This window comes from Sphingopyxis terrae subsp. terrae NBRC 15098 (assembly GCF_001610975.1).
Classification (GTDB): domain Bacteria; phylum Pseudomonadota; class Alphaproteobacteria; order Sphingomonadales; family Sphingomonadaceae; genus Sphingopyxis; species Sphingopyxis terrae_A.
The window spans coordinates 2,533,521-2,589,055 of record NZ_CP013342.1; the positions used below are offsets into that span (position 1 = coordinate 2,533,521).

The 55,535-nt window shown below is 65.3% G+C and carries 57 protein-coding genes (2 of these 57 cut by a window edge); 31 read left to right on the forward strand and 26 right to left on the reverse strand.

Annotation, left to right across the window (positions count from 1 at the left end; translation table 11 throughout):
- Positions 1–142: the final stretch of a DUF445 domain-containing protein gene (locus tag AOA14_RS12155; RefSeq protein ID WP_238929649.1), read on the forward strand. 1,148 nt of this gene lie to the left of the window's left edge; only the last 142 of its 1,290 coding nucleotides appear in the window; its start codon lies off the left edge, out of view; its stop codon occupies positions 140–142.
- Between the two features lie 31 nt (positions 143–173).
- On the opposite strand, the gene AOA14_RS12160 is transcribed toward AOA14_RS12155, so the two are convergent.
- Positions 174–965 (reverse strand): Rossmann-fold NAD(P)-binding domain-containing protein, encoded by a 792-nt coding sequence (locus AOA14_RS12160; RefSeq protein ID WP_062902005.1) that lies wholly within the window; start codon positions 963–965, stop codon positions 174–176.
- Between the two features lie 46 nt (positions 966–1,011).
- On the opposite strand from AOA14_RS12160, the gene pepN reads away from it, so the two are divergent.
- Positions 1,012–3,603 carry an aminopeptidase N gene (gene pepN, locus AOA14_RS12165; protein ID WP_062902006.1) on the forward strand — a complete coding sequence of 864 codons (2,592 nt, stop codon included), beginning with the start codon at positions 1,012–1,014 and terminating at the stop codon, positions 3,601–3,603.
- 4 nt (positions 3,604–3,607) lie between these two features.
- Here pepN and AOA14_RS12170 read toward each other — a convergent pair whose 3' ends face one another.
- The 5 genes from AOA14_RS12170 to AOA14_RS12190 form a co-directional block, all read right to left on the reverse strand.
- Positions 3,608–3,928, reverse strand: coding sequence for a DMT family transporter (locus AOA14_RS12170; protein ID WP_003049205.1), 321 nt, complete (start codon positions 3,926–3,928; stop codon positions 3,608–3,610).
- Positions 3,929–4,086: 158 nt separating this feature from the next.
- Positions 4,087–4,707, reverse strand: a complete 621-nt coding sequence (locus tag AOA14_RS12175; protein WP_062765570.1) for an ABC-type transport auxiliary lipoprotein family protein — start codon at positions 4,705–4,707, stop codon at positions 4,087–4,089.
- 2 nt (positions 4,708–4,709) lie between these two features.
- On the reverse strand, positions 4,710–5,651 hold the full coding sequence (locus AOA14_RS12180; protein ID WP_003049211.1) for an MlaD family protein: 942 nt from the start codon (positions 5,649–5,651) through the stop codon (positions 4,710–4,712).
- Positions 5,651–6,475, reverse strand: a complete 825-nt coding sequence (locus tag AOA14_RS12185; protein WP_003049215.1) for an ABC transporter ATP-binding protein — start codon at positions 6,473–6,475, stop codon at positions 5,651–5,653. The genes AOA14_RS12180 and AOA14_RS12185 overlap by 1 nt, the downstream gene beginning before the upstream one ends.
- Positions 6,475–7,581, reverse strand: coding sequence for an ABC transporter permease (locus AOA14_RS12190; RefSeq protein WP_003049217.1), 1,107 nt, complete (start codon positions 7,579–7,581; stop codon positions 6,475–6,477). The genes AOA14_RS12185 and AOA14_RS12190 overlap by 1 nt, the downstream gene beginning before the upstream one ends.
- A 107-nt stretch (positions 7,582–7,688) precedes the next feature.
- Between AOA14_RS12190 and AOA14_RS12195 the strand changes: the two genes are divergently transcribed.
- A complete protein-coding gene (locus AOA14_RS12195) occupies positions 7,689–8,408 on the forward strand; it encodes an HAD family hydrolase (RefSeq protein WP_082819916.1) in 720 nt (239 codons plus the stop codon).
- Positions 8,409–8,446: 38 nt separating this feature from the next.
- Here AOA14_RS12195 and AOA14_RS12200 read toward each other — a convergent pair whose 3' ends face one another.
- From AOA14_RS12200 to lgt, 6 genes are all read right to left on the reverse strand, one after another.
- Positions 8,447–9,739, reverse strand: coding sequence for a cystathionine gamma-synthase family protein (locus AOA14_RS12200; RefSeq protein WP_062902007.1), 1,293 nt, complete (start codon positions 9,737–9,739; stop codon positions 8,447–8,449).
- 74 nt (positions 9,740–9,813) lie between these two features.
- Positions 9,814–11,220 carry an SLC13 family permease gene (locus tag AOA14_RS12205; RefSeq protein WP_062902008.1) on the reverse strand — a complete coding sequence of 469 codons (1,407 nt, stop codon included), beginning with the start codon at positions 11,218–11,220 and terminating at the stop codon, positions 9,814–9,816.
- The gene (gene pgeF, locus AOA14_RS12210) at positions 11,217–11,984 is read right to left on the reverse strand and encodes a peptidoglycan editing factor PgeF (RefSeq protein ID WP_062902009.1); all 768 of its coding nucleotides are present in this window, start codon (positions 11,982–11,984) and stop codon (positions 11,217–11,219) included. Before pgeF ends, AOA14_RS12205 begins: the two co-directional genes overlap by 4 nt.
- A complete protein-coding gene (locus tag AOA14_RS12215) occupies positions 11,981–12,499 on the reverse strand; it encodes a GNAT family N-acetyltransferase (RefSeq protein WP_062902010.1) in 519 nt (172 codons plus the stop codon). Before AOA14_RS12215 ends, pgeF begins: the two co-directional genes overlap by 4 nt.
- Positions 12,496–13,533 (reverse strand): class I SAM-dependent methyltransferase, encoded by a 1,038-nt coding sequence (locus AOA14_RS12220; RefSeq protein ID WP_062902011.1) that lies wholly within the window; start codon positions 13,531–13,533, stop codon positions 12,496–12,498. The genes AOA14_RS12215 and AOA14_RS12220 overlap by 4 nt, the downstream gene beginning before the upstream one ends.
- 25 nt (positions 13,534–13,558) lie before the next feature.
- Positions 13,559–14,440: a prolipoprotein diacylglyceryl transferase gene (gene lgt, locus AOA14_RS12225; protein ID WP_062902012.1), complete on the reverse strand. Its 882-nt coding sequence runs from the start codon at positions 14,438–14,440 to the stop codon at positions 13,559–13,561.
- Between the two features lie 77 nt (positions 14,441–14,517).
- On the opposite strand from lgt, the gene AOA14_RS12230 reads away from it, so the two are divergent.
- The 9 genes from AOA14_RS12230 (at position 14,518) to AOA14_RS12270 (ending at position 24,013) form a co-directional block, all read left to right on the forward strand.
- Positions 14,518–16,221, forward strand: a complete 1,704-nt coding sequence (locus tag AOA14_RS12230) for a class I adenylate-forming enzyme family protein (protein WP_062902013.1) — start codon at positions 14,518–14,520, stop codon at positions 16,219–16,221.
- A 47-nt stretch (positions 16,222–16,268) separates the two neighbouring features.
- Positions 16,269–17,126: a cytochrome b/b6 domain-containing protein gene (locus tag AOA14_RS12235; protein ID WP_062902014.1), complete on the forward strand. Its 858-nt coding sequence runs from the start codon at positions 16,269–16,271 to the stop codon at positions 17,124–17,126.
- Positions 17,123–17,893 (forward strand): molybdopterin-dependent oxidoreductase, encoded by a 771-nt coding sequence (locus AOA14_RS12240; protein ID WP_062902015.1) that lies wholly within the window; start codon positions 17,123–17,125, stop codon positions 17,891–17,893. Before AOA14_RS12235 ends, AOA14_RS12240 begins: the two co-directional genes overlap by 4 nt.
- A 43-nt stretch (positions 17,894–17,936) precedes the next feature.
- Positions 17,937–19,172, forward strand: a complete 1,236-nt coding sequence (locus AOA14_RS12245; RefSeq protein ID WP_062902016.1) for an SAM-dependent methyltransferase — start codon at positions 17,937–17,939, stop codon at positions 19,170–19,172.
- Positions 19,173–19,796: 624 nt separating this feature from the next.
- Positions 19,797–21,014 (forward strand): argininosuccinate synthase, encoded by a 1,218-nt coding sequence (locus AOA14_RS12250; protein WP_062765536.1) that lies wholly within the window; start codon positions 19,797–19,799, stop codon positions 21,012–21,014.
- Positions 21,011–21,661 carry a DUF1345 domain-containing protein gene (locus AOA14_RS12255; RefSeq protein ID WP_062902017.1) on the forward strand — a complete coding sequence of 217 codons (651 nt, stop codon included), beginning with the start codon at positions 21,011–21,013 and terminating at the stop codon, positions 21,659–21,661. The genes AOA14_RS12250 and AOA14_RS12255 overlap by 4 nt, the downstream gene beginning before the upstream one ends.
- Before the next feature lie 102 nt (positions 21,662–21,763).
- The gene (locus AOA14_RS12260; protein ID WP_062902018.1) at positions 21,764–21,946 is read left to right on the forward strand and encodes a hypothetical protein; all 183 of its coding nucleotides are present in this window, start codon (positions 21,764–21,766) and stop codon (positions 21,944–21,946) included.
- 112 nt (positions 21,947–22,058) lie between these two features.
- Positions 22,059–23,060 (forward strand): threonine aldolase family protein, encoded by a 1,002-nt coding sequence (locus AOA14_RS12265; RefSeq protein ID WP_062903144.1) that lies wholly within the window; start codon positions 22,059–22,061, stop codon positions 23,058–23,060.
- Positions 23,057–24,013, forward strand: a complete 957-nt coding sequence (locus AOA14_RS12270) for a DMT family transporter (protein WP_062902019.1) — start codon at positions 23,057–23,059, stop codon at positions 24,011–24,013. The genes AOA14_RS12265 and AOA14_RS12270 overlap by 4 nt, the downstream gene beginning before the upstream one ends.
- On the opposite strand, the gene murA is transcribed toward AOA14_RS12270, so the two are convergent.
- On the reverse strand, positions 24,010–25,293 hold the full coding sequence (gene murA / locus AOA14_RS12275) for a UDP-N-acetylglucosamine 1-carboxyvinyltransferase (RefSeq protein ID WP_003049268.1): 1,284 nt from the start codon (positions 25,291–25,293) through the stop codon (positions 24,010–24,012). The two genes, AOA14_RS12270 and murA, sit on opposite strands and share 4 nt — an antisense overlap.
- A 28-nt stretch (positions 25,294–25,321) precedes the next feature.
- Here murA and AOA14_RS19810 point away from each other — a divergent pair, with 28 nt between their 5' ends.
- The 5 genes from AOA14_RS19810 to AOA14_RS19815 all read left to right on the forward strand — a co-directional run bounded on the left by AOA14_RS19810 (position 25,322) and on the right by AOA14_RS19815 (position 28,951).
- Entirely contained in the window at positions 25,322–25,549 is a 228-nt protein-coding gene (locus AOA14_RS19810) for a hypothetical protein (RefSeq protein ID WP_202988254.1), read from the forward strand.
- Between the two features lie 17 nt (positions 25,550–25,566).
- Positions 25,567–26,490 (forward strand): alpha/beta fold hydrolase, encoded by a 924-nt coding sequence (locus AOA14_RS12280; protein WP_062902020.1) that lies wholly within the window; start codon positions 25,567–25,569, stop codon positions 26,488–26,490.
- A gap of 193 nt (positions 26,491–26,683) precedes the next feature.
- Positions 26,684–27,481 carry an AraC family transcriptional regulator gene (locus tag AOA14_RS12285; protein WP_062902021.1) on the forward strand — a complete coding sequence of 266 codons (798 nt, stop codon included), beginning with the start codon at positions 26,684–26,686 and terminating at the stop codon, positions 27,479–27,481.
- On the forward strand, positions 27,450–28,676 hold the full coding sequence (locus AOA14_RS12290; RefSeq protein WP_062902022.1) for a low temperature requirement protein A: 1,227 nt from the start codon (positions 27,450–27,452) through the stop codon (positions 28,674–28,676). The genes AOA14_RS12285 and AOA14_RS12290 overlap by 32 nt, the downstream gene beginning before the upstream one ends.
- Before the next feature lie 131 nt (positions 28,677–28,807).
- Complete coding sequence (locus AOA14_RS19815; protein WP_202988255.1) at positions 28,808–28,951, forward strand: hypothetical protein; 144 nt, start codon at positions 28,808–28,810, stop codon at positions 28,949–28,951.
- On the opposite strand, the gene AOA14_RS12295 is transcribed toward AOA14_RS19815, so the two are convergent.
- Complete coding sequence (locus AOA14_RS12295; protein ID WP_202988256.1) at positions 28,935–29,366, reverse strand: hypothetical protein; 432 nt, start codon at positions 29,364–29,366, stop codon at positions 28,935–28,937. The two genes, AOA14_RS19815 and AOA14_RS12295, sit on opposite strands and share 17 nt — an antisense overlap.
- An 8-nt stretch (positions 29,367–29,374) precedes the next feature.
- On the opposite strand from AOA14_RS12295, the gene AOA14_RS12300 reads away from it, so the two are divergent.
- Positions 29,375–30,532 (forward strand): serine hydrolase domain-containing protein, encoded by a 1,158-nt coding sequence (locus AOA14_RS12300; RefSeq protein ID WP_062902023.1) that lies wholly within the window; start codon positions 29,375–29,377, stop codon positions 30,530–30,532.
- An 18-nt stretch (positions 30,533–30,550) separates the two neighbouring features.
- Here the strand turns inward: AOA14_RS12300 and AOA14_RS12305 are convergent, their stop codons facing one another.
- A complete protein-coding gene (locus AOA14_RS12305) occupies positions 30,551–31,366 on the reverse strand; it encodes a PhzF family phenazine biosynthesis protein (RefSeq protein ID WP_062902024.1) in 816 nt (271 codons plus the stop codon).
- The gene (gene pdxH, locus AOA14_RS12310) at positions 31,363–31,944 is read right to left on the reverse strand and encodes a pyridoxamine 5'-phosphate oxidase (protein ID WP_003047963.1); all 582 of its coding nucleotides are present in this window, start codon (positions 31,942–31,944) and stop codon (positions 31,363–31,365) included. The genes AOA14_RS12305 and pdxH overlap by 4 nt, the downstream gene beginning before the upstream one ends.
- Before the next feature lie 132 nt (positions 31,945–32,076).
- Here pdxH and AOA14_RS12315 point away from each other — a divergent pair, with 132 nt between their 5' ends.
- The 9 genes from AOA14_RS12315 (at position 32,077) to AOA14_RS12355 (ending at position 41,539) form a co-directional block, all read left to right on the forward strand.
- Positions 32,077–33,009, forward strand: coding sequence for a DnaJ C-terminal domain-containing protein (locus AOA14_RS12315; RefSeq protein ID WP_003047962.1), 933 nt, complete (start codon positions 32,077–32,079; stop codon positions 33,007–33,009).
- 3 nt (positions 33,010–33,012) lie between these two features.
- Entirely contained in the window at positions 33,013–34,089 is a 1,077-nt protein-coding gene (locus AOA14_RS12320) for a YihY/virulence factor BrkB family protein (RefSeq protein ID WP_062902025.1), read from the forward strand.
- A gap of 1 nt (position 34,090) precedes the next feature.
- Positions 34,091–34,915: an enoyl-ACP reductase FabI gene (fabI, locus tag AOA14_RS12325; RefSeq protein ID WP_003047958.1), complete on the forward strand. Its 825-nt coding sequence runs from the start codon at positions 34,091–34,093 to the stop codon at positions 34,913–34,915.
- Positions 34,908–35,438, forward strand: coding sequence for a GNAT family N-acetyltransferase (locus AOA14_RS12330; protein ID WP_082819917.1), 531 nt, complete (start codon positions 34,908–34,910; stop codon positions 35,436–35,438). Before fabI ends, AOA14_RS12330 begins: the two co-directional genes overlap by 8 nt.
- Positions 35,439–35,479: 41 nt before the next feature.
- Positions 35,480–35,854 (forward strand): VOC family protein, encoded by a 375-nt coding sequence (locus AOA14_RS12335; RefSeq protein ID WP_062902026.1) that lies wholly within the window; start codon positions 35,480–35,482, stop codon positions 35,852–35,854.
- Entirely contained in the window at positions 35,851–36,927 is a 1,077-nt protein-coding gene (gene aroC / locus AOA14_RS12340) for a chorismate synthase (RefSeq protein ID WP_062902027.1), read from the forward strand. Before AOA14_RS12335 ends, aroC begins: the two co-directional genes overlap by 4 nt.
- A 7-nt stretch (positions 36,928–36,934) precedes the next feature.
- On the forward strand, positions 36,935–38,725 hold the full coding sequence (locus AOA14_RS12345; RefSeq protein WP_062902028.1) for an SLC13 family permease: 1,791 nt from the start codon (positions 36,935–36,937) through the stop codon (positions 38,723–38,725).
- Between the two features lie 91 nt (positions 38,726–38,816).
- The gene (locus tag AOA14_RS12350; protein ID WP_003047950.1) at positions 38,817–40,169 is read left to right on the forward strand and encodes a dicarboxylate/amino acid:cation symporter; all 1,353 of its coding nucleotides are present in this window, start codon (positions 38,817–38,819) and stop codon (positions 40,167–40,169) included.
- A 50-nt stretch (positions 40,170–40,219) separates the two neighbouring features.
- On the forward strand, positions 40,220–41,539 hold the full coding sequence (locus AOA14_RS12355; RefSeq protein WP_062902029.1) for a dicarboxylate/amino acid:cation symporter: 1,320 nt from the start codon (positions 40,220–40,222) through the stop codon (positions 41,537–41,539).
- 24 nt (positions 41,540–41,563) lie between these two features.
- Here the strand turns inward: AOA14_RS12355 and AOA14_RS12360 are convergent, their stop codons facing one another.
- Positions 41,564–42,472, reverse strand: a complete 909-nt coding sequence (locus tag AOA14_RS12360) for a hypothetical protein (protein WP_062902030.1) — start codon at positions 42,470–42,472, stop codon at positions 41,564–41,566.
- A 173-nt stretch (positions 42,473–42,645) separates the two neighbouring features.
- Between AOA14_RS12360 and AOA14_RS12365 the strand changes: the two genes are divergently transcribed.
- Positions 42,646–44,037, forward strand: a complete 1,392-nt coding sequence (locus AOA14_RS12365) for a cytochrome P450 (protein ID WP_062903147.1) — start codon at positions 42,646–42,648, stop codon at positions 44,035–44,037.
- Positions 44,038–44,074: 37 nt separating this feature from the next.
- Complete coding sequence (locus AOA14_RS12370) at positions 44,075–44,791, forward strand: extensin-like domain-containing protein (protein ID WP_234179457.1); 717 nt, start codon at positions 44,075–44,077, stop codon at positions 44,789–44,791.
- 24 nt (positions 44,792–44,815) lie between these two features.
- On the opposite strand, the gene AOA14_RS12375 is transcribed toward AOA14_RS12370, so the two are convergent.
- From AOA14_RS12375 to AOA14_RS12415, 9 genes are all read right to left on the reverse strand, one after another.
- Complete coding sequence (locus AOA14_RS12375) at positions 44,816–45,187, reverse strand: HesB/IscA family protein (protein ID WP_058812758.1); 372 nt, start codon at positions 45,185–45,187, stop codon at positions 44,816–44,818.
- On the reverse strand, positions 45,187–45,657 hold the full coding sequence (locus AOA14_RS12380; RefSeq protein ID WP_062902032.1) for an SUF system Fe-S cluster assembly protein: 471 nt from the start codon (positions 45,655–45,657) through the stop codon (positions 45,187–45,189). Before AOA14_RS12380 ends, AOA14_RS12375 begins: the two co-directional genes overlap by 1 nt.
- Positions 45,654–46,856, reverse strand: coding sequence for an aminotransferase class V-fold PLP-dependent enzyme (locus AOA14_RS12385; protein WP_202988485.1), 1,203 nt, complete (start codon positions 46,854–46,856; stop codon positions 45,654–45,656). The genes AOA14_RS12380 and AOA14_RS12385 overlap by 4 nt, the downstream gene beginning before the upstream one ends.
- Before the next feature lie 38 nt (positions 46,857–46,894).
- Entirely contained in the window at positions 46,895–47,626 is a 732-nt protein-coding gene (locus tag AOA14_RS12390) for a SufD family Fe-S cluster assembly protein (protein ID WP_062902033.1), read from the reverse strand.
- Between the two features lie 109 nt (positions 47,627–47,735).
- Positions 47,736–48,479: a Fe-S cluster assembly ATPase SufC gene (gene sufC / locus AOA14_RS12395; RefSeq protein WP_062902034.1), complete on the reverse strand. Its 744-nt coding sequence runs from the start codon at positions 48,477–48,479 to the stop codon at positions 47,736–47,738.
- 219 nt (positions 48,480–48,698) lie between these two features.
- Positions 48,699–50,186, reverse strand: a complete 1,488-nt coding sequence (gene sufB / locus AOA14_RS12400; RefSeq protein WP_062902035.1) for a Fe-S cluster assembly protein SufB — start codon at positions 50,184–50,186, stop codon at positions 48,699–48,701.
- A gap of 4 nt (positions 50,187–50,190) precedes the next feature.
- A complete protein-coding gene (locus tag AOA14_RS12405; protein WP_062902036.1) occupies positions 50,191–50,676 on the reverse strand; it encodes an SUF system Fe-S cluster assembly regulator in 486 nt (161 codons plus the stop codon).
- 291 nt (positions 50,677–50,967) lie between these two features.
- Complete coding sequence (locus tag AOA14_RS12410; RefSeq protein ID WP_003047907.1) at positions 50,968–51,825, reverse strand: helix-turn-helix domain-containing protein; 858 nt, start codon at positions 51,823–51,825, stop codon at positions 50,968–50,970.
- 130 nt (positions 51,826–51,955) lie between these two features.
- Positions 51,956–53,773 (reverse strand): DUF885 domain-containing protein, encoded by a 1,818-nt coding sequence (locus AOA14_RS12415; RefSeq protein ID WP_062902037.1) that lies wholly within the window; start codon positions 53,771–53,773, stop codon positions 51,956–51,958.
- Positions 53,774–53,894: 121 nt separating this feature from the next.
- Here AOA14_RS12415 and AOA14_RS12420 point away from each other — a divergent pair, with 121 nt between their 5' ends.
- Positions 53,895–54,965 (forward strand): quinone-dependent dihydroorotate dehydrogenase, encoded by a 1,071-nt coding sequence (locus AOA14_RS12420; protein WP_062902038.1) that lies wholly within the window; start codon positions 53,895–53,897, stop codon positions 54,963–54,965.
- A gap of 83 nt (positions 54,966–55,048) precedes the next feature.
- Positions 55,049–55,535 carry the 5' end (the start) of a gamma-glutamyltransferase gene (gene ggt, locus AOA14_RS12425; RefSeq protein ID WP_062902039.1) on the forward strand. The gene runs 1,205 nt beyond the window's last position, so the window shows 487 of its 1,692 coding nt (coding positions 1–487); it begins with the start codon at positions 55,049–55,051; the stop codon falls past the right edge of the window.

Below are 55,535 nucleotides of genomic sequence, written 5' to 3' on the forward strand. Positions count from 1 at the left end.
GATCCGCGGCTGGGACGCGAAAACGATCACCGACCGGCTGGAAAATGCGGTCGGCGACGATCTGCAATATATCCGCATCAACGGCACGCTGGTCGGCGGACTGGTGGGCGTTTTGATCCACACAATCGATATCTGGATTTGACCGTCGCCCCGTGGAGGGTGGAGCCGCTGGCCTAAAGACAGGCCGCCAGTCCCTCGCGAAAACTCGGGTAGCGCGGAATCCACCCCAGCAGTCGTTTCGCCTTGCCGTTCGCAACGCGGCGATTCTCGGCATAGAAGGCGCGCGCGGCGGGCGACAGGCCGGCGGCGTCGAGCGATTGCAGCGGCGGCATCGACGCCCCCAGTAGCGCGCAGCCCCATTCGACGAGGCGGTTCTGGTGGCACGGCGCCTCGTCGGCAAGATTGTAGACGCCCGCCGGGCCGCGGAAGGCGGCGATCACGCCGCCTGCGATATCGTCGACATGGACGCGGCTGAAAACCTGGTCGTGCAGATCGATCCGGTGCGCACGGCCTTCGCGGATACGATCGAGGATGCTGCGGCCGGGACCATAGATGCCCGGCAGCCGAAAGACGCACATGTCGCCGCGCAGTGCGGCCCACGCCGCATCGGCGGCGTTGCGGTCGGGACGGCGGCCCTTCACCGGTCCGCTTTCGTCGACCCACGCGCCGCCGGTATCGCCATAAACGCCTGTCGAGGAAAGATATCCGGTCCACCCCGCCGGCGCGAGCGCCACCGCCTCGCCATAGCGGGCGAGCACTGGGTCGGTGCCGTCCGCCGGGGGCACCGACGACAGGATATGCGTCGCCGATCGCAGCGCGCCCAGCACCGCGGCCTCGTCGGCGAAGGCGATGCTGTCGCCGCGTCCGTCGCGCGTCGTCCCGCTCACCTCCCACCCGCGCGCGCGCAACCGGTCGGCGATATGGCCCGCCGCATAGCCCATTCCGAAAATCAGCATATGTCCCATCGCCGCCCTTATTGCGCGGCGCGCGGCGCAAGCCTAGACCCGCATTATGACCGACGCTTCTTCCTCCCCCGTTCCGCCCGTCACCATCCACCGCAGCGATTATCGCCCGCCCGAATGGCAGGTGCCCGACATCGCGCTCGATTTCGCGCTCGGCCTCGATACGACGCGCGTGGGTGCGGCGCTGTCGGTCGTGCGCCATGCCGATGCGCCGGCGCCGCTGACGCTGCGCGGCGACGGCCTGACGCCGCTCGCGGTGTGCGTCGATGGCGAAAGCTGGAACGATTGGCACATGGAGGGGGCCGACCTGATCGTCGATCTCGGCGATCGTACCCACGCCGTCGTCGAGGTCGATACGGCGATCGATCCCACGGCCAATACCCGGCTCATGGGCCTTTATGCCTCGAACGGCATGCTCTGCACCCAGTGCGAGGCCGAGGGGTTCCGGCGGATCACCTTCCATCCCGACCGTCCCGACGTCCTCAGCCGCTACAAGGTGCGGATGACGGGCGACAAGACGGCCTTTCCGATCCTGCTGTCGAACGGCAATTGCGTTGCAAAGGGTGCGGGTGACGACGGCAGCCATTGGGCTTTGTGGGAAGATCCCTGGCCGAAACCTTCCTATCTTTTCGCGCTCGTCGCGGGCGATCTTGTCGTCAACCGCGACAGCTTTACCACCATGTCGGGGCGCAAGGTCGAACTGGGCATCTGGGTGCGCGCGGGCGACGAGGGCCGCACCGGCCACGCGATGCAGGCGCTCAAGGACAGCATGGCGTGGGACGAGCGCGTCTATGGCCGCGAATATGACCTCGACCTGTTCAACATCGTCGCGGTCAGCGATTTCAACATGGGGGCGATGGAGAACAAGGGCCTCAACATCTTCAACACGCGTTATATCCTGGCCGATCCCGACACAGCGACCGACCTCGACTATGACGGGGTGCAGGGGGTGGTCGCGCACGAATATTTTCACAATTGGTCGGGCAATCGCGTCACCTGTCGCGACTGGTTCCAGCTCAGCCTGAAAGAAGGCTTCACCGTCTATCGCGACCAGAGTTTTTCGGCCGATATGGGTTCCGCACCGGTCAAGCGAATCGAGGATGTCCGCCTGCTTCGCGCCGCACAGTATCCGGAGGATGCGGGGCCGCTCGCGCACCCGATCCGGCCCGACAGCTATCAGGAGATCAGCAACTTCTACACCGCGACCGTTTACAACAAGGGCGCGGAGATCATCCGGATGATGGCGACCCTGCTCGGTCCGCAGCGCTTCCGCGCCGGCACCGACCTCTATTTCGACCGCCACGATGGCGAGGCCGCGACGTGCGAGGATTTCGTGCGCGCGATGGAGGAGGGCGGGGCGATCGACCTGACCCAGTTCCGCCGCTGGTACGAGCAGGCGGGGACGCCGCGGCTCAAGCTGACGCTTTCAGAGGATCAGGGGCAGTGGGCGCTCGATGTGGTGCAGACCGTGCCGCCGACCCCCGGCCAGCCCGAAAAACTGCCGATGATGATGCCGCTGCGTATCGCGGCCTTCGATAGAAGCGGCGGTGCATCGCTGCCCGATACGCTGGTGACGCTGACCGGTGCGACGCAGCGGATCGCGCTCGGCGCCTTCGACGGGCGCCCTGCCTTGTCGGTCAACCGCGGCTTTTCGGCACCGGTCATCGTCGATTTCGATCGCGCGCAGGGGGAACTCGCCTGGCTTGCGGCGCATGATCACGACCCCTTCGCGCGCTACGAAGCCTTGCAGCAGCTCATGCTCGACACGCTTGTCGCGGCAGCGGCGGGGAATGAAGTCGATCATCGGGCGGTGGTCGATGCGGTGGCGCAGACGTTGCGTGGGCGCGGCGAAGATCCGGCCTTCGTTGCCGAGGCGGTGCTGCTGCCCAGCGAGGCGTTCATCGGCGACCAGATGCTCACCGTCGATCCCGACGCAATCCGCCGCGAACGGCTGGCGCTGCAGGCCGCGATCGGCCGCGCGCTCGAGGAGGAATGGCGCGCGATACTGGCGGGCAAGGCACCGCCGGCGACCGACCTGTCGCCGCACGCCAAGGGTGAACGGCGCCTGCGCGGCGTCGCGCTCGCCTATCTTGCCGCGACGGGGATCGCCGATATCCCGGCGCTTGTCTTCGGGGTGTTTTCGGATGCCGACGGCATGACTGAGCGTCAGGCGGCGCTGGCGACGCTCGCGCATGGCGACAGCGACGAACGCGCCCATGCGCTCGACATCTTCTATCAGCGCTACCGCGACAATCCGCTCGTGCTCGACAAATGGTTCCAGGTACAGGCGTGGTCGATGCGCCCCGACACGGTGGAGGCGGTGCGCCAGCTGGCCGAGCATCCCGATTTCACCCTGTCCAATCCGAACCGGGTGCGATCGCTTTATGGGGCGTTCACGGGCAATCAGGCGGCCTTTCATCAGGCCGATGGCGCGGGCTATCGGCTGATCGCCGACCTTGTCATCGCGCTCGATCCGCGCAATCCGCAGACCGCGGCGCGAATGATCCCGCCGCTCGGGCGGTGGAAGCGCTTCGACGAGGCGCGCGCCGCGATGATGCGCGCCGAACTGGAACGCATCCTCGCCCAGCCCGGCCTGTCGCGTGACACGACCGAACAGGCGTCGAAGAGCTTGCTGGGCTGAGCGATCAGGCCGGCGCCGACAGCTTGGTGCCGACGACGCCGATCACGATCAGCGCCATGAAGCCGATCTGCACGGTGCCGATTTTTTCGCCGAACAGGACGATACCGCCGATGATGACGCCGACCGCGCCGAGGCCGGTCCAGATTGCATAGGCGGTGCCGGCCGAAATCTCGCGCATCGCAAAGGCGAGCAGCGCCATGTTGAGGAAGCTGAGCGCGATCGGCACCGTCGAGGCCTGCCACGTGCCCAGCGTTGCGGCCCATTTCAGGCTGAGTGCCCAGCAAATTTCGGTGAAAACGGCGATTGCCAGGATGAACCATCCCATGCGCGAGTCCTTTCGTCAGGCGGGCTCGTGCGGGAGGCGCACGCCGGAAACCCGAAAGAGGCGATGCGCGAAAGAGGCGGCTATCGCGGCCGCGGCTCGCCCCTAAGGGGCAGGCGCGCAAAGTGCAAGAGTGGAGCGACGAAGAGGCGCGGCGCGCGTCAGCCTGCGAGCCAGGCCGCGACGTCCGCGGCGACCTTGTTAGCGGCGCGGGTCAGCGCCTCGCCGACCGGCTTTGCCTCGATCTTGCCGCCGATCGGTTCGCGCACCTCGAAGCGGCGCTGTGTGACCGTCTTGCCGCCCGCCGCGACGCGCATCGCCTGGAGCGAGACGACCGCTTCGTTGGTGCGCGCATCGACGCCGAACTCGAGCAGCTGGCTGGCAAGCTGTTCGCCCGGTGCGGTCAGATACTGACCTTCGTCGAGCACGACCAGCGGGGTTTTTGCCGCAACGGTTTCCGACAGGAGCCGCTGGAACAGGCGCTGCGGCGCCTCCACCCACTGGGCGTCCTTGACATAGGCGACGCTCGCATCGTCCTGCTGCACCGGGATGCGCGTGGTGCGCAGCTTTTGCGGCGCATTCGGGATCAGGATCGTCAGCGTCTGCGCTTCGCCCGCCGAGCGCGCCTCGCCGACGACCGGGGCGACATCGGAATCGAGCGTGAGCAGAAAGGGCGGCGCCTTGCCGCCGAAACTGACACAGGCCGAGAGCGACAGCGCGCCCAGCGCGAGCAGCGCGGGGGTGCGAAGACGGCGAAGCGGGTGGGGCATGGCGGTCGTCATCCTCATTTCTTGTAATCGGGCAGCTTGCTGCCGCCGAGCACCGCGCCCGCGCCTTGCTGATCGAGCTTGTCGGTCAGGCTCGAAAGCGAGGAGGAGGTGCGGCGCAGGTCGCGGATCAGCGCATTCGCTTCGGGAATCGTCGTTTCGCTGAAGGTCTTGAGGCCGGGCCGGGCGTCCGAAATCGCCGATTCGAGCGTCTGCATCGACTTGTTTGCGGAGGCGAGCGTGTCGCGCAGATTGCGCATCGCAGGATCGACATTGCGGTCGATCGTGCCCTGCGTCGCGGCGGCAAGATTGCCGATCTGTTCGGCCGCGGTCCCCGTCTGCTGGATCGCAACGCGCGTGTCGGCGAGCGCGGCTTCGATCGCCGGTCCGTTGCGCGCGAGGATCGCGGTCGATTGCTCGACATTCTTCAGGATCGCCGCGAAGCTCGCCTGATTCTTGTCGTCGGCCAGTTCGGCCAGCCGCTCGGTCAGCGTCGACAGGCGCTGGAGAAGCTGCGGCGCGGTGTTGAGCAGTTCGCCGAGCCCACCAACGCGCGTCGGGATGACCGGTTTGCCGGCGGGGCCCTTGTCGGCGATCGGCGGCGCGCCCTTGACCGCGCCGTCGAGCGAGATTTGCGATACGCCGGTGAAGCCGACGCCTTCCAGCGCCGCGGTCGTCCCCTGCAGCACCGGCACATGCTCGTCGACTTCGATACGCACGCGGACGAATTGCGGATCGTCGGGCCACAGCGCGATCTGCCGCACCTGGCCGACGGGAACGCCGGAGAATTGCACCTGTGCGCCTTTGTTCAATCCGTCGACAGACTGTTTGAAAAATATATCATATTCCTGACGCTTGCCGCCGCTGTCGTTCGCCAGCCAGACCACGAACAGCGCGAGCGCAACGGTGAACAGCAGGACGAAGGCCCCGACCAGAACATTGTTCGACCGCGTTTCCATCAGCTCTTCCTATCTGCCCGCGTCAGCGCGTCGTTGCTGCCAGAGGCGGCGCGTCCGCGCGGTCCGTTGAAATATTCCTGTATCCAAGGATGCTCGGTGGCAAGAAGTTCCGGAATCGTGCCGACCGCGATCACTTTTTTCTCGGCCAGCACCGCGACCCGGTCGCAGGTGGCGTAGAGCGAATCAAGGTCGTGGGTGATCAGGAACACGGTCAGCCCCATCGTGTCGGCCAGTTCGCGGATCAGCTCGTCGAACTTCGCGGCGCCGATCGGGTCGAGCCCCGCGGTCGGTTCGTCGAGGAACAGCAGCGCCGGATCGAGCGCCAGCGCCCGCGCCAGTCCCGCACGCTTGACCATGCCGCCCGACAGCTCGGCCGGATATTTGGGGCCGGCATCGTTTGGCAGGCCGACCATCGCGACCTTGTAGGCCGCGATTTCGTCGAGCAGTTCAGAGTCCATGCGCGGATAAAATTCGCGCAGCGGCACCTGGATATTCTCCGCAACGGTGAGCGTCGAGAACAGCGCACCGCCCTGGAACATCACGCCCCAGCGACGGCGCAGGTCGCGCGATTCCTCTTCGTCGACGATCGTGTCGAGCGTCTTGCCATAGACTTCGACCTCGCCCGCGGTCGGGATCTGCAGCCCGATGATCGACCGCATCAGCACCGACTTGCCAGTGCCCGATCCGCCGACGACTCCCAATATCTCGCCCGACCGCACGTCGAGATCGAGGTCTTCGTGGATCACCGCATCGCCGAACTGGTTGCACAGGCCGCGCACCTTGATCGCAATGTCGAATTTTTCGGGTTCGATGAGCTCGGCCATCAGTTCCAGCCCAGCGAGGTGAAGAAAACGGCGAAAAAGGCGTCGAGAACGATGACGAGGAAGATGGCGGCGACAACCGCCGAGGTCGTCCGCTTGCCGACTTGCTCGGCATTCTGGCGCACCTGCATCCCTTCGTAACAGCCGGTGACGCCGATCAGGATGCCGAAAACCGGTGCCTTGATCAGCATGATCCAGAAATCGGTCATCGGGATGATTTCACGGATGCGCTGGACATAGGTCAGCGGCGGGATTTCCAGCCCGACCCAGCAGAAGATGCCGCCTCCGATGATCGCGCAGATGCTGGCATAAAAGCCGAGCAGCGGCATGGTGATCGTCGATGCCGCGACGCGCGGCAGGACGATCGCCTCCATCGGCGACACGCCGATCGTGCGCATCGCATCGACTTCCTCGGTCAGCTTCATCGTTCCGATTTGCGCGGCGAAGGCCGAACCCGACCGGCCGGCGACCATGATTGCGGTCATCAGCAATCCCAGCTCGCGGATCGAGGCACGGCCGACGAGGTTGATCGTGAACACCTCGAGCCCGAATTGCTTGAGCTGCACCGATCCCTGCTGCGCGATGACGATGCCGATAAGGAAGCTCATCAGCCCGATGATGGGCAGCGCGTCGACGCCGACGGTCTGGAACCGCGTGACGATCGCATTCCAGCGGATCGCGCGGCGCGCGCGGATCTGGTTGAACAGCGCGACGACCATCGCGCCGAAAAAGCCGATGATGCCAAGCAGTTCGTTCCAGATCGCCACACTTGCGGTGCCGAGCTGTTCGAGCATACGCACCCAGGCAGGGCGCCGGTCGCCATGGATGCGATACTCGCTGGTGTCGTTCGCCAGCGCGTCGAGCAGCCGCTGCGCATCCTGGCTCGCGCCGACGACCTTCGCGTCGTGGCGATGCATCGTGCGCGTCACGATCCACGCCCCGACGGTGTCGATGCGGGTAATATTTGAAAGATCGAGGAGCGAAATCGGTCCAAGCTCGTCGAGCCGCTGCGGCAGGTCGCCCATCCGGGCGAGCGTCAACCGGCCCGAGAAGCGGACCTCTGCGCCGTCAGCGCCATCATTCGTTTCGAAGTCCGCCCAAACCGCCATGACGCGGGCGACATTGGATTATTTGCCAGGGCACGGCAAGCGAATTGGCCGCGCTTGCGGCAGGCTGCGCTCTTGGCCGGCGGTGGGCGCGCGGTTATAGCGGGAGTATGGAGGTTCCGACGCTCGATCCCGTCCGCGACTATGCGCATCGTGTCGCGATGTACGACATGGACCGCACGATCACGCGGTCGGGGACGTATAGCGGCTTTCTGATGCACGTTGCGCGGCGGCGCCAGCAATGGCGGCTGCTGTTGCTGCCGCTGGTGGCGCTTGCCGCCGCTGCCTATTCCTTGCGGCTGATCGACCGGTCGCGGCTGAAGGCGATCAATCTGCGGCTGCTGGTCGGAAAGAGTTTCCACCGCGCCGAGATCGCTCCGCTCGCCGAAAGCTATGCCGATCAGGTCATCGCGCGCGGCGTGCACGCGGCGGCGCTCGACCAGATCGCGGCCGACCGCGCGGCGGGTTACCGCGTCCTCCTCGCGACCGCGTCCTTCCATCTCTATGTCGATGCGATCGCGCGGCGGCTGGGCATCGACGATGTGCTGGCGACCCGCCTCGACGCACCCGACGGCGCCGATCATATCCACGCGCGGCTGGCGGGCGACAATTGCTATGGCGCGGCCAAGTTCGCGCGCATCGGCGAATGGCTCGCCGATAATGCCATCACCCGCGAAGACGCGCACATCCGCGCCTATTCGGATCATGTCTCCGATCATCCGATGCTGGGCTTCGCCGACGAGGCGGTGGCGACGACGCCGTCGCGCGCGCTGAAGAAGCTGGCGCCGCAGCGGGGATGGGCCGTCGTCGACTGGCGGCAGAAGACATAGTCATCCCGGCGGTGCGGGAGGGCTTGCCTCGCTTCCGCTCAGACCGCGTCCAGTGCCTGCGCGAAGTCGGCGATCAGATCGTCAGCATCCTCGATCCCGATAGAGATGCGGACGAGATTGTCGGTGATGCCCAACGCTTTCTTGCGTTCGTCGGGGACCGACAGATGCGTCATCGCCGCCGGATGGCTCGCGAGCGTTTCGGTGCCGCCGAGGCTGACCGCGAGCTTCGCGATCTTGAGCGAGTCGAGAAAGCGGAAGCTCTCTTCCTCGCCGCCCTTGATGAACAGCGAGAAGGTCGATCCCGCGCCGCTGCAGTGGCGGTCGAAGATGTCCTGCTGGCGCGGGTCGGCAATGAAGCCGAGATAGCCTAGTCCTTCGACCTTGGGATGATCGCGCAGGAAGGTGCAGATCTTCAGCGCATTCTCGCCCGCCCGGCTCATGCGCAGTTCGAGCGTCTCGAGGCTGCGCAGCAGCATCCACGCCGTGTTGGGATCGCAGATGGTGCCGATCGTGTTGCGCATCGGCCGGATGATGTCGATCAGCCGCTGATCGCCCGCCACACCGCCCGCGACCAGGTCCGAATGACCGCCGGCATATTTGGTCAGGCTATAGACCACGAGTTCGGCGCCCTGCTTGAGCGGCTGTTGCCAGAGCGGGCCGAGGAAGGTGTTGTCGATCGCGATCGCGGGCTTGTGGTCGCCGGGGAAGGCGGCATCGCGTGCGCCGCGCACCGCCTCGACATCGACGAGCGCGTTGGTCGGGTTGGCCGGGCTTTCGAGATAGACGAGCGCGACCTTGCCGCCCTTTTCGTCGGCGAGCGCCTGGGCGCGGGCCAGCACGTCGTCGAGTTGTTCGCGCGTCGCGCCCGCCGGGAAATCGACGAAGCCGACGCCGAAGCGCGACAGGATGCGTGCAACCAACGTTTCGGTCGCGGCATAGAGCGGACCCGAATGAACGATCACGTCATTCTGTCCGACGAGCGCCAGCATCAGCGTCGCGATCGCCGACATCCCGCTCGAAAAGACGAGCGCATCATCGGCGCCGTCCCACAGCGCGAGCCGATCTTCGACGATCTCCTGATTGGGGCCGTTGAAGCGCGAATAGACGAGGCCGTCGGCGGGGCCCTGCCTTTTGCCGGTGATATGTTCGAAGAAGCGCTTGCCCGCCGCCGCGCTTTCGAACGCGAAGGTCGAGGTCAGGAAGATCGGCGGCTTCAACGAACCTTCGGACAGAAAAGGGTCATAGCCGTGCCCCATCATCTGCGTCGCGGGGGTCAGCTTCTTGCCGCCGACTGCTTCGATATTCGCCTTGTTCTTGCCGCGCGTGGCCATGACATGCTCCTGAAAATGATCGCGCAGCTATAGCAAGGCTGGTTACGATTGAAACCGGTTCGCGGTCAGCCGGGTCAGGCAAGCGCGGCGATGGCCCAGATAATGCCGATCAGCAGCGGTACGCCGAGCAGATCGAGCGCCAGCCCCGCCTTGAGCATACGCGGCAGAGCGATGTTGCCCGTCGCCCAGGCGAGCGCGTTGGGGCCGGTTCCCGATGGCAGCATGAAGCCCCAGCTTGCCGCCATCGCGACGGGCAGGGCAAGGAGGACGGGATCGGTGCCGGTGGCCGCGATCAGCGCGGCGAGCACGGGCATGATGCCGCTCGCCGTTGCGACATTGCTGGCGAATTCGGTGATCAGGATCGTCAGCGCGACGATCACCGCCGCAAGGAGGATCGTCGGGATCGAACCGAGCGGTGCGAGAACGGCGCCCAGCCAGGCAGCAAGTCCGCTCTGGGTGATTGCGGCAGCGAGGGCAAGCCCGCCACCGAACATCATGATGACGCCCCAGGGCGCGCGATCGGCTTCCTTCCAGACGAGCAGCGGCCGGCCGGTACCGTCGGGCACGACGAACAGCAGCAGGCTGCCCGCCACCGCGACGGTGCCGTCGGTCAGCGCGCCCTTCGGGAACAGCGGTTCGAGCCAGGGCTGCATCACCCAGGCGATCAGCACGAGCAGAAACACGGGCACGACGCGCCGCTCGGCGGTCGACCAGATTGCCTGGTTGCCGAGCGCGGCCGCCGCCGCGCGCCCGTCGAACGGATGCTCGGCAAGCCGCTGCACCCGCGCAAGGACGATCATCGCAAAGGGCACCGACACAAGCACCACCGGCACGCCATAAATCGCCCAGTCGAGGAAGGAGATGTGCAGCCCGAGCGTCCGCTCGATCAGGCCCGCGGCAATGGCGTTGGTCGGGCTGCCGACCAATGTGCCCAGTCCGCCGAGCGAAGCGGCGAAGGCAATCCCCATCATCACGGCGCCGGGGAAACCCTCGGTATCGCCCTCGCGGGCGCCGGCGGCTCCGACGACCGCCAGCGCGATCGGCACCATGATGAGCGCGGTGGACGTGTTGGAAATGAACATGCTGAGCAGCGCGGTCGCCGCCATGAAGGCGAAGAGCAGCCCGGTCGCGGTCGGCGACGCGCGCTTGAGCAGCGCCAGTGCGAGCCGGCGGTGCAGCCCGACGCGCTCGATCGCGAGCGCGAGGAACGCGCCGCCCAGGATCAGAAACAGGATCGGCGAATAATATTCCTTGGCGATGGCATTGGCGTCCATCACCCCGAAGGCCGGGACGGTCAGGAAGGGAAGGAGTGCGGTGACGGTCAGCGGCATCGCTTCGGTCATCCACCAGATTGCCATCAGGACGGTCAGCGCCGCAACGCGCCACGCCGTCGGTTCCATGCCCGCGGGGGCCGGCAGCGCCAGCATCGCGACGAAAGCCAGCAAGCCGCCGATCAGCCCGAGCAGGCGCGTGCGCGTCATCCGTCCCCCAATCCGATCACCGAAAGCTGCCGGCCATAGCTGTTCTCGCTTTTATGGCAGGCGCGGCGATAGCTGAAATATTCCTCTGCTTCGGCGTAGGTGTCCTGCCCGCCGATGGCAACCTTGGCGACGCCCGCGGCCGCGAGGCGCGCCGCGACATAGGCGGCGATGTCGAACATGGCGTGTCCCGGCTTGCCGGCCGCGAAGAAGCGTTCGTTGGCGGGATCGTCGGTGACGAAGCGCTGCACGAAACTGTCATCGACCTCATAGGACGCGCGGCCGATACAGGGGCCGATCGCGGCGACGACATTTCTGCGCCGCGCGCCGAGGCTTTCCATCGCGCCGAGCGCCGCGTCGGTGACCCCCGCGATTGCGCCTTTCCACCCGGCATGGGCCGCCGCGACGACGCCGGCCGAGCGATCGGCAAACAGCACCGGGACGCAATCGGCAGTGAGGATGCCGAGCAAGATGCCCGGCGTGCGCGTCGCCAGCGCGTCGGCTTCGGGTCGGGCGGCAAGGTCGCTGTCCGCATCGACGATATGGCAGCGATTGCCATGCACCTGATAAAGCCCTGTCAGAGTAGCGCCGGGCAGCACGGTGGCGCCGACGCGGCGGCGATTTTCCGCAATCAGCGCGGCATCGTCGCCCGATCCGACGCCGCAGTTGAGCGAGGCAAGGTCGCCGGTCGACATGCCGCCGCGCCGTCCGAAAAATCCGTGCGCGACCCCGGCGAGCGGGGCGGCGGTGGTGAAAGGCGGGGTCACAGGTCGAGCCTCCAGATCCGGTCTTCGTCGATATGATTGCCGACGCGGAATGCGTTGCGGCCGACATCGACGAAGCCATAGCGGCGGTAAAAAGCCTGCGCGCGCGGGTTCTCGGTGAAGACCGACAGATAGAGGATCGATGCCCTTTGGCGCGCCCAGTCGATGCCCCATTGCATCAGCGCCGCGGCAACGCCCGTCCCTTTGGCTTCGGCGGCGACATAAAGCTGGTGGAGTTCGGTCGCGCCCTCCGCCGGCTGCCCATCGGGCAGATCGAAATCGATGGGGCCAAGCTTGATATAGCCGAGGATCGCCTCGTCGGCGCCGCGGACGAGCGCGACTACCATCGCGGGATCGGCGATCTGCGCGCGCAGTTTCTCGGGCGGATTCCAGTCCGCGAGAAAGCTCGCCAGGTCGGCGGGATCGTAGATATGACCGAAGGTCTGCACGAAGGCGGCTTCGGCAAAGCGCGACAGCGCGTCGGCGTCGGCAGCGGTGGCGAGCGTGACGTCGGTCATGCAATCTCTCCCGAACTATCGAATCCGGCGGGCTGCGGCCAGCCGGCGCCGGTCAGCGCCATCGCCTGGAACAATGTTCCCATCTGATCACCCGCGACCAGCCGGTCGCGCTGTCTCTGCAAATCGCCCGCGCGTGCAGGCGAGGCAGCGACCAACGTCTGCAAGCGGGCGTCGATGCCCATCGCCTGCAACCACGCGCCCTGATCAACGGGGCCGAAGACGTTCGTGCCGGGGCGCCGCGCGGCATGGGCAAGCGCCGCGAAGTCGACATGGGCGGTCAGGTCGACCTCGCCCGGATCGGCGAAGGGATCGGCGAAACGATGCGCCTTTACCGCCTGCAGCGTGTCGCCGGTGGCGGGGCCGCAATAGCCATAGTCGATTGCGAGCAGCGCACCGCCCTGCCGTGCGAGCCTCGCGCTGCACCGATGGATCACCGCGGCGGCGGCGGGCGCGGTTTCGACGATCGTGCCTTCGGTGCGGTCGCGCAGCGCTGGCGGTATGGCCTCGTCGGCTGGAACCGTGTCCGGAGCAGCAGTTATGCTGTTGCCCCCACGCACGACGATGCGCTCGCGCCAGCCGTCCTTCGTTGCCACATATTGATGGACGGGCAGCGCGTCGAAAAATTCATTGGCGATGACGATCAGCGGCAGGTCGTCCGGCAGGCTGTCGATCTCGTCATGATGCTCTGCGTCCGGCAGGCGCGCCGATTGCGCCGCGCGCAGCGCGGGGCTCGTCTCGACGAGGTGGAGGCCCTGCGGCTTGCAGTCGAAGCGGGCGGCGGTGCGCAGCGCGTCGGCGGCGAGTGTGCCGCGCCCCGGCCCCAGTTCGACATAATGAAAGGCGGGGCCGCCCGCACGGGTCCACAGGTCGGCGATCCAGATGCCGACCATTTCGCCGAACATCTGGCTGATTTCGGGCGCCGTGGTGAAATCGCCCGCGGCGCCGAGCGGGTCGCGCGTCGCATAATAATGCGCGTTCGCCGCCGCCATATAATCGGCGACCGTCACCGTCCGCGCCGCGGCAATTTCCCTCATCAAATCGTCGGGGGTCGGCGGTCCGTCAGGCAATGCTGTCGGACCCCGCGACGGGTTCGACGCGCTGGCGCCGGCCCTTGGCGGTGGCAACGAGCCAGATGCCGGCGAGCAGCATCGGCACGGTCAACCACTGGCCCATCGACAGGCCGGTCATATCGACGACCCACTGGCGCTGGACATCGGGCTCGCGGAAATATTCGACGACGAAACGGCTGACGCCATAGAGGATCGCGGCCATGCCGAACAGGAATCCGGGCTTGTAGCGCGCATCGGTGCGCCAGAAGAACCAGGCGAGCACCGCCATCATGACGATGCCTTCCAGCCCGGCTTCGTAAAGCTGGCTGGGATGTCGCGGGTCCATCGTCCCGCTTTCGGGAAAGATGATCGCCCACGGCACCGTCGTGGCGCGACCCCACAGCTCTCCGTTCACGAAATTGGCGAGGCGGCCGAAAAAGAGGCCGAAGGGCACAACGCACGCAACATAGTCGCAAAAGCGCAGAAAGCTGAGCTTCTCCTTGCGCGTCACATACCAGATCGCGACCAGCACGCCGAGCACGCCGCCGTGCAGCGACATGCCGCCGTCCCAGAGGCGAAAGACCGCGGCGGGGTCGCGAATGTAGGATTCCAGATTGTAGAACAGGACATAGCCGATGCGTCCGCCCAGGATGATTCCCAGCATCGCATAGAAGATCATGTCGTCGGCGTGACGGGGCGCCATCGGCGAGCCCGGCTGGTCGATCAGCTTGGTAAGATACCAATAGCCGACGAAAATGCCCGCGAGATAGGCGAGGGCGTACCAACGGATCGGTAGCCCGAATACCGAAAAGGCAATCGCGCTATTGTCTCCCATCAGGTCATGGAAGTTCACATATTGCGTTGCTTCGGCTAGGGTTGCAAAAAGAAACATATATTCTCGGAACCTTCCCCAGGAGAGGGCTTCCCCATAAGGGGTAAGCGCCACGAGACCAAGAGGAGAGATACAGGATGCCATCCGCGCTCGATCTGCGCCTGGACGCCGCATATGAACTGATCACCGGCCCGGGCGGGCCGATCCAGGTCGGATCCATCGAAAAGGACGGGCGTTCGCTGCCCTTCATCACCAATGCGCCGACGAATCTGGGCGACTATGTTGCGTTTTTTTGTGCGCAGCATGGCGACGCCACCTTTCTGGTCGAAGGCGATGAAAGGCTGAGCTTCAAACAGGTCTATGCCGCCGCGCGGAAAGTTGCGGCGGGACTGATCGAAACGCACGGCGTCGCGCGCGGCGACCGTGTCGGGCTGGCGATGCGCAATGCCAATGTCTGGTGCGTCAGCTACCTCGGCATCCTGCTTGCGGGCGGCTGCGCGACCCTGCTCAACGGCTGGTGGCAGGGCGGCGAGCTGGCCGCGGGAATCGAGGATGCGGAGGCGAAGCTGGTGATCGCCGATCCGCAGCGCGCGGCGCGACTGGCCGAACCCGGCGTGACGCACAGTGCCAAGGTCGTGACGCTCGACATCACGCGCCCGATCGCCGAAGCGATCGCGCCGGTCAGCGGCAGCGCCGACACCGCCTTGCCCGCGCTGACGGGTGATGATCTGGCGACGATTCTCTTTACCTCCGGTTCGACGGGTCAGTCGAAGGGCGCCTATTCGCGTCACCGTTCGGTGGTCCAGGCGATCTTCAACTATGTCACCCAGACCGCGAGCATCGTCCATCTTCTGACCGAAGACGGGCAGATGTCCGATATTCAGCCCGCGACGCTGATCTGCACCCCGCTGTTCCACGTCACCGCCGAAATCCCGGTGTTCCTGCAAAGCTTCGCGCTCGGCCGGAAGCTTGTGCTGATGCCGAAGTGGAATGCCGAAGAGGCGATGCGGCTGATCCAGGACGAACAGGTCAATTATTTCGTCGGCGTGCCGCTGATGAGCTACGAGATTCTCGTCCATCCGAACCGCAAGAATTACGATCTGTCGACGTGCAAGAGCTACGCCGGCGGCGGGGCGCCGCGCCCGCCCGAACATGTGAAGCGCCTGGCGACCGAAATGGGCGAGGGCAAGCCGCTGCTCGGCTATGGCCTTACCGAAACCAACGCCGTGGGCTGCGGCATCATCAACGAAAATTACGTCGAAAAGCCGCTTTCGACCGGCCCGGCGTCGAAACCGCTCGTCGATCTTGCGATCCTCGACGACAATGGCGCGGCGCTCGCGCAGGGACAGGTCGGCGAAGTATGCATCCGGTCGATCTGCAATTTCGAAGGCTATTGGAACAATCCGGCGGCGACCAAGGCGGCCTTTTTCGACAATGGCTATTTCCGCACCGGCGACCTCGGCTATCTTGATGCCGACGGCTATCTGTTCATCGTCGATCGCAAGAAGGACATCATCATCCGCGGCGGCGAGAATATCAGCTGTCAGGAGGTCGAGGCGGCGATCTACGAACATGCCGACGTCAACGAATGCGCGGTGTTCGGCCTGCCCGACGAGCGGCTGGGCGAAGTAGTCGGCGCGGTCGTGTGGCTGAAACCCGAGAGCAGCGTCGATGCAAACGAACTGACGGCCTTCCTGCAGGAGCGGCTGGCGGCGTTCAAGGTGCCCTATCGCATCTGGATGGCAACCGATGCGCTGCCGAAGCTGGGCAGCGAAAAGATCGACAAGGTCAGCCTGCGCAACAAATATCGCGAGGAATTTGCGGCTCAGCCCGCGGCATGATCGCAACGACGGCGTAACCGGAGAGGGAGCGGGAGCGAATGAGGGATATGGAAGAGGACCAGTCCCCCGTCGCCCCCGCGGCCGCCCCGCCGCCGCGCGTCTATCGCCATCGGCTGCCGACGCGGCTTTGGCACTGGATCAACGCCGCGACGCTGCTCGTCATGCTGATGAGCGGGCTGATGATCTTCAACGCGCACCCGCGCCTCTATTGGGGGCAATATGGCGCGAACTACGACCAGCCGTGGCTGTCGATCGGGTCGAAGGCGAATCGCGGCTACCTCCGCATTGCCGCGGTCGAGATCGACACGACGGGTGTGCTTGGCCGCTGGACCGACGCCAATGGTGCGACGAAGACCTGGGCCTTTCCGGGCTGGGCGACGATTCCCACCAGCTACAGCCTTGCCGACGGGCGGCGCTGGCACCTCTTCTTCGCCTGGGTGCTGGCGATCAGCCTGACGCTCTATATGCTGTGGACCGCGATCGGCGGGCATTTGCGCAAGGATCTGCACGTCCGGCGCCCCGAATGGTCGCCGGGGCATATCTGGCAGGATATCAAGGATCACGCCCGGCTGCGCTTTCCGACGGGCGAAGCGGCGGCGCGGTACAATATCCTGCAAAAGCTCAGCTATATCGGCGTGATCTTCGTGCTGCTGCCGCTGATGATCGCAACCGGGCTGACGATGTCGCCGGGGATGAACGCCGCGGCGCCGTGGCTGCTCGACCTGTTCGGCGGGCGCCAGTCGGCGCGCTCGATCCATTTCATCCTGGCCTGGGCGCTCGTCGCCTTCTTCCTCGTCCATATCGCGATGGTGCTGCTCGCCGGGCCGGTCAACGAACTGCGCTCGATGCTTACGGGCTGGTTCCGTCTGCCGGCCGACAAGCCTCGCGTGGGAGAAAACGCATGACCGGCCTGATCCTGCCGCGACGCGAACTGATCGTCCGCGCGGGCGGTATGGCGGCCGCGCTGCCGCTGCTCGCTGCGTGCGATCGGGTCAACGAGGCGCCCGCAGTGCGCAAGATCCTGTCGATGGGCGAGGAGATGAACCGCGCCAGCCAGCGGGCGCTGACGGATCGCGACGCCCTCGCCCCCGAATATGGCCGCGCCGACCTGTCGCCCGTCTTTCGCGCCAACGGCACCCGCCTGCCCGAAGGGGCAGACTATCCCGCGCACGCCGCGAACGGCTTTGCCGACTGGCGTGTTCGCGTATCGGGGCTGGTCGCGCGGCCCTTGTCGCTGTCGCTCGCCGATTTGCGGGCGATGCCGCAACGTCGGCAGATCACCCGCCACGACTGCGTCGAGGGCTGGAGCGCGATCGCCGAATGGATGGGGCCGCAACTGCGCCAAGTGTTGGCAGCGGCAGGGGTGCGCGATGCGGCGCGCTATATCGTCTTTCATTGTGCCGACCGGATCGGAGGCGCGGCTTATTATGAAAGCTGCGACATGGTCGATGCGCTTCATCCGCAAACCATCCTTGCGTGGGCGCTCAACGGATCGGTATTGCCGATCGCCAACGGCGCGCCGTTGCGGCTGCGGATCGAGCGGCAGCTCGGTTACAAGCATGCCAAATATCTGACCGGCATCGAAGCGGTCGCCAGCCTCGAAAAGGTGGGGGCGGGGAAGGGCGGCTTCTGGGAAGACCGCATTGATTATGAATGGTATGCGGGTATTTAGGGGGCCGCAGGGGGCAGGCAAGACGCAAAAAAAGGTCGCACCCATGTCCATTCTCCGCCCGTTCCTGGCCCGCGTCATCCGTCACGGCCAGCTGACCGTCCTGTCGCCGGACGGGAGCAGCGAAAGCTTCGGCGCGCCAGCCGCCGGCTATCCCGAAGTGACGGTGCGTTTTACCACGCGAAAGGGGATGCGCCGCATCATCCTCGATCCGCGGCTCGGCGCCGCCGAAGCCTTCATGGACGGCGAGATGGAGATCGTTCAGGGCGATATCATGGAGCTGATCGGCCTGCTGCGCGCGAACACGCCGTGGGACCGCGGCGCAAAGCTCAAGGACAAGACCGCGCTCGGCGAATGGATCGAGGGGATGAAGACGCGGCTCAATTCGATCAACCGCCGGCGCTCGTCGCGCGCGAATGTCGCGCATCATTACGACATCGGCAACGACCTCTACCGCCTCTTCCTCGACAGCGACATGCAATATAGCTGCGCCTATTGGCCGCGCCCCGACATGACGCTGGAGGAGGCTCAGGCGGCGAAAAAGGCGCATATCGCGGCCAAGCTGGCGCTCGCGCCGGGGCAGCGCGTGCTCGACATCGGCTGCGGATGGGGCGGCATGGCGATCGCCCTCGCGCAGCTCGAACGGGTCGAGGTGCTGGGGATCACCCTGTCCGAAGAACAGCTCGCGCTCGCCCGCGAACGCGCCACGGCGGCGGGTGTGGCCGACCGGGTGCGCTTCGAACTGATCGACTATCGCGACCTTGCCGAGCGCGAGGTCGGGGGTTTCGACCGGATCGTGTCGGTGGGCATGTTCGAACATGTCGGCGCCGCCAATTTCGAAACCTTCTTTCGCGCCTGCGCCAATCTGATGACCGCCGACGGCGTGATGCTGCTCCACACCATCGGCCGTTTCGGTAAACCCGGCGCGACCGACGCCTTCACGCGCAAATATATCTTCCCCGGCGGCTATATCCCCGCGCTCAGCGAAACGGTCGCGGCGAGCGAAAAGAGCCGGCTGATCGTCACCGACGTCGAAACGCTGCGGCTGCATTATGCGCTTACGCTGCGCCAATGGTATGCGCGCACGCTGGCGCATCGGGGCGAGATCGTCGCCATGATGGACGAACGCTTCTATCGCATGTGGACCTTCTACCTGGCCGGCGCCACCGCGGCCTTCGAAAGCGGCGGGATGGGCAATTACCAGATCCAGTTCGCCCGCAGCCGCCACGCCCTGCCGCTGACCCGCGACTATATGGCTGAAGCCGAGGAGCATTATCTTTAGCCTCGCGATGGGAAGGGCGACAGGGGTCTGCTTCGGGGTGGAAGGGGACTTCGCCGCTCACCGCTTCGTGTTCCCCGGCGAAAGCCGGGGTCTAGGGCGTCGAACGCTGACGTCGGTGCCGTAAAGCCCTAGGCCCCGGCCTTCGCCGGGGAACACATATAGATGCTGGGCTCCACCTCAGTCGTCATCCCGGACTTGATCAGGGATCCATTATTCCGACGCTGCGTGAATGGATCCCTGATCAAGTCCGGGATGACGAAGGAAAATAAGTCCGCAACCGGTCGGATGCCGCCATTTCATCCCAGAAAGTCGCTGTCCTACAAAACCGGGTCGCGCTAGCCTCCTGTTTATGCCGTTTATTTCCACCCATATTGATCGCTTCGCCGCTTCGCCGCTTCGCCGCTTCGACCCGATCGCCCCTAAAGCGAAGAGGGAGATAGTTTGACCCTGCGCCTCGGTTCTCTTGTCGCGTTTGGGCTGCCGTTGAGGCCGCCAGCGGCTGCGCGACTATGATTTGCGCGTGAAGTTTCGCAGTTTTCCGTCTCTTTTTCCGATCGGGCCGTTGCGCCGCGTCGGCAGTCCTGCTAGCCGCGCCCGCGTCATTTCCCGCCAGAAGGTGCTGCCATGTCCGAATCCATCAAGCGCGTCGTCCTTGCCTATTCAGGGGGACTCGACACCAGCGTCATCCTGAAATGGCTGCAGGTCACCTATGGGTGCGAGGTGGTGACCTTCACCGCCGATCTGGGACAGGGCGAGGAACTCGAACCGGCGCGGGCCAAGGCCGAGCTGATGGGGATCAAGCCCGAGCATATCTATATCGACGATGTGCGCGAGGAATTCGTGCGCGACTTCGTTTTCCCGATGATGCGCGCCAATGCGCGTTATGAAGGCGATTATCTGCTCGGCACGTCGATCGCGCGGCCGTTGATTTCGAAGCGGCTGGTCGAAATCGCGCGCGAAACGGGCGCCGACGCGGTGGCGCACGGCGCGACGGGCAAGGGCAATGACCAGGTGCGCTTCGAACTGTCCTGTTATGCGCTCAACCCCGACATCAAGGTGATCGCGCCGTGGCGCGAATGGGATCTGACGAGCCGCACCGCGCTGATCGACTTCGCCGAAAAGAACCAGATTCCGGTGCCGAAGGACAAGCGCGGCGAAAGCCCCTTCTCGACCGACGCGAACCTGCTGCACACGTCCTCGGAAGGCAAGGTGCTCGAGGATCCGTGGCAGGAAACGCCCGATTACGTCTATTCGCGCACCGTGAATCCCGAGGATGCACCCGACGCGCCCGAATATATCACGATCGATTTCGAACGCGGCGATGGCGTCGCGCTCAACGGTCAGGCGATGTCGCCCGCGACGCTGCTTGCGGCGCTCAACGACCTTGGCCGCAAGCATGGCATCGGCCGCCTCGACCTCGTCGAAAACCGCTTCGTCGGCATGAAGTCGCGCGGTATGTACGAAACGCCGGGCGGCGAAATCTATGCCCGGGCGCATCGCGGGATCGAAAGCATCACGCTCGATCGCGGCGCGGCGCACCTAAAGGACGAGCTGATGCCGAAATATGCCGAGCTCATCTACAATGGCTTCTGGTTCGCGCCCGAGCGCGAGATGCTGCAGGCCGCGATCGACCACAGTCAGGAAAAGGTGAGCGGCACCGTCCGCCTGAAGCTCTACAAGGGCAATGCCAGCGTCGTCGGCCGCAAGTCGCCGAACAGCCTCTACAGCGAAGCGCATGTAACGTTCGAGGATGATGCCGGCGCTTATGACCAGAAGGATGCGGCGGGCTTCATCAAGCTGAACGCGCTGCGTCTCAAGTTGCTCGCGAAGCGCGATCGGTGACGCAGACGGGCAAGACGGCGATCCGGCAGGCCCGGGTGCCGTGGCGCTTTGTGCTGTTCACCGTCCTGCTCGCCGACATACTGCTCTTTCATCTGCGCTTCGCTTGGCCCGAGGCGGCGCTGCTCGGCTTCGTCGCCGCAGCACTGGTCTTCTTCGCAACGCTGGTGCCGCTGTTCCGCGACGGCAATGGCGCGATCCGCGAACAGGCCCAGCGCAACGATCCCGATCAGCTCATCTCGCTCGCGATCACCGTCGCGGTGCTGATGCTTGTGCTGTTCGGCGTCGGCTTCATTCTCCACGGCCGCGCCGACGCGCCGCTGCTCTGGCAGAAGATTTTGGTGCTCGGCACGCTGCTCGTCGCCTGGCTGTTCTTCAACATGGTGTTCGCGCTGCACTATGCGCATCTGTTCTACGCGCCCGATCGCAAGGGCGAGTATCGCGGCGGCATCGAATTTCCCGGCGAGCGCCAGCCCGGATATTGGGATTTCGCCTATTTCGCCTACACGCTGGGGATGACCTTTCAGACCAGCGATGTGGAGATCCACAGCCCGCATTGGCGCCGCATCGCGCTGGTCCAGAGCTTTGCCGCTTTCGTCTTCAACATCGGCGTCATCGCTTTCACGATAAACAGTCTCAGCGGCGGTTGAACCGGATTGCCGGGCCGATGGTCGCGCGACATGCCGTTTCCGGTCTTCATTTCCGGTCGCCTATGCTAATTTGCGGCATGGGGCGGACTCGGAGAACAGCATATGGATGCGCCGCCCGCCCATGATTCCGCCCGTCACGAATGGATGCCCTGCCTTGTCTGGCTGCCACGCTTTGCCCTGATCGTAACGACGCATGGCATCGCCACGCGCCTGCTACTGCCCGGCGCTTATTATGTGCGCTGGTCGCGCTCGCTGGGCCGGAAAATCTATCGCCGTCGCCATTAACTTCCTTTGGAAAGTATATTGTCTCGATTTCGCGAACGAATGGCACTGAATTTCACAAATAACGGCTTAGCATGACGTCACATCCTGCGCTAAGGGCGACGTCATGACCGCCATGCGCTTTTTTTCGGACAATGCCGCCGCCGTCCATCCCGCCGTAATGGAGGCGCTCGTCGCCGCCAATCATGTCGACACCGCCTATGACGGCGACGCGATCAGCCGGTCGCTCGACGCGGCCTTTTCAGACCTGTTCGAAACCTCTTGCGAGGTGGTGTGGATCGCGACCGGCACCGCGGCGAACAGCATCATCCTCGCCCATTTCGTGCGGCCGTGGCAGGGCATCCTCTGCTATGAAGAGGCGCATATCGAAGTCGACGAATGCGGCGCGCCGACCTTCTATTCGGGCGGCGCCAAGCTGATGACGCTGCCGGGCGCGGGCGCGAAGATCGACGCCGATGCGCTGAAGGCGCGGATCGCCGGTATCCGCAGGGATGTGCATCAGGTGCAGCCCGCCGCGATCAGCATCACCAACGCCACCGAATATGGCCTGGCGTGGCGGCCGGACGAAGTGCGCGAAATCAGTGAAATAGCGCGCGCCAATGGCATGAAGCTGCATATGGATGGCGCGCGTTTTGCCAATGCAGTCGCCTTCGCCGGCTGTTCGCCCGCCGATGTGACGTGGCGCGCGGGAGTCGATGCGCTGTCGTTCGGTTTCACCAAAAATGGTGCGATGATGGCCGAGGCACTGGTTTTCTTTGGTGGCAGCGGCGGGGCGGGGGTGCGCGAGCTCAAGAAGCGCGGCGGACATCTGCTCAGCAAGGGACGCTTCGTCGCAGCGCAGATTCGCGCGATGCTGAAGGACGATCTGTGGCTCGCCAATGCGCGCGCCGCCAACGCCGGCGCGCAGGCGCTCGCGCAGGCGTGCGGCGACCGGCTGATGCACCCCGTCGAGGCGAACGAACTCTTCGTGCGGCTGAGCGCCGAGGAAGCCGCCGACCTGCGCGCCCGGGGCTTCGACTTTTACGATTGGGGCGAGGGCGCCGCTCGTCTTGTCACGAGCTGGGACCAGGATGCCGCCGCAGTGGCGCCGCTCGCCGCCGCGATCGCGGCGCTATGACCGCACCGTCGGCGTCGCTGCTCAGCCCGCGCGTCCTGCTTCCCTTTGCGCTGGTAACGCTGATCTGGGGGTCGACCTGGATCGTCATCAAGGGACAGCTTGGCATCGTACCGCCGAGCTGGTCGGTCACCTATCGTTTTGCGGTTGCGGCGGCGGCAATGTTCGCCTTTGCCGTCGTCCGCCGTGAGCAATTGATGCCGGGTCCGCGCGCGCTGGCATTTGCCGCCATGCTCGGCGTCGCGCAATTCGCCTTCAACTTCAATTTCGTCTACCGCGCCGAACAGCATATCACGTCGGGGCTGGTGGCGGTGCTGTTCGCGTTGCTGATCGTTCCCAACACGTTGCTTGGCCGCCTGTTCCTCCGCACGCCGGTCGAGGGGCGCTTTCTGGCGGGGGCGGGGATTGCGATCGTCGGGGTGGCGATGATGATCCTGCACGAATATCGCGCCGCCGCGCTCGACGCGCACGCCGTGCTGATCGGAACCGCGCTCACCCTGTCGGGGGTGCTCAGCGCCTCGATTTCCAATGTGATGCAGGGGACGCATTTCGCGCGCGCGCAGTCGATGATCGTGATGATCGCGTGGGCCATGCTGTTCGGCGCGCTTGCCGACGGCGCCTTTGCGTGGATCACCACCGGTCAGCCGCAGATCGAGGCGACGCCGGCCTATATCGGCGGCGTCTTCTATCTCGGCGTCATTGCGAGCGCAGTGACCTTTCCGCTCTATTTCGGCGTCATCCGCGCGGTGGGGCCGGGCCAGGCGGCGTGGTCGAGCGTGCTCATACCGATCATCGCGATGGGCTTTTCGACCGCGCTCGAGGGGTATCACTGGGCGCCGCTGTCGATCGCGGGCGGCGCGGTCGCGCTTGTCGGACTGGTGATCGCGGTCGCGAAACGGCCTGCCAAACCCTCCGTCAGCGGCAATATGGTGTCGATGCCGGTCGAGAGCGACTAGCCCGCGCTGATCCGTTCGATATCGGCGCCGACCGCCTGCAGCTTTTCCTCCAGCCGCTCATAGCCGCGGTCGAGGTGATAGACGCGGTTGACCTCGGTCTGGCCCTGCGCCGCCAGCCCCGCGATGATCAGGCTCATCGATGCGCGCAGGTCGGTCGCCATCACCGGCGCGCCGACCAGATGATCGACGCCGCGGACGATCGCGGTGCGGCCCTTGACCTGGATGTCGCAGCCCATGCGCGCGAGTTCGGGGACGTGCATGTAGCGGTTTTCAAAGATCGTCTCGGTGAACAGCGAGGCGCCCGTACCGAGCGTCGCCATCGCCATGAACTGCGCCTGCATGTCGGTGGCAAAGCCGGGGTAGGGCGCGGTCGATAGCGTGACGGGCTCGGCGCGGCCGTCCATAGCGACGCGGATCCCGGCCTTGGTCGTCTCGACCGTCGCACCGGCTTCGCGCAGCGCGGCGAGCGTCGCTTCCATCTCGTCGGCCTTGGCACCGACCAGTTCGACATCGCCCTGGGTGATCACCGCGGCGCAGGCGTAGCTGCCCGCCTCGATGCGGTCGGCCATCACGCGATAGGTCGCGCCATGCAGGCGGTCGACGCCTTCGATCGTCAGCGTTTCGGTCCCGATGCCGTCGATATGCGCGCCCATCGCGACCAGGCAGTTGCACAGATCGACGATCTCGGGCTCGCGCGCGGCGTTTTCGAGAACGCAGGTGCCCTTGGCGAGAACTGCCGCCATCACCGCATTTTCGGTCGCGCCGACCGAGACGACGGGGAAGGTGAACTTGCCGCCGGCAAGGCGCCCGCCGGGGGCGACGGCCTTCACATAGCCCGACGCGAGCTCGATCTCGGCGCCGAACGCTTCCAGCGCCTTCAGATGCAGGTCGATCGGGCGATTGCCGATGGCGCAGCCGCCCGGCAGCGACACGGTGGCTTCGCCCGCGCGCGCGAGCAGCGGGCCGAGCACGAGGATCGACGCGCGCATCTTGCGGACGATGTCATAGGGTGCGACGGTCGAGGTCAGCGTCGTCGCGCGCGCGGTCATCACGCGGCCGAAATCCTCGGGCCGCGATCCTTCGATCGTCGTCGAACAGCCGAGCTGGTTGAGCAGATGCCCGAAGCCATCGACGTCGGCGAGCCGCGGCAGGTTGCGCAGGGTCAGCGGCTCGTCGGTCAGCAGCGCACAGGGTAGAAGGGTGAGCGCGGCGTTCTTGGCGCCCGAGATGGGGATACGGCCCTTGAGTCGCTGGCCGCCGCGAATGACGATCTGATCCATCGGGCGTCTTTAGCGGATGCGTGGGTGCGTGCAAGCGGATGCGGTGGTCGGGTTGCGACCGAAGTACGATATTTACGGCATCGTCATCCCGGACTTGCACCCCGGCTTGCGCCGGCGAACGCAAGGCGATTTGCCGCAACGTCCGCTCTCCAACCCAATGCCGCCAATCCGCCAAACGCCGCCGCAGTCGCCACCGACCCGCCATTTGTTGCAGCTTGCCAGCGGCGCCGCGCTCGGCCAGACGGTTTTGAAATGAAACCAGAGGAGCGATGCATGAGCGGCGATTTCGATCAGGTGCGGGTCAGGCTGGCGACGGGGGTCGAACTCGACGTTGTTGATATGGGGCCGCGCGATGCGCCGGTGCTGATATTCCTCCACGGCTTTCCCGAATCGCACCGCACCTGGCGCTTTCAGCTGCCGCATTTCGCGCAGCATTTCCGCTGCATCGCGCCCGATCAGCGCGGCTATCGCGGGTCGTCGAAGCCGCAGGACGCCGCCTCCTACACCCCCGACAAGCTGATCGCCGATATCTTTGCGCTCGCCGACGCGCTGGACGTCGGCGATTTTACGGTCGTCGGGCATGATTGGGGTGGGGCGATCGCGTGGGGCGTGGCGCTCGGCGGTCAGCCAGGAGGGCTGCATCCCGAATGGTCGGGCCGCGTCACGCGGGCGGTCATCGCCAATGCGCCGCACCCTGCGATCTTTCAGCGCCTGCTGCTGACCAATGCCGAGCAGCGCGCCGCGAGCCAGTATATCCGCACCTTCCGCGATCCTGCCAGCGATGCGATTATCGAGGAGCATGGCATCGCGGGCATCCTTGCCCATGCCTTTGCGGGCAGGGTGCCGAGCGGCGGGATCCAGCCGCCCGACGAGATCGCCCGGCTGCTCAAGGATTGGGAGGATCGCGACACCTGCCGCGCAATGATCAACTGGTATCGCGGTTCGCCCGCCAATGTGCCCGCAATGGACGACCCCTATGCCGAGCCGCCCGCGATGCCTTTTCCGAAGCTGACGATCCCGACGCTGGTCGTCTGGGCGCTCGACGATGTCGCGCTGCCCCCGTGCAATCTCGACGGGATCGAAGAACTGGTGCCCGATATCTCCATCGTGAAGGTGCCGGGCTGCGGCCATTTTGTGCCTTGGGAAGCGCCCGATGCGGTCAACGCCGCGATGGACGAATTTCTCGCCGCAAACTGACCCGCGTCGCCGTTTAGCGGAGCCCGAAAAACGGCGGACGACTATAACAGTCGCCCGCCGGAGGGGTCGGTTTTGGGGTGCACCTTCAGTCCGTCCACTGGTTTGCGACCCAAAAACTGAAGGTGCGATTTAACCATAGATTTGGCCTATATTGCAGGCTTTCAGATTCTCCCGCATTCGGCATATTCGCTGGATGAACGCGGGAGAAGTCAGGGCAATCGCCAAGGTCGACCGGATCGACGGCCCGAGCAGTTGGACGGTGTCTGGCGATTGTCACATGCTGATCCTTTACGAAGCGGGCAGCTACCACTGGCTCGAGACCTGGCTCGACGGACGGCGAACATCGCTTGGCGATCCGATCCCCGGCGAAATGTGGCTGGCGCCCTTCGGTCACGAATATCGTGCGACGGCGCAGGGCGGCGCGGTGCGTAGCATCGAGGTCGAAATTCCGCACCACCGGCTCGCCGTTTCGCCCCATGCGCGGGCGATCGCGGGGCATGACGATCCGGCGATGGCGGCGCTCGCCCGCGCGCTCGCGGCGGGCGATGCCCAGGCGGGCGACGCGCTCATCGCCGCGATCGCCGAACGGCTCGCAACCACGGCAACGCTTCCGGTACAGCCGGGCATCGCGCGGCGCATCGACGATCTGATGCGTTATATCCAGAAGGGCCTCGAAACCCAGCTGTCGGTGCACGAACTTGCCGAGGAAGCCGGCATGTCGGTCAATAATCTGATCGTCCAGTTCGCGCGCGCGACGGGGCGCACGCCGGCGCAATATGTGCTGCATCAGCGGCTGCGCCGCGCCTGCTGGTTTCTGCTTAACCGGCCGCTGAGCGTCGCCGAAATCGCCTTTGCAACCGGCTTTTCGAGTCACGCGCATCTTTGTTCTGTGTTTCGGCGCAGGCTTGCTATGTCTCCCGGCCAGTGGCGCAAACTTATGAAGGGGAGGGCGAGCGTCGATGGCGAGGACCAATCTGTTTCGGGCGCGTGACGCGCACGGCCATGCGCCAGTCACCTATATCGAGCTGTTCTTCGACCTCGTTTTCGTCTTCGCGATAACCCAGCTTTCGCACGGTCTGCTCGCGCATCTGTCGCTGATGGGGGCGTTGCAGGCGCTGATCCTGCTGTTCGCGGTCTGGTGGGTGTGGATTTACACGACCTGGGTTGCGAACTGGCTCAACCCCGACCGCGCCAATGTCCGCCTGATGCTGATCCTGCTGATGCTCGCGGGGCTCGCGCTGTCGAGTGCCATTCCCTACGCGTTCGGCAAGAATGGCTGGCTGTTCGCCGCCGCTTATTGTTCGATGCAATTGGGGCGGTCGCTTTATGTCGTCTGGGCAAGCTGGGGGATCCACGACGGGCGCGCACGCAATTTCGCGCGCATCGCCTTCTGGTCGCTGCTCACCCTGCCCCTGTGGATCGCGGGCTGCTTCGCCGATGCCGAGGTGCGGATGCTGTGCTGGGCGGCGGCGCTCGCCATCGAATATGCCGGTCCCTTCGCCTTTTTTGCGACGCCAGGGCTGGGCCGGTCGAACGCGGCTGACTGGGACATCGCCGGGGCGCATATGGCCGAACGCTGCGCGCTGTTCATCATCATTGCGCTGGGTGAGGGGGTGCTCGTCACCGGCGCGACCTTTGCGACGTTGCCACAGGACGCGCTCCACTGGACGGCTTTCGTGACCTGCTTCCTGGGCAGCGCGGCGCTGTGGTGGCTCTATTTCGACACCGGCGCGGTGCGCGGGAGCAAGCTGATCGAGGTGAGCGGCGACGCCGGCCTTCTCGCGCGCAACGCCTATACCTATTGGCATATCCCGATCGTCGCGGGGCTCGTCGTCTCGGCGGTCGCCGACGAAATGCTGCTCGCCCACCCCAAGGGGCATATCGAGCCGGCCTATCTCGCCGTTGCCGTCGGCGGCGCGCTGCTCTTCCTCGTCGGCAATATGGGGTTCAAGCGCGCGACGAACGATCGGCCGCTGCCGCCCTTTTCGCATATGCTCGGCTGCGCGCTGCTGCTCGCGATCGGCGCCGCGGCCTGGTTCGGCCATTGGCAGCCGCTGACGCTCGGCATGGGAATTTTCGGCGCGCTGTTGTTCACCGCGATCTGGGAATGGGGATCGCTCAACGGCGGCTGGCAGCGCTGGGCGCCCGGGCTCGGCCGCTTGTTCGGCGCCGATCCCGATGCCTAGCCGGATGTTTCAGGGGAGGAATCCATGTCGCACACCATGATCATGCTCATCGCCGCGCTGGCCCTGCTGGTCCTGCTACGCCTGTCCATTCGCGATGCCGCCCGCGCGACCGGCTTTTTCTGGTCCTGTGGTTGGTCGTATCGGTCGCCAATCTGCTCTTCGGCGTGCTTTCCGCCGGCTATGGCTGGGACGAGGAGGCGACGGTGTGGCTGCTCGTCTTCGGCGTCCCCGCGGCTTTCGCGCTGATCACGAAGCGGTTCAGGGTGCGGGATTGATCAGGCAGCCATTGGCGCCGGCATAGCGCGCGCTGCGTGATGCGAGCAGCGGCACGCTGCCCGTCACCGTCTTCGTCGCCGGATCGTCGCTGAGCGACACCAGTTCCATGCCGGGTTCGAAGTCCGTCTGGCAACTGTCGAGGCTGCGTCCCTGGACATAGCGGCACGAACAACCGACGCGCGCGGCATAGGCCGAGCCGAGTTCGGCCTGCGCCTTGAACGACGGAAATTGCCAGATCAGGAAGATCAGCAACAGGGCGCCGAACCCCGCAGCCCACGGCAGGCAGCCGCCCCAACGGCTCGCCCGGCGCTTGCGGCCGTGCAGGCGGCGCGGCACGTCGGGGCGCTCGCCGGTCGGTGTCGGCGCCGCGGCAGGTTCGCCCGTTGCCGTTTCGGGTGGGTTGGTGTTACTCACGGGCGGCCATGATCACGAAAAAACTCTTGCTGGCAAGTGCCGCGCTCGCGCTTCTGGGTGGCTGGTCGCTGACGCACGCCGCCGGTCAGGGCAGCATGGCGCCGCCCGCACCAGCACCGCGGCTGGGCGCGTCGATCGACGATGTCGTGCCGGTCGCTGCGTCGCCCGCGCTCCCGGCGCTCGATCCGGTGGTGAAGGCGAAGGCCGATGCGCTGTTCGACGATGCCGGCGATGTCGGCGAGACGCGCGCGCTGTTGGTCCTGCGCGACGGCAAGCCAATCTACGAACGCTATGGCGCCGGCTTCGGCCCCGATACCAAGCTTATCAGCTGGTCGATGGCCAAGAGCATCACCGCGGTGCTGACCGGTTTTCTGGTCGCCGACGGCCAATTGTCGCTCGATGGCCCGGCGCCAGTCGCGGCGTGGCAACGCAGCGGCGATCCGCGCGGCACGATCGCGCTCAGGGATCTGTTGCACATGTCATCGGGCCTTGAGCATGTCGAGGAAGGCGATCCGGTGTGGCGCGGCGACACGGTCGACATGTTGTTCGGCAAGGGCGCGCAGGATATGGCCGCCTTTGCCGAGGGCAAGCCCGCTATCGCCAAACCGGGTGAAGTCTTCAACTATAGTTCGGCGACCAGCGTCATCCTTGCCGATATCCTGACCGATGCACTGACCCCGTCCTCGAACCCCGACGCGCGGCGCGACGCGATGCTCGATTTCATTCACGGCCGTTTGACCGAGCCGCTGGGGATGACCAGCCTGACCCCCGAATTCGATGCGCATGGCACGATGGTCGGCGGATCGATCATGCACGCGACCGCACGCGACTATGCGAAGTTCGGCGAATTCCTGCGCAATCATGGTGTTGCGAACGGCCAGCGCCTGCTCCCCGAAACCTGGATGCGCTTCATGCTGACGCCGTCGCCCAACGATGCCGGCTATGGCGGGCACATCTGGCTCAATCGCGCGCGGCCCGCGGGCGTGGGGGCAGCGCTATGGCCCGATCGCGGGCCGAACGACCTGTTCGCCTGCATCGGGCATCAGGGGCAATATATCATCGTGTCGCCGTCGCAGCGGATCACGATGGTGCGGCTCGGCATAACGAAGGACAAGCAGTTCCCGGCGCTCCGCCGCCATCTCGCCGATCTGACTGCCGCGCTCTAAGGCGCTACGCCGCGATCGTCAGAGCAGGAATTCGCCGGTCAGCGTCGTGACGCAGCGACCCGAAAGCTCGACCTGATCGCCGTCGATATGACAGCCGACTCGCCCGCCGCGCTCGCTCGCCTGCCAGGCGGTAAAGCGGTCGCGCGCCAGTCGGCGCGTCCAATAAGGGGTAAGGACGCAGTGCGCCGACCCGGTGACGGGATCTTCATCGATCCCCGCGCTTGGCACGAACACGCGGCTCACGACATCGGCGCCTGCTGGGTCGCCCGCGCCGTCGGCGGTGGCGATCGCCTGTACGTCGCCCAGCGCCTTGAGCGCCGCCATGTCGGGCGCCAGCGCGCGCACCTCGCGCGGATCGGCATAGACGAGCAGCGCATAGCGCCCCTCATGCCACAGCGTTTCGACCGGCGACCCGCCGACCGCGGCCGCGATCTTCGCCAGCGGCTTGGGTTCGGGGCGATAGGCGGGCAGGCGCATGCGATATCCGTCCTCGTCATCGCGCGCGACAACGAGGATGCCCGCGTGGCGCGTGCGAAAACGCATGTCGCCGCGCCACTGGGCGGTGGTCAGCAGCACATGTCCGCTCGCCAGCGTCGCGTGGCCGCACAGCGCGACCTCTTGCTTGGGCGTGAACCAGCGCAGTTCGTAATCGGCCTCGCTCGTTTCGTCGGGAACGACGAAGGCGGTTTCGGACAGATTATTCTCCGCCGCGATCGCCTGAAGCATCGCGTCGCTCATCCACTCATCAAGCGGCATGACGGCCGCCGGATTTCCCTCGAACGCCCGCTCGGCAAAGGCGTCGACGCGCGTGATCGGCAGGCGGCGCCAGCTCATGGGTAGAGCAGTCCGCTCGTCCAGCCATCGCCCGCGCGCACGAACAACGTGCGTTCGTGCAGGCGATGCGCCCGGTCCTGCCAGAATTCGATTCGCTCGGGCGTCACGCGCCAGCCCGACCAGCGTGGCGGACGCGGCACGTCCTGTCCTTCGAAGCGCGCCTGCATTTCGGCAAAGCGGCTTTCGAAGCTTTCACGCGCGTCGAGCGGACGCGACTGCTGGCTGGCCCAGGCGCCGAGCTGGCTGTCGCGGCTGCGCGTCGCGAAATAGGCATCGGCGGTTGCGTCGTCGACGGTCGATACCGGGCCTTCGATGCGAATCTGTCGGCGCAGCGACTTCCAGTGAAAGAGCAGTGCGACATGCGGGTTCGCCGCAAGTTCGCCGCCCTTGCGGCTGTCGAGATTGGTGTAGAAGACGAACCCGTCGGGGCCATGCCCTTTCAGCAGGACCATCCGCACCGACGGATGGCCGTCCGCCGTCGCGGTCGCCAGCGCCATCGCATTGCTGTCATTGGGTTCACTCGCGCGTGCCTCGCCATACCATAGGTCGAATAGCGCGAAAGGATCGGTCGTCGTCATGCCGGCTCAATACTCCGCGTCGCGCCTCTGGTCGAGCAAAAGCGTCGGGAACTTGACCCTCTGCGCGGCCATTACCACATGGCTCGCAATCGGCCCTTCACGGCCAGTCACTTATCGGGCTACAGGAGACAGATGGCAGATCCCTATTCCACCCTCGGCGTGGCGAAAAACGCGAGCGAAGCGGAAATCAAATCCGCTTATCGCAAGCTTGCAAAAGAGCTGCATCCCGACCGGAACAAGGAAAATCCGAAGGCGTCGGAGAAATTCTCCGACGTCACCAAAGCCTATGACCTGTTGTCCGACAAGGAAAAGCGCGCGCAGTTCGATCGCGGCGAAATCGATGCAGAGGGCAATCCCGCCATGCCGTTCGGTTTCGGAGGTGGCGGCGGCGGCTTTCGGGGCGACCCGCGCGGCGGGCCGCAGGGGGGCTTCGGCGGTTTTGGTGGCGAGGGCGCCGACTTCGGCGACATATTCGAAGGCCTGTTCGGCGGTCGCGGTGGTGGCGGCGGATTTGGTTTCGGCGGGGGACGCAGCGCACCGCCGCAAAAAGGCGCCAATGTCGCCTATCGGCTGAGCGTTTCGTTCGTCGACGCGGCGACCCAGGCGATGCAGCGGATTACGCTTGCCGACGGCAAGACGATCGACCTCAAGCTGCCGGCCGGGGTCGAAACCGGAACGCAGATGCGCCTCGCGGGCAAGGGGCAGCCGGGGCCCGGGGGCAATGGCGACGGCATCGTAACTATCAGCGTCAAGGATCATCCCTTCTACGAACGCGATGGCGACAATATCCGGCTCGACTTGCCGATCACGCTGAACGAAGCGGTCAAGGGCGCGAAGATCAAGGTGCCGACCGTCGACGGACCGGTGATGTTGTCGATCCCAGCGGGTTCCTCGTCGGGCAAGGTGATGCGCCTCAAGGGCAAGGGGTTCAGCAGCAAGGGCGGCGGCCGCGGCGACCAGCTCGTCCGGTTGATGGTGGACATTCCTTCGGGCGACACCGCGCTCGAAAAGGCGCTCGAAGGTTGGACCGATACGCGGCCGGTGCGGGCCGATCTTGGCGTGTGATGTGTGGTTGAACGTCCCGGGCAGCAAGACGCCGCAGCGCTCGAACGTCAGGTCGCCGAAGAGGTCGGCAGGGAATTTCTGGCCGAAGGCCACTCGCCCCATTCGCCCGAGGCACGCGCCGAGCGCGCCAAGCGCATGCACCTTCGCGGGCGGGCGCAGGGCGTCATCGAACGCGGACGCGAAACGCTCGGCCCCGGGACGCGTATCTTTCGCGTCGCGCGCCGGGTGGTGGTCGGCACATACACCGACGGGTTCATCCACGCCGGAAATCTTGCCTATCTTGCGCTGATCGCGCTCTTTCCCTTCTTCATCCTGCTCGCTGCGGTGCTCAGTCTCGTCGGTGGCGCTTATGGCAGCGAGCGGGCGATCGAAGCCGTCTTTTCGACGATGCCGCCGTCGGTTGCGCGCGCGCTCGCGGGGCCGATCGCCGAGGTGATGAGCGCGCGGACGGGCATTTTCCTCTGGCTCGGCGCGCTCGTCGCGCTGTGGACCGTCGGCAGCCTGATCGAAACGATCCGCGACATCTTGCGCCGCGCCTACGGCACCCATTTTTCCAAAGGCTTTTTCCACTATCGGCTGGTGTCGATCGGCATCATCACCGGCGCGGTCGTGCTGATGCTGATCTCGTTCAGCTTGCAGGTACTGATTGTCGGCATCGAACAGTTCGTCGAACGCGTCCTGCCCTCTGCCTATCAGTCGGCGGGCGTCGTCGCCATTTCGCGCGGCGTATCGGGGCTGGGGCTGTTCGCCGCCATCTATTTTCTCTTCCTGTCGCTGACGCCGTCGAAATATCGCGGGCGACAATTTCCCAAATGGCCCGGCGCGCTCTTCACCACCCTGTGGTGGATGGCGGTCACTCTGGCGCTTCCGCCTTTGCTCGCCAGCCTGTTCCGCTATGACGCGACCTACGGCAGCCTTGCCGGCGTCATGATCGCGCTGTTCTTTTTCTACCTCGTCGGATTGGGTATGGTGATCGGCGCCGAACTCAATGCAGCGCTCGTCGAGGTTGAGGATTTGGGCCACGACGCTATTGGGCGCGTCGATGATATTGTGGTCGGTAACGACAAGACCGGAGAATGACATGGGGCTGATGAAGGGAAAGCGCGGGCTGATCATGGGGCTTGCGAACGACAAGTCGCTTGCCTGGGGCATCGCGAAGGCCCTGCATGCGCAGGGCGCCGAACTTGCCATTTCCTATCAGGGCGAGGTGATGGAAAAGCGGGTGAAGCCGCTCGCCGACCAGCTCGGCTGCGATTTCCTGATCGATTGCGACGTCAGCGACATGGCCAATCTCGACCAGGCGTTTGCCACGCTCGCGGCGCGTTGGCCGACGATCGATTTCATCGTCCACGCGATCGGCTACACCAACAAGGAGGCGCTGCGCGGTGCCTATGCCGATGTCGGGCTCGAAGATTTTCTGATGACCATGAACATCAGCGTCTACAGCTTCACTGCGGTCGCCAAGCGCGCGGCGGCGATGATGACGCCCTATGATCCCGAAACGGGGCAGGGCGGCGGCGCGATGCTGACGCTCAGCTATTATGGCGCCGAAAAGGTCATTCCGCATTACAATGTGATGGGCGTCGCGAAGTCGGCGCTCGAAACCAGCGTCAAATATCTCGCCAACGACTATGGGCCGCAGGGCATTCGCGTCAACGCGATCTCGGCGGGACCGATCAAGACGCTGGCGGCGAGCGGAATCGGCGATTTCCGCCTGATCCTGAAGTGGAACGAATATAACGCGCCGCTGCGCCGCAATGTGACGATCGACGACGTCGGCGGCTCGGCGCTCTATCTGCTCAGCGACCTGTCGAGCGGCGTCACCGGCGAAACGCATCATGTCGATGCGGGCTACCACACTATCGGCATGAAGCAGGAAGACGCGCCGGACATCGCGCTTGCCTGATGCAATCGCGGTCCGCCGCGCCCGCGCTAAGGACGCGGCGGCAATCGCGGCGGTGCATCGGGAGGCTTTCACCGCAACCGGCTTCGGCTATCAGGGCGAGGCCGAACTCGTCGCGATGATCGAGGCCGATGGCGATGCGCTCGTTTCGCTCGTTGCCGAGCGTGCTGGTACGGTCGCCGGGCATATCCTCTTCAGTCGCATGAGTGCGGTCGCAGACGACCGGCCTCTTGCTGCGGCCGGACTCGCGCCGGTAGCTGTGCTTCCCGATTGGCAGGGACAGGGCGTCGGCGGCCTGCTGATCCGCGGGGGACTCGCGGCGCTGCGCGATCAGGGGATAGCGTTGTGCGTCGTGCTTGGCGATCCGGCCTACTACACGCGCTTTGGCTTTTCCGCCGATCTTGCGGCGCGCTTCGCTTCGCCGTTCGCGGGCGAGCATCTGATGGCGACGATGCTCGATCCGGCGGCTGTCTGGCCGGTCGCGGGCCGGGCCGATTATGCCCCTGCCTTTGCGCGGATGGGCTGAGCGCGCTTGAATTGCGGCGCGATTCCCGCCATCGGCGGGGCATGGATTTCGCGCTTGCCCTCGATCATGTCCAGATCGCCATTCCGGTGGGCGGCGAAGCGCGGGCGCGCGCTTTCTATGGCGCGCTTCTCGGCCTCGCCGAATTGCCCAAGCCCGCCGACATGGCGGCGCGCGGGGGCTGCTGGTTCGCGCTTGGCGACCGGCAATTGCATCTGGGGGTCGAGGGCGATTTCCGGCCTGCCAGAAAGGCGCATGTCGCGCTCGCCACCGACGGGCTCGACGCGTTGCGCGCACGGGTCGGGGCGCATGGGCATCCGACGAAGGATGACAGCCCCGTCGATGGGCGTTACCGTTTTTTCACCGAAGATCCTTTCGGCAACCGCATCGAGTTCATGGACAGGACGCCGCGCACATGAGTTTCAACAGCTTCGGTCGCGTTCTGCGCTTCACCACCTGGGGTGAGAGCCACGGGCCGGCGCTCGGCGCGGTGGTCGATGGCTGTCCGCCGCGCCTCGCGCTGTCTGAAGCCGATCTTCAGCCTTGGCTCGACAAGCGCCGCCCGGGCCAGTCGCGGCACACGACGCAGCGGCAGGAGCCCGATCAGGTGCGCATCCTGTCGGGGGTGTTCGAGGGCAAGACCACCGGCACGCCGATCAGCCTGATGATCGAGAATGTCGACCAGCGGTCGAAAGATTATGGGGAGATTGCCCAGGCCTATCGCCCCGGCCACGCCGATTATGCCTATGACGCCAAATATGGCATCCGCGACTATCGCGGCGGTGGCCGGTCGAGCGCGCGTGAGACCGCCGCGCGCGTCGCGGCCGGCGGGGTCGCGCGGCTGATCCTGCCCGAGGTGCAGATCCATGCGTGGGTCGCCGAAATCGGCGGCGATGCGATCGACCCGGCGAACTTCGATCTCGAAGAGATTGATCGCAATCCCTTTTTCTGTCCCGACCCGGCCGCGGCGCAGCGCTGGGAAGGGCTGATGGACGCCGCGCGCAAGTCGGGCAGTTCGCTCGGCGCGGTAATCGAATGTGCCGCGAGCGGCGTTCCGGCGGGCTGGGGCGCGCCCATCTATGCCAAGCTCGATGCCGACCTCGCCTCTGCGATGATGGGTATCAATGCCGTCAAGGGCGTCGAAATCGGTGCGGGCTTCGGCGCGGCGCGGCTGCGCGGCGAGGAAAATGCCGATCCGATGCGCCCCGCGAGCGACGGCAGCAACCGCCCCGATTTCCTCTCGAACAATGCCGGCGGCATTGCGGGCGGCATCTCGACCGGCCAACCCGTCGTGGTGCGCGTCGCCTTCAAGCCGACCAGTTCGATCCTGACCCCTGTGCCGACGGTGAACAAGGCGGGCGAGGCGACCGACATCGTCACCAAGGGGCGCCACGATCCCTGCGTGGGTATCCGCGGTGCGCCGGTGGTCGAAGCGATGATGGCGCTCGTCCTCGCCGACCACAAGCTGCTCCAGCGCGCGCAGTGCGGATAGTCGCCGAATGATCGCCGCGGCGCAGGCCTTTATCGCCCAGCATCAGGCGATCATCGGCCTTGTCGTACTCGCCCTGATGTTCGTCGGCTTCGTGATGGAGCGCTTCCCGGCGACCGTCGTCGCGATCCTCGGGACCTGCACCTTCCTCTTCCTCGGCATCCTGTCGGGCAAGGATCTTTTTTCGGTCTTTTCCAATTCGGCGCCGGTGACGATTGGCGCGATGTTCATCCTATCGGGCGCCTTGCTGCGCACCGGCACGCTCGACGCGATCGCGAACCGCATCATCGCCCGGGCGCAGCGACACCCGAAGCTGGCGCTCGCGGAGATGTTCTTCGGCGTCTATGTCGCCTCGGCCTTCCTCAACAACACGCCGGTCGTGGTCGTGATGATCCCGATCATGCTCAAGCTGGCGAGCGCGCTGGGGATCAGCGCCAAGCGGCTGCTGATGCCGCTGTCCTTCGTCTGCATCCTCGGCGGCACGACGACGCTCATCGGCACCTCGACCAACCTGCTCGTCGCCGCGGTGGCACAGGATAATGGCCTCGATCGCTTCGGCATCTTCACCATCACCCCGGTCGGGCTCGTTGCGGGGGTAGCGGGGACGCTGGCGCTGCTGCTGATCGCGCGCCGCTTTCTGCCCGACGATTCACCGTCGCAGATCGCGCTCAGCCAGGAACATCGCACCTTCCTCTCCGAAGTGCGCATCCTGAAGGACGGCAATCTGGTCGGGCGGCGTGTCGGCGACGTGCCCTTCGTCAAGCGCGCCAATGTGAAGCTCGTCGCGATGAAGCGCGGTGCGACGCTGCGCCGGTCGAACCTTGCCGACGATATATTGGAGCCCGACGACCGCCTCGTCCTGCGGCTTGAGCTTGCCGAACTCCTGTCGCTGCGCGCGAACAAGAATGTCGCTATCGGCCTGACCGCCGGGCACGACAATGCCGACCAGAATGACGAGGCGATTGTCGAGGCGATGATCGCCCCCAGCCACCCGGCGATCGGTCGCCGGCTGATCGAAATACCCTTTCTCTCGTCGCTTAAGGTCCGCATCCTCGGCATGGCGCGCTTTCGCAAGACGCCGGGCCCCGACCTCCCCAATGCGCGCGTTCAGGCGATCGATCGTGTGCTGGTAACGGGGCCGGCGGACCAGATCAAACAGCTCTACGGCCATCCGCACCTCTATGGCGTGGGCTCGACCAGCGAGCGCGAGTTTCGCCGCAACAAGGCGCCGATCGCCATCGGCGCGCTCGTCGGCGTCATCCTGCTGGCGACCTTCAATGTCATGGACATCGGCGTCGCCGCGATCATCGGGGTCGGGCTGATCTTGGTGACGCGCTGCATCGACGCCGACGAGGCGTGGGATTCGATCGATGGCAATGTCCTTGTCCTGATCTTCGCGATGCTCGCGGTCGGGCTGGCGCTCGAAAATTCGGGTAGCGTCGAACTGGTCGTCGGCGAACTGACGCCGTTGCTGCGCAGCGTACCGCCGTGGGGGCTGGTCGTTGCGACCTATATCCTGTCGGTGCTGCTCACCGAAATCGTCACCAACAACGCGGTCGCCATTCTGGTGACGCCGCTGGCGATCGCGGTGGCGCGGCAATTGGGGGTCGATCCCTATCCGCTGGTGATCGCGGTCATGTTTGCCGCATCGGCCAGCTTCGCCACACCGATCGGCTATCAGACGAACACGCTGGTCTATGCGGCGGGCAATTACCGCTTCATCGATTTTTTCCGCGCGGGCATTCCGCTGACGCTTGCCGTCGGCGCCGCGACCTGCGCAGCCATTACTTTTCTTGTGTAGGCTCTGAAGATTCTGGCGATTGCTCCGCGGGCACCGGGCTGTTAGGCCCCCCATTTACATTCGGCGGGGACCGGAACAGGGGAGCGAATTGATGGCGAAACGCCTCACAATTTACATTTTGATCGGCATGGTTCTGGGGGTCGTCGCCGGCTATCTGGTGCGCGTTATGGTGCCCGCGGGCAGCGAGGCCTTCGATAATTGGCTGCGCGGCTTTTCGATGCTCGCCAATATTTTCCTCAATCTGATCAAGATGCTGGTTGCGCCGCTGATCCTGGGCACGCTTATCGCGGGGATCGCGCATATGGGCGACAGCTCGGCGCTCGGCCGCATCGGGGTCCGCGCCATTTCGTGGTTCATCATCGCCAGCTTGATCTCGATCAGCCTCGGCCTGATCATGGTCAATGTGCTCGAACCGGGCGCCGGGCTGCATCTGACCGTCGGCGCCCATTCGGCGGCCGAAGTCGGCGAGGTCAAGAAACTCGACCTGTTCGAATTCGTCGAACATATCTTTCCCAAGAATATCGTCGCCGCGATGGGCGAAAATAACGTCCTCCAGATTCTGGTCTTTGCGCTGTTCGCGGGCGTCGGCCTGTCGGCGATCGGCGAGAAGGGCGCGCCGCTCGTCCGCGGGGCCGAGGCGCTTGCCGAGCTGATGCTCCAGATCACCGGCTATGTCATGCGCCTCGCGCCGCTCGCGGTGTTCGGCGCGCTCGCCAAGGTGGTGGCGCAATATGGGCTCGGCATCCTTGCGACCTACGCCGAACTGCTCACCGAATTCTACATGTCGCTCGTCGTGCTGTGGGCGCTGCTGCTCGGCATCGGGGCGATCTTCCTCGGCAAGCGGATCGTCGAACTGATCCGCTATATCCGCGAACCGATCCTGATCGCCTTCTCGACCGCCTCATCCGAAGCCGCGATGCCGAAGCTGTTCGAACAGCTCGACCGCTTCGGGGTTCCGCGCCGCATCTCGGGCTTCGTGCTGCCGCTCGGCTACAGCTTCAACCTCGACGGATCGATGATGTACGCCAGCTTCGCGACCATCTTCATCGCGCAGGCCTATGGCATCGAACTGTCGATCACGACGCAGATCCTGATCCTGCTGACGCTGATGGTGTCGTCGAAGGGGATTGCCGCGGTGCCGCGCGCCAGCCTGGTCGTCATCACCGCGACGCTCGCCATGTTCGATCTTCCGGTCGAGGGGGTCGCGCTCGTCTTCGCGATCGACCAGTTCCTCGACATGGGGCGCACCGCGACCAACGTCGTCGGCAATGCGGTGGCGACCAGCGTCATCACCAAATGGGAAGGCATGCTGGAGGTCGAGGATCCGGCGTTCGACGACCGTCCGCATGCGCCGGCGCATACGTCGCATCACGGGATGCGGGGGCTGGACCTTCAGGAAGATATGGTCGAGGATAGGACCACGCCCCCGGCCGACCGCGCCTGACGCCCAGCTTTTCGGCCGCTCCCACCCACGGGCGCGCAAGGAGCTGAGCCATGACCGAAACCAAAGCCCCGCCCGGCGGGGATGAGGAGGCGCGCGCCAAGCAATTGCAATGGCGTATGCTGTTCGGTTTCGTCGGTGGCCTGATTGCCGGACTTGCCGCCCATTATGGTGCGGCGGGCGCCGGCTGGGTCGACAGTGCAACGACTTACGTCACCGGTCCGATCGGCCAGATTTTCCTGCGCCTGCTGTTCATGCTCGTGATCCCGCTGCTGGTGTCGGCGCTGATCGTTGGTGTCGCCGAAATGGGCGAGATGCGGGCGTTGAAATCGGTGGGCATCCGGACGCTGCTCTACACGGTCGTCGTCTCGTCGATTGCCGTCGCGATCAGCCTGCTGCTCGTCAATCTAATCCAGCCCGGGGCGGGGGTCGATCCGGCGCTGGCCCGGAATCTGATCGCCGAGGGCGCCGAAGGCGCCAGGGCGATTACCGACCGCGCGGGCGAGGCGAAGTTGGGGATGGATGCGCTCGTTGCGATCGTGCCGAGCAATTTCATCGGCGCGATGAGCGAGAATGATGTGCTCGCCGTGATGTTCTTCGCACTCTTTTTCGGTATTGGCCTGATGCTCGTCCGGACGCCGCAGACGGCGGCCCTCAAGACCGCGATCGAGGGCGTGTTCGAAGTGTCGATGAAGCTGATCGGCCTCGTCATCCGGCTCGCACCGATCGCCATCTTCTGTTTCATGTTCAATCTTGCCGCCCAGTTCGGCTGGGATCTGATGGTGCGCCTGTCGGCTTATGTCGGGGTCGTGCTGCTGGCGCTCGGGCTCCAGATGTTCATCGTCTTTCCGGTGATGTTGCGGCTGCTTGCGAACAAGTCGCCGACGGCCTTCTTCCGTCAGACGCAGGAAGCGTTCGTGATGGCGTTCGCGACATCGTCGTCGAACGCGACGCTGCCCACCGCGCTGCGCGTTGCGCACGACCGGCTGCGCCTGCCCGACCAAGTGGCGCGCTTCGTGCTGACGCTCGGCGCTACCGCAAACCAGAACGGCACCGCCATGTTCGAAGGCGTGACCGTGATCTTTCTTGCGCAATTCTTCGGCATCGACCTGACACTTCAGCAGCAGCTGATGGTGATGCTCGTCTGCATCCTCGGCGGTATCGGCACCGCGGGGGTACCGGCGGGGTCGCTGCCGGTGATCGCGCTCATCCTCGCCTCGGTCGGGGTGCCGCCCGAAGGGATCGGCCTCGTGCTCGGCGTGGACCGCTTCCTCGACATGTGCCGCACGACGCTCAACGTGATCGGCGACCTCGTTGCGGCGACCGTGGTGTCGGCGGGCACGAAGGACGAAGCGCGGCCATCACCCGCCTGATCGGGGCCGGCAGCCCGGCATCGGTCAGTTTTCGCGAACGTGTCCGGACCGGTCGCCACGGCTCCGGCGCGGTGCATCGCCTGTGGGACGCGTCGGCGGCGGTGCGCTTACCGCAGGCGGCCGCGGGGGCGGCGTCCGCAAGGCAGGTGAAGGTCGCTGCGGAGCCGGGGTCGTGCGGTTGGCAGGCGGCGCGGTCACAACCGGAGACAAGCGTTGCCTGCTTCCTGTCCATTCGCCCGTAGGCGCCGGTCGCGTGCGGATTACACCCGGGCCACCCGCGGGGCGCCGCGGTACAGTGAATTGATCGCCAGGCTCTGTCGTCGGGGGGCTGCCCACCGGCGGACGCGGGCGGATGACGCCCGGACCGCGATCGGGGCGTCCGGGGTTGCCGCTGGTCGGCGGGGTACCGGCGCCGGGCCGACCGCCGGGCGGGCGCGTCCCATGCTGGCCATGCTGGCCGTCGCCGTCCCGATCATGCCCCTGCCAACCGCCGGGGCGATGGGGGCGTCCACCGTGATCGCCGCCGCTCGACGGCGGGCGGCCTTGCCAGTGGCCGTCGCCGCGGTCGCCGCGATGCTTCCACCAGGCGCGGCGCCCGCCCCAATAGTTCAGATACTGGCCGCGCAGCGGGTAGCGGTTGCGATAATTGTCGAACATCCACATGCCGTAGCCGGGGTAATAATAATTGTCGTACCAGCCGCCGCCGAAACCGATCTGGACGAAGCCGCCGCTATAGTCGGTCGGATCGTAACAGTCGTAGCCATAGCCGTCCGAATAGGCATAGGGATGATAATCATAATAGTCGTTCGCGCAGACCCCCGCCGAGGCATAGCTCGGGCCATAGAGATCGCCGTCATAGTAGCAGCCGCCGAGCGTCGCGGTGGCGAGAGCGCCGAGCGCGAGGGAGAGGGGCTTTTTGAGGCTGTTGGGCATGATGCCATCCTTCCTTGGCGCCGCGATGGAGGCGCCATATCGGAATCGAAACTGCACGAAGCGAGTTGAATTTGCGGTGAATGGTCGCCGCCGCCGGAATAAGACTTACTTGCAACAATGTCAGTAAGCCGATAGTCTGCGCCGACATCGGACAAAATGAAGGATTTGCCGCGATGAATGCCCCCACGACGATCGAATGGTCGGAACGCCGCTTCGGACCCGAGACCGCGCACTGGATGCCGCGTAACGCGGAGACCGCGCTCGATCATATTCCCGGCGACGACGGGATTCCCGTGCTCGGCACGACGCTGGCGCAGCTCAAGGATCCGGTCGGCTTCACCAACCGCATGGTCGCGCAGCACGGCAAGGTCTATCGCGCCAAAAGCTTCGGCGGCCGCGGCGTGTCGCTCGTCGGGCCCGAAGCGAACGAGCTTGTCCTGTTCGATCGCGAAAAGATCTTCTCGTCCGAACAGGGGTGGGGGCCGGTGCTCAACCTCCTGTTCCCGCGCGGCTTGATGCTGATGGACTTCGAAAAGCATCGCGCCGACCGCAAGACGCTGTCGGTCGCCTTCAAGCCCGAACCGATGCGGCATTATGCCGGCGCACTGAACGAGGGTATCGGCAGCCGCATCGGCGCATGGAGCGGCAAGAGCTTCAAATTCTATCCGGCGATCAAACAGCTGACGCTCGACCTGGCCGCGACGAGCTTTCTCGGCATCCCCTGGGGGCCGGAGGCGGAACGGATCAACAAGGCGTTCGTCGACATGGTGCAGGCGTCGATCGGCATCATACGCGTGCCGATGCCCTTCACCGCCATGGGCCGCGGGGTCGCCGGGCGCAAATTCCTCGTCGATTATTTCACGCGACTGGTGCCCGAACGCCGGGCATCGGAAGGCGAGGATATTTTCACCCAAATCTGTCACGCCAAGGACGATGACGGCGAATATCTCAGCGTCGAGGCGATCGTCGACCACATGAACTTCCTGATGATGGCGGCGCATGACACCATCACCAGTTCGATCACCTCGCTCGTCTGGCTGCTCGCCCGGCATCCCGAATGGCAGGACCGGCTGCGCGACGAAATGCTGTCCGTCGCGCCGGCGGGCGAGGGTGTAGGGCACAACAGCCTCGGCGAGCTTGAACTGACCGAAATGGCGTTCAAGGAAGCGTTGCGACTGATCCCGCCGGTGCCCGCCATCCCGCGCCGCGCGCTCCGGGATTTCGAATTCGGCGGCTACCATATTCCCGCCGGCACCAATGTCGGGATCAACCCGAGCTATACGCATATGATGGCCGAATATTGGCCGGACCCCGAACGCTTCGACCCGCTGCGCTTCGCGCCCGAAGCGGTGCGGGGTCGCCACAAATATGCATGGGTTCCTTTCGGCGGCGGCGCGCATATGTGTCTGGGGCTGCACTTCGCCTATATGCAGGCGAAAATCTTCTTCCACCATGTGCTGACGACGCATCGCATCCGTATCGCCGACGGCTATGCCCCCGACTGGCACATGTGGCCGATCCCGCGCCCGAAAGACGGGCTGACGGTCACCTTCGACCCGCTCTGATCTTGCTCCGCAGGGCGCGGTGCCCCACCCTGCGGTAGTGACAGCTTTCCGCACCTACCTTGTCCGCTTCTGCGTGATGATTTTGCTCAGCATCGTTGCAATTCGCGCGATGATGTGGCTGCGCGCGCATCCCGAACATGATCCCTTTGCGCCCTTCGACCTCGCGCAGCCGAGGGGCTGGGCAACGCATCGTAAGCTCGTGCGGCTGGCGGGCGAGGATGAGGCCTGTTTTGCGGTGTTCGACCGCGCGGGCGAGCGATACGCGCGGCGCCCTGCGGTCGGCGAGGGGCAATGCCTTGCGAGCCAGCGCATGATCCTCGCCGGCAATCGCCTTGTCCCCTCGATGCGTCCCGCGAACGCCGCACCCGGCTGCGCCATGACCGCGGCGCTGGCGCTATGGACGCGCGATGTGGTTCAGCCCGCGGCGCAGGATCATTTCGGACAGAAGGTTGTCGGCCTTGAAAATCTGGGCAGCTATAATTGCCGCAAAATTGCCGGGCGACGGGCGCAAAGCGAACATTCGACCGCCAATGCAATCGACATTTCGGCCTTCATCCTTGCTGACGGGACGCGTGTGGCGCTGCGTGCCGACTGGGACGATCGCGGTGCGAAAGGAGCTTTCCTGCACGCGGTGCGCGATCGGTCGTGCGGGCTGTTCAGTACGCTGCTGTCGCCCGATTATAATCGGGCGCACGCCGACCATTTCCACCTCGATATGGCGGCGCGGACGGCGGGGTGGACGGTCTGCCGCTAGGGTCCCTGACCCTAAGATCGACCGTCAGACCGTAAAGCTCTCGCCGCAGCCGCACGCGCCCTTGGCGTTGGGGTTCTCGAATACGAAACCCGCTGCGAAATCATCCTCTACCCAGTCCATGGTGCTGCCGATCAGATAGAGCACCGATGCGCCGTCGATGTAAAACACGCCGCCGGGCGTTTCGATCTTCTCGTCGAATTTCTGCTCTTCGGTCACATAGTCGACCGAATAGGCAAGGCCTGAACAGCCGCGCCGCGGCGTCGACAGCCTGACCCCGATCGCGCCGTCGGGCGCGGCCGCCATCAGCTTTGCGATGCGCGCTTCGGCGCCGGGCGTCAGCGTGACGGCGGCGGGGCGGGCTGTCCGCGTCTTCTCGGGTGTCTTGGCTTCAGTCATCACAGCATTCCCAATTCGAGCCGCGCCTCGTCGCTCATATTGGCGGGCGACCAGGGCGGATCCCAGACAAGGTTCACTTCAGCATCGCCGACGCCGGGCACCGCGCCGACGCGCAACTCGACCTCGCCAGGCATCGATTCGGCGACGGGGCAGTGCGGGGTGGTCAACGTCATGGTGACGACGACATGGCCTTCGTCGATCTCGACATTGTAGATCAGGCCAAGGTCATAGATATTCACCGGAATTTCCGGATCGTAAATATCCTTGAGCGCCGCGACGACGGCTTCGTACAGGTCGCCGCCGACGCCGTGCGGATCGACCGCGGCGGGCTTGGCGGCCAGAAAGCCCTCCAGATAATCGCGCTTGCGCTCCAGCTTCTCGGGCGCGGTTTCGGCATCCTCGACGCGCGCCTTGGGCGGCGGCGCGACGCTTTCCACTTCCTCGATCCTGATGCTGTTTTCTTCGCTCATCCGAAAATCCTCTCGACGCGCGCCAATCCTTCGACCAGCGCCGTCACATCGTCTGCATTGCTGTAGAGCCCGAAGCTCGCGCGGGCGGTCGCCGGTACGCCCAGATGCGCCATCAGCGGCTGCGCGCAATGATGCCCGGCGCGGATCGCGACCCCGCTTTCGTCCAAGATAGTGCCGATGTCGTGCGGATGAACCCCCGCCATCGCGAAACTGACGATCCCGGCGCTGCTGTCGGGGCCGAACAGCGTGATACTGTTCTTGCGGGCGAGCTGCTCGCGCAAACTGCCGACCAGCGCACATTCATGCGCGTGGATCGCCTCGACACCGATCGCTTCGACATAATCCACCGCCGCCGCGAGCCCCAGTGCCTCGACAATCGCGGGCGTGCCGGCTTCGAAACGCGTCGGGGCGGGTGCGTAGGTCGTCCTTTCGAACGTGACCCGGTCGATCATCGACCCGCCACCCTGCCAGGGCGGCAGCGCGTCGAGCTTGTTGCTCCACAGCACGCCGATGCCGGTCGGTCCGTAAAGCTTGTGCCCCGAGAAGGCATAATAGTCGCAGCCGAGCGCCGCGACATCGACAGGCAGGCGCGGCACGGCCTGGCACCCATCGATCAGCAGTTCGGCACCGAAGCGATGCGCAAGATCCGCGGCGCGCGCGGCGTCGAGCGGGCTGCCGAGCACGTTCGATACATGGGCAAAGGCGACCATAGTGTGATCGGGGGTCAGCAGCTTTTCGGCGGCGTCCAAGTCGATGCAGCCGTCGGCGGTCAGCGGGCAGACATCGACCTGCCAGCCCGCGAGCTGCCAGGGCACGATATTGCTGTGATGCTCGAGCGTGGAGAGCAGCACGCGCCCCTTCTTAGGGTGCGAATAAGCGACCAGATTGATCGCCTCGGTCGCGCCGCGCACGAAGGCGATCTGATCCTCCTTCGCGCCGATGAACCCTGCGATCCGCCGCCGTGCCGCCTCATAGGCGAGCGTCATGTCGGCCGAGCGCGCATAGACGCCGCGGTGCACGGTCGCATAATCGCGGCCCATCGCGTTTACCGTCGCGTCGATCACCGCCTGCGGCTTTTGCGCGGTCGCGGCGGTGTCGAGATAGTGCCAGCCGGGCGTCAGGCCGGGAAACTGATTTCTAATCCCGTTCGTGTCGAGCGAAGTCGAGACACCCTGAGGGCGCGCATGACCGATGGGCATCTCGACTTCGCTCGATGCGAACGGGGAGGAGGGATTGCTCACACCAATTCCCCCAATTTCGTGAGCGCGAGCGCTTGCAGCTTTTCCTCATCCTCGGCGCCGTCGAAAACGCCAGCCACGAAAGCCTGCAGCAAGATCTTCTTCGCCTCGGCCGGGGGCAGTCCGCGCGACTGGAGATAATAGAGGCTCATCGCGTCGAGTTCGCCGATCGCACAGCCGTGCGCACATTTGACGTCGTCGGCGAAGATTTCGAGTTCGGGCTTGGCATTGGCGGTTGCGCTGCGCTCGAGCAGCATCGCCTTCACATCCTGTTCGCTGTCGGTCTGCTGCGCGTCGCGCGCGACGGCAACCTTTCCGAGATAGGTGCCCGTCGCGGTACCGCCGAGGACCGAACGCACCATTTGCCGCGACGTCGCGCCGGGTTGGGCGTGGGTGACGGTAGTGACGATCTCGAGCGTCTGTGCACCCCCGCCGATCTGCGCCGCGCCGAGATTGAAGTCGGCGCCCTCGTGCAACGTCACCGCGAGTTCGATACGCCCATAGGCGCCGCCAATGTTGAGCACATGCAGCGACGCTGTCGCGCCCTTGCCGACGCTCATCTCGATCTGATGGATCGCGCCTGCATCCTGCACGATCGCACGCTTGAAGTCGCCGCCCGCGGGCACCATGATGCTTTCGGGCGCGGGCAACGGCCACGCCTCGGTCACCGCGTCGATGTCGCTGTAGCGCCACGCTTCGTCGCGCCGGGTGGGAAGGGCGGTGGTCGTCACTCGGCGACCTCCCACACTTCATCACCCCGGACTTGATCCGGGGTCCACGCGGTCATGGATGCCGGATCAAGTCCGGCATGACGAAGAAAGGAAAGGGGCGTATGGATGCTCACGCCGCGATCTCCGCATAGCCTTCGCGTTCGAGCTCAAGCGCGAGTTCGGGCCCGCCCGATTTGACGATTCGGCCGCCGGCGAGGACGTGGACGAAATCGGGCCGCACATAGTCGAGCAGGCGCTGATAATGGGTGATCAGCAGCACCGCCTTGTCGGGGCGCCGCATGATCGCGTTGATCCCGTCGCCGACGATGCGCAGCGCGTCGATGTCGAGGCCGCTGTCGGTCTCGTCGAGGATCGCGAGCTTGGGGTCGAGGATGCCCATCTGCACCATCTCGTTGCGCTTCTTCTCGCCGCCCGAAAAGCCGACGTTCACGGGGCGCTTGAGCATGTCCATGTCCATCTTGAGCAGCCCTGCCTTCTCGCGCGCCAGCTTCAGGAAATCGCCGCCCGACAGCGGTTCCTCGCCACGCGCCTTGCGCTGGGCGTTCAGGCTTTCGCGCAGGAACTGGACGTTCGACACGCCGGGGATTTCGACAGGATACTGGAAGCCAAGGAACAGGCCAGCGGCGGCGCGCTCGTGCGGGTCCATATCGAGCAGATCCTGTCCGTCGAAGGTCGCCGAACCCTCGGTGACTTCATACCCCGGCCGCCCGCCGAGGACATAGGAGAGCGTCGACTTGCCCGCGCCATTAGGCCCCATGATCGCATGGATCTCGCCCGCATTGATGGCGAGCGACAGGCCTTTCAGGATCGGCTTGTCCGCGACGGTGGCGTGGAGGTTATCAATATTGAGCATCGGTTTCTCTAAGTTTTGGAGAGTGTGTTGCCAGCCGGAATAGCCCGAAAGCGAACAACGGAAGGCCATAGACTCTAAAAAGGGCGCCAAGATGCACAGTCCCATCGACCATTCCAGTCCACGGGATGCCGTCGCCGAGAACGGACATTAACCAAAGGCCGAAAAGCCAATAGCCGAGCACGATTAGAATGGCGACAGCCAGAAGATAGCGCCACCAACTCACCCCACGCTCCCCTCAAGGCTGATTCCGAGCAGTTTCTGCGCTTCGACGGCAAATTCCATCGGCAGTTGCTGCAGCACTTCCTTGGCGAAGCCGTTGACGATCAGCGCCACGGCTTCTTCCTGCCCCAGTCCGCGCTGCATCGCGTAGAAGAGTTGGTCGTCGCTGATCTTGCTCGTCGTCGCTTCATGCTCGACGGTCGCGGTCGGGTTGCGGACTTCGATATAGGGGACGGTGTGCGCGCCGCACTGGTCGCCCAGCAGCAGGCTGTCGCACTGGGTGAAGTTGCGCACCCCTTCGGCATTGGGCGCGACGCGGACGAGGCCGCGATAGGTGTTGTTCGACTTGCCCGCGCTGATCCCCTTCGAAACGATGGTCGAGCGCGTGCGCTTGCCATTGTGGATCATCTTGGTGCCGGTGTCGGCCTGCTGGAAATTGTTCGTGACCGCCACCGAGTAAAATTCGCCGACGCTGTCGTCGCCGTTGAGCACGCAGCTCGGATATTTCCACGTGATCGCGCTGCCGGTTTCGACCTGCGTCCACGACACCTTGCTGCGCTTGCCTTGGCACAGCGCGCGCTTGGTGACGAAATTATAGATGCCGCCCAGCCCCTCGGCATTGCCGGGGTACCAGTTCTGCACCGTCGAATACTTGATCTCGGCATCGTCGAGCGCGACCAGTTCGACCACCGCGGCGTGGAGCTGGTTCTCGTCGCGCATCGGCGCGGTGCAGCCTTCGAGATAGGAGACGTACGCGCCCTTGTCGGCGACGATCAGGGTGCGTTCGAACTGCCCTGTATTCTCGGCATTGATGCGGAAATAGGTGCTGAGCTCCATCGGGCAGCGCACGCCCTCGGGAACGTAGACGAACGTCCCGTCCGAGAAGACCGCGCAATTGAGCGTCGCAAAATAATTGTCGTGCATCGGCACGACCTTGCCGAGCCACTTCTTCACCAGCTCGGGATATTCGCGGATGGCTTCGCTGATCGACAGGAAGATCACGCCCGCGCGCTTCAATTCCTCGCGGAAGGTCGTCGCGACGCTGACGCTGTCGAACACCGCATCGACCGCGACCTTGCGCGCGCCCTCGACGCCCGCGAGCACCTTCTGCTCCTCGATCGGGATGCCGAGCTTCTTGTAGACCTCGAGAATCTCGGGATCGACCTCATCGAGGCTCGCGAGCTTCGGTTTCGCCTTCGGCGCTGCATAATAGTACGCGTCTTGATAGTCGATCGGCGGCACGTTGAGTTTCGCCCAGTCGGGCGTCTCCATCGTCTGCCAGTGGCGAAACGCCTTCAGCCGCCAGTCGAGCATCCATTCGGGCTCGTTCTTCTTGGCGCTGATGAAACGTACCGTATCCTCGGTGAGCCCCTTGGGCGCGAAGTCGGTCTCGATCGCCGAGGACCAGCCATGCTCATAGTCGGCAACGCGCAGCGCGGCGTCGCGGGCTGCCTGATCCTTGACGGGGGTTTCGCTGTTATCGGTCATAATCTTATCTCGTCGCTCCCGCGAAGGCGGGAGCCGTTGGAGGGGGCAATCCGGCGCTGCCGCCCGGACGTCCAGCGCCCGGCGCGGGGGCACCGCTCAGGCTCGCGAGGCTGATCTGTGCCAGCGCGCCGCGCACGGCATTGTTGACGACGCCCCAATGCGGCTTGACGCGGCAATTGCCTTCGAGCGCGCAATCGTGGCGACCGTCCTCGACGCAGGTGGTGAGGGCGATCGGGCCTTCGACGGCTTCGATAATATCGGCGATGCTGATCGCCGCTGCGGGCCGCGCGAGGCGTACGCCGCCGCCAGTGCCCCGCGTCGACACCAGCAGGCCGGCGCGGGCGAGCCCGCTCACCAGCTTCTGCGCCGTCGGGCCGGGAATGCCCGTCTGTTCGGCCAGCATCGCCGCATGCAGCGGTACCGATCCGCACTGGCGCGCGGCGGCGCTCATCAGCACGACGGCATAATCGGCAAGGTTGGACAGGCGCATGGCTCTTTCCGGCGGAACTGCGAACGATTCTTAATTGGAGTAATTCGTTCCAATTAGATAGTCGCTGAGCGCCCTAGGCGCAAGGTCGCGGACCGGCAATAAAAAAAGGCACCCATCCAGCCGGAGCCGAATGAGTGCCGAGATGAAGGTCTCAGTCCTCGTCAAAGGAAGAGCTCTTCTGGGTCGCAGGTTCCGGATAGGTCGCGGGCCTGATTCGCGATTGTATCAAAACGCCAAATCGTCGCTCGGCGCCGAAAAAGACCGTCCCGTCGTGGGGCAGGGCGAATGGACTCAGGTTTCGGAAACGATCGGGCTGACCTTGCCCGCAAGCTGTTTGCGGCCCTTCGTCGTCGCCTCGGTATAAAGCGTGGGCTTGCCGAGCTGTCCCGGGGTTGCCCCGGCAAAGCGCTTGATCTCGCGGATCAGGTGCGACTGGTCGTAAAAGGCGTCGCCAAGCTGCGCCTGGTCGAGTGTCTCGCCGCGCGCCAGTGCCGCCGCGGCGCGCACGGCGCGATATTTGCGCGCCAGCATGCGCGGCGACAGGCCGTAATAATGTTTGGTCATCCGCTCGACCGAGCGGATCGACATGCCGGTTGCTTCGACCAGGTCATGCACCTGCGGCGACGCCGATCGCGTCAGCCATTCATCGACGGTGCGGATGAACCACATCGCGGGCGCCTCGGTCTGTTTCAGCACCGCGCGGACGAAATTATTACCGATAATCAGCCGCTCTTCGTCGTTCGCGGCGCCCAGTATCGCGTCGGCGACCTCGTTGATCCAGTCGCCGAACAGATCGGCCGCGTCGATCGCGCGGTCGGTCAGTTTCTCGCCATGGCTGCCCATCAGCGCGGCCCAGCCGGCGGGCAGCATGCCGAAGCCAAAGATGCGCGTCGGGCGGTTGCTGATCGCGCGGACGCGCCCGCTCGTCGGCCCGACGATATTGGCGCGCCGTACCGTGCTGCTGTGCCCGTCCGAAAAGACATATTCGCCGTCGGCGACGGTGATGAAGCGAAACTGCGGGCGGTCGGCGCGCTCATATTCGTCGAAGCGCGGCATGTTGATGCGCGCACAGTAAAAGCTCGACACCATGTCCGCCAGATCGGGATCGGGCGGAAAATAGTGCAGCTCGAACGGCTGCTCGCCGCTCATCTGCCCGGATGAGGCTGACGTATCCGACATGACGAGACCGACCCTTCGGTGGCTTTGTTGCCGCCTTTTGCTTCCCCGCCATAATTTCAGAACGCCCGGCTGCGTCAAGGCGCAATTTTGATTCGCACTATCAACGGCTGGCGGCGATCCAGGCATCGACGCGGCGCTCAAGGATGTCGAGCGGCACCGGCCCCGATTTGAGCACCACGTCATGGAAGTCGCGATAGTCGAAACGGTCGCCGAGCGCCGCCTGCGCGCGCGTCCTGAGTTCCATGATCTTGAGCTTGCCGATCAGATAGGCGGTCGCCTGCCCCGGATAGACGATATAGCGTTCGATCGCCTTTTCGATGTCGCCGTCGGGGTTGGGCGTATTGTCCTTGAGATACTGGATCGCCTGCTCGCGGCTCCAGCGCTTGTCGTGAATGCCGGTGTCGACGACGAGGCGGCACGCGCGCCACAATTCCATGCCGAGCCGCCCGAAGTCACTGTAGGGGTCGGTGTAAAAGCCCATGTCCTTGGCGAGTTCCTCCGAATAGAGGCCCCAGCCCTCGGTATAGGCGGTGAAGCCGCCGAAACGGCGGAAGGGCGGCAGGCCGGTCAGTTCGGTCTGCACCGCGCGCTGCAGGTGGTGTCCCGGAATACCCTCATGATAGGCGAGCGCCTCGAGCTCGGTCTTCGACATGTCGCGCAGGTCATAGAGGTTCACATAATAGGTGCCGGGCCGCGATCCGTCGGGCGAGGGCGACTGGTAAAAGGCTTTGCCCGCCGACTTTTCGCGGAACGCTTCGACCGCTTTCACCTGCAGGTGCGCCTTGGGCAGCGTATGGAAGAAGGCGGGCAGCCGCGCCTCCATCGCCTTCACCTTGGCATCGACATCGGCCAGATAATCCTCGCGGGTCGTATAATAATATTGCGGGCTGGTGCGCAGATGCTCGAAAAACTCGCGCAAAGTCCCTTTGAAGCCCACCTGCGCCATGATCTTCTTCATCTCGCCGTGGATACGCGCGACTTCGGAGAGGCCTAGCGCGTGGATCTGCGCCGCGCTCATGTCGGTGGTCGTGTAATTGGCGAGCAGCGCTGCATAATAGGCTTTGCCGTCGGGCAGGCGCCAGATGCCGTCCTGCGTCGGCGCGACCGCCTGCTGGCGCTTCATTTCGGCGAGCAGCCGGCCATAGGCGGGGCCCGCGCTTTCGGCCCATGCCGCCTTCGCGGCATCGGTCAGCCGTGTCTTTTCGCCGGCGTCGATGTCGAGCTTGCCGACCTTTGCGCCGATATCCTCGATCACCGCATTGTCCGGCTTCATCAGATTTTCGATGTCGCTGATGACATAGGCATAGACCCACTTGGGCGGCTGGACGCCCTTTTTGGCGCGCCGCGCCGATTCGGCCGACAGCGCGTCGAGCACCGGACCCATGCCGCGAATGCGCTCCACATAGGCTTCGGCTTCGGCAACATTGGCAACGCGGTGGATATTGATCAGAAAGGCGGGCATCTGGCTCTGCGCGCCGTTCATCTGGTCGAAGATATATTCATCGTCGCGGAACGGGAACAGCCGCTCTGCGCGCGCCGCCTGCGCGTTGAACAGCTCGAAGGACAGCGCCTCCTCCGGCGACAGTTTCGCGGGGTCGAAGCTCGCGCGCATCGCGGCGGCGGTCGCCTGTTGCAGTGTGTGGCTGGCAACCTCGGCATCGTCGCTCGGGTCGTTCCACTTGCCGTAATCGGCGTCGCGGATGCCGCGATAGGCCTTGCCTTGCGGGCTCAGCGACAGTTGCGCCTCGTCATAATTGTCGAAGAATTGCGCGAGGTCGGCGCCGGCCGGTGCGCTCGCCGCGGGCGATTGCGGTGCGGTCGCCACGGTCGCCGGCGTGCAGCCCGCTGTTGCCAGCAGCACAAGCGCGGTGGACAGGATCGCTGTGGACGGGCGGGCGGCGAAACGGCGATGCGACACAAATGTCTCCCTCTGTTGGCCGGCTGACTGAGGGTCCGGCAAGGCCCCTCATTTTGCAACGATTTCCGGCTGATCGGCAGGGGGCTTGCCATAGCCGCCGCCCCGGCGCAATGGCGGGGGCATGTCGCTTTTTGCCTCCGCCGCCGATGCCGCCTACGGCCTTGTCCGCCCCGTCGTTCACGCGACCGATGGCGAGGCGGCGCATAATCTGACGCTCGCCGCGTTGCAGCCCTTGCCGCGCGCACGCCGCGCGCTGACCAGCCCCGTGCTGGCGACCGAACTGGCGGGGCTGCACTTCCCGAATCCGGTGGGCCTCGCCCCCGGCTTCGACAAGGATGCGCGCGTGGCGCATGCGATGCCCCATTTCGGTTTCGGCTTTGTCGAGGTCGGGACGCTCACCCCGTTGCCGCAGGACGGCAATCCGCGCCCGCGACTGTTCCGGCTGGTCGAGGACCGCGCGGTGGTCAACCGCATGGGCTTCAACAACGGCGGACAGGCAAAGGCGGCCGACCGCATCGCCTGCCTGCGCCGCTACGGCCTGCCGGTGCCGCTCGGCATCAATATCGGCGCGAACAAGGACAGCGCCGACCGTATCGCCGACTATGCGAAGGGCACGGCGGCCATGGCGCCGCTCGCCGACTATCTGACCGTCAATATTTCTTCACCCAACACGCCGGGCCTGCGTGCCTTGCAGGATCGCGGCGCGCTCGAGGCGCTGCTCGACGGCGTCGCGGCGGCGCAGCCCGCGGGAGCGGCCAAGCCCGTCTTCCTGAAGGTTGCGCCCGATCTCGAACCCGCCGACATCGACGATATCGTCGCGGTGGCGATCGACAAGCGCCTCGCCGCGATCATCGTGTCGAACACCACGATCACGCGCCCGCCGCTCGCCTCGCGCCACGCGGACGAAGCGGGGGGGCTATCGGGCGCGCCGCTTCACGATCTTGCGCTGCAGCGCCTGCGCGACTTTCGCCGGGCAAGCGGCGGAACAGTGCCGCTGATCGGCGTCGGCGGTATCGCCAATGCCGATCAGGCCTGGGCGCGCATCCGCGCAGGCGCCAGCCTGATCCAGATCTATTCGGCGATGGTGTTCGAAGGGCCGGGGCTGGCCGCACGCATCGCGCACGGCCTCGAAGCTCGCGCCGCGCGCGACGGCTTTGCGCGGGTCAGCGACGCGGTGGGCGCCGACGCCTGACGCGCTCGCGCCGACGGGCGAGGGGAGACGGGCGGGGGGAACAGGGCTTGCACTCGACAGACCCCCGCGCCAATGTCGCGCCCATGCTTAAACGACTCTTTGCTGTCTTCAGCCTCTTCGTCCTTGCCGTTCCGTCGCTTGCCGCGGCGCAGGGCGTCACCTCGTCGGCCGACCCGCGCGCGACCGAGGCGGGGCGAGAGATATTGCATCAGGGCGGATCGGCGGCTGACGCCGCGATTGCCATGGTCGCGGTGCTCACCCTCGTCGAACCGCAATCGAGCGGCATCGGCGGCGGCGGCTTCATGGTCTATCACAATGCCAAGGACGACAGCATCTCGACCATCGACGGCCGCGAAAAGGCGCCGGCGGCGGCGAAGGGCGACCGCTTCCTCGGCCCCGACGGCAAGCCGCGCGGCTTCATGGACGTCGTGCCGGGCGGCTTGTCGGTCGGCGTTCCGGGCAATGTCCGCCTGATGGAAATGGCGCACAAGAAATGGGGCAAGCTCGAATGGAAGGCGCTGTTCCAGCCCGCGATCAAACTGGCCGAGGACGGGTATAAGGTCACGCCCG

What these genes read in the sequence shown, in the direction of transcription:
- AOA14_RS12160 (WP_062902005.1), bottom strand. Translation starts at nt 965, where the DNA reads ATGGGACATATGCTGATTTTCGGAATGGGCTATGCGGCGGGCCATATC.
- pepN (WP_062902006.1), top strand. Translation starts at nt 1,012, where the DNA reads ATGACCGACGCTTCTTCCTCCCCCGTTCCGCCCGTCACCATCCACCGC.
- AOA14_RS12170 (WP_003049205.1), bottom strand. Translation starts at nt 3,928, where the DNA reads ATGGGATGGTTCATCCTGGCAATCGCCGTTTTCACCGAAATTTGCTGG.
- AOA14_RS12175 (WP_062765570.1), bottom strand. Translation starts at nt 4,707, where the DNA reads ATGACGACCGCCATGCCCCACCCGCTTCGCCGTCTTCGCACCCCCGCG.
- AOA14_RS12180 (WP_003049211.1), bottom strand. Translation starts at nt 5,651, where the DNA reads ATGGAAACGCGGTCGAACAATGTTCTGGTCGGGGCCTTCGTCCTGCTG.
- AOA14_RS12185 (WP_003049215.1), bottom strand. Translation starts at nt 6,475, where the DNA reads ATGGCCGAGCTCATCGAACCCGAAAAATTCGACATTGCGATCAAGGTG.
- AOA14_RS12190 (WP_003049217.1), bottom strand. Translation starts at nt 7,581, where the DNA reads ATGGCGGTTTGGGCGGACTTCGAAACGAATGATGGCGCTGACGGCGCA.
- AOA14_RS12195 (WP_082819916.1), top strand. Translation starts at nt 7,689, where the DNA reads ATGGAGGTTCCGACGCTCGATCCCGTCCGCGACTATGCGCATCGTGTC.
- AOA14_RS12200 (WP_062902007.1), bottom strand. Translation starts at nt 9,739, where the DNA reads ATGGCCACGCGCGGCAAGAACAAGGCGAATATCGAAGCAGTCGGCGGC.
- AOA14_RS12205 (WP_062902008.1), bottom strand. Translation starts at nt 11,220, where the DNA reads ATGACGCGCACGCGCCTGCTCGGGCTGATCGGCGGCTTGCTGGCTTTC.
- AOA14_RS12215 (WP_062902010.1), bottom strand. Translation starts at nt 12,499, where the DNA reads ATGACCGACGTCACGCTCGCCACCGCTGCCGACGCCGACGCGCTGTCG.
- AOA14_RS12220 (WP_062902011.1), bottom strand. Translation starts at nt 13,533, where the DNA reads ATGAGGGAAATTGCCGCGGCGCGGACGGTGACGGTCGCCGATTATATG.
- lgt (WP_062902012.1), bottom strand. Translation starts at nt 14,440, where the DNA reads ATGTTTCTTTTTGCAACCCTAGCCGAAGCAACGCAATATGTGAACTTC.
- AOA14_RS12230 (WP_062902013.1), top strand. Translation starts at nt 14,518, where the DNA reads ATGCCATCCGCGCTCGATCTGCGCCTGGACGCCGCATATGAACTGATC.
- AOA14_RS12235 (WP_062902014.1), top strand. Translation starts at nt 16,269, where the DNA reads ATGGAAGAGGACCAGTCCCCCGTCGCCCCCGCGGCCGCCCCGCCGCCG.
- AOA14_RS12240 (WP_062902015.1), top strand. Translation starts at nt 17,123, where the DNA reads ATGACCGGCCTGATCCTGCCGCGACGCGAACTGATCGTCCGCGCGGGC.
- AOA14_RS12245 (WP_062902016.1), top strand. Translation starts at nt 17,937, where the DNA reads ATGTCCATTCTCCGCCCGTTCCTGGCCCGCGTCATCCGTCACGGCCAG.
- AOA14_RS12250 (WP_062765536.1), top strand. Translation starts at nt 19,797, where the DNA reads ATGTCCGAATCCATCAAGCGCGTCGTCCTTGCCTATTCAGGGGGACTC.
- AOA14_RS12260 (WP_062902018.1), top strand. Translation starts at nt 21,764, where the DNA reads ATGGATGCGCCGCCCGCCCATGATTCCGCCCGTCACGAATGGATGCCC.
- AOA14_RS12265 (WP_062903144.1), top strand. Translation starts at nt 22,059, where the DNA reads ATGCGCTTTTTTTCGGACAATGCCGCCGCCGTCCATCCCGCCGTAATG.
- AOA14_RS12270 (WP_062902019.1), top strand. Translation starts at nt 23,057, where the DNA reads ATGACCGCACCGTCGGCGTCGCTGCTCAGCCCGCGCGTCCTGCTTCCC.
- murA (WP_003049268.1), bottom strand. Translation starts at nt 25,293, where the DNA reads ATGGATCAGATCGTCATTCGCGGCGGCCAGCGACTCAAGGGCCGTATC.
- AOA14_RS12280 (WP_062902020.1), top strand. Translation starts at nt 25,567, where the DNA reads ATGAGCGGCGATTTCGATCAGGTGCGGGTCAGGCTGGCGACGGGGGTC.
- AOA14_RS12285 (WP_062902021.1), top strand. Translation starts at nt 26,684, where the DNA reads ATGAACGCGGGAGAAGTCAGGGCAATCGCCAAGGTCGACCGGATCGAC.
- AOA14_RS12290 (WP_062902022.1), top strand. Translation starts at nt 27,450, where the DNA reads ATGGCGAGGACCAATCTGTTTCGGGCGCGTGACGCGCACGGCCATGCG.
- AOA14_RS12300 (WP_062902023.1), top strand. Translation starts at nt 29,375, where the DNA reads ATGATCACGAAAAAACTCTTGCTGGCAAGTGCCGCGCTCGCGCTTCTG.
- AOA14_RS12305 (WP_062902024.1), bottom strand. Translation starts at nt 31,366, where the DNA reads ATGAGCTGGCGCCGCCTGCCGATCACGCGCGTCGACGCCTTTGCCGAG.
- pdxH (WP_003047963.1), bottom strand. Translation starts at nt 31,944, where the DNA reads ATGACGACGACCGATCCTTTCGCGCTATTCGACCTATGGTATGGCGAG.
- AOA14_RS12315 (WP_003047962.1), top strand. Translation starts at nt 32,077, where the DNA reads ATGGCAGATCCCTATTCCACCCTCGGCGTGGCGAAAAACGCGAGCGAA.
- fabI (WP_003047958.1), top strand. Translation starts at nt 34,091, where the DNA reads ATGGGGCTGATGAAGGGAAAGCGCGGGCTGATCATGGGGCTTGCGAAC.
- AOA14_RS12335 (WP_062902026.1), top strand. Translation starts at nt 35,480, where the DNA reads ATGGATTTCGCGCTTGCCCTCGATCATGTCCAGATCGCCATTCCGGTG.
- aroC (WP_062902027.1), top strand. Translation starts at nt 35,851, where the DNA reads ATGAGTTTCAACAGCTTCGGTCGCGTTCTGCGCTTCACCACCTGGGGT.
- AOA14_RS12345 (WP_062902028.1), top strand. Translation starts at nt 36,935, where the DNA reads ATGATCGCCGCGGCGCAGGCCTTTATCGCCCAGCATCAGGCGATCATC.
- AOA14_RS12350 (WP_003047950.1), top strand. Translation starts at nt 38,817, where the DNA reads ATGGCGAAACGCCTCACAATTTACATTTTGATCGGCATGGTTCTGGGG.
- AOA14_RS12355 (WP_062902029.1), top strand. Translation starts at nt 40,220, where the DNA reads ATGACCGAAACCAAAGCCCCGCCCGGCGGGGATGAGGAGGCGCGCGCC.
- AOA14_RS12360 (WP_062902030.1), bottom strand. Translation starts at nt 42,472, where the DNA reads ATGCCCAACAGCCTCAAAAAGCCCCTCTCCCTCGCGCTCGGCGCTCTC.
- AOA14_RS12365 (WP_062903147.1), top strand. Translation starts at nt 42,646, where the DNA reads ATGAATGCCCCCACGACGATCGAATGGTCGGAACGCCGCTTCGGACCC.
- AOA14_RS12375 (WP_058812758.1), bottom strand. Translation starts at nt 45,187, where the DNA reads ATGACTGAAGCCAAGACACCCGAGAAGACGCGGACAGCCCGCCCCGCC.
- AOA14_RS12380 (WP_062902032.1), bottom strand. Translation starts at nt 45,657, where the DNA reads ATGAGCGAAGAAAACAGCATCAGGATCGAGGAAGTGGAAAGCGTCGCG.
- AOA14_RS12385 (WP_202988485.1), bottom strand. Translation starts at nt 46,856, where the DNA reads ATGCCCATCGGTCATGCGCGCCCTCAGGGTGTCTCGACTTCGCTCGAC.
- sufC (WP_062902034.1), bottom strand. Translation starts at nt 48,479, where the DNA reads ATGCTCAATATTGATAACCTCCACGCCACCGTCGCGGACAAGCCGATC.
- sufB (WP_062902035.1), bottom strand. Translation starts at nt 50,186, where the DNA reads ATGACCGATAACAGCGAAACCCCCGTCAAGGATCAGGCAGCCCGCGAC.
- AOA14_RS12405 (WP_062902036.1), bottom strand. Translation starts at nt 50,676, where the DNA reads ATGCGCCTGTCCAACCTTGCCGATTATGCCGTCGTGCTGATGAGCGCC.
- AOA14_RS12410 (WP_003047907.1), bottom strand. Translation starts at nt 51,825, where the DNA reads ATGAGCGGCGAGCAGCCGTTCGAGCTGCACTATTTTCCGCCCGATCCC.
- AOA14_RS12420 (WP_062902038.1), top strand. Translation starts at nt 53,895, where the DNA reads ATGTCGCTTTTTGCCTCCGCCGCCGATGCCGCCTACGGCCTTGTCCGC.